The sequence below is a fragment of the Psychrobacter sp. DAB_AL43B genome (assembly GCF_900168255.1).
Lineage (GTDB): Bacteria > Pseudomonadota > Gammaproteobacteria > Pseudomonadales > Moraxellaceae > Psychrobacter.
Window position 1 is genome coordinate 922747 of the sequence record NZ_LT799838.1, and the last position, 57671, is coordinate 980417.

The 57671-nt window shown below is 42.0% G+C and carries 52 protein-coding genes, 2 tRNA genes and 2 pseudogenes (1 of these 56 running past the window's edge); 18 read left to right on the forward strand and 38 right to left on the reverse strand.

From position 1 onward, the window contains the following. Nucleotides 1-101: 101 nt before the first annotated feature. Together ubiE and DABAL43B_RS03995 are read right to left on the reverse strand one after the other, a co-directional pair. Entirely contained in the window at nucleotides 102-1229 is a 1128-nt protein-coding gene (gene ubiE / locus DABAL43B_RS03990) for a bifunctional demethylmenaquinone methyltransferase/2-methoxy-6-polyprenyl-1,4-benzoquinol methylase UbiE (RefSeq protein ID WP_079691169.1), read from the reverse strand. A gap of 91 nt (nucleotides 1230-1320) precedes the next feature. Further along, a complete protein-coding gene (locus tag DABAL43B_RS03995) occupies nucleotides 1321-2031 on the reverse strand; it encodes an FFLEELY motif protein (protein WP_079691170.1) in 711 nt (236 codons plus the stop codon). A gap of 307 nt (nucleotides 2032-2338) precedes the next feature. Between DABAL43B_RS03995 and DABAL43B_RS04000 the strand changes: the two genes are divergently transcribed. After that, nucleotides 2339-4024 carry an ATPase gene (locus DABAL43B_RS04000; RefSeq protein WP_079691171.1) on the forward strand — a complete coding sequence of 562 codons (1686 nt, stop codon included), beginning with the start codon at nucleotides 2339-2341 and terminating at the stop codon, nucleotides 4022-4024. 168 nt (nucleotides 4025-4192) lie between these two features. Here the strand turns inward: DABAL43B_RS04000 and DABAL43B_RS04005 are convergent, their stop codons facing one another. Beyond that, nucleotides 4193-4423 carry a hypothetical protein gene (locus DABAL43B_RS04005; RefSeq protein WP_079691172.1) on the reverse strand — a complete coding sequence of 77 codons (231 nt, stop codon included), beginning with the start codon at nucleotides 4421-4423 and terminating at the stop codon, nucleotides 4193-4195. Between the two features lie 266 nt (nucleotides 4424-4689). Between DABAL43B_RS04005 and DABAL43B_RS04010 the strand changes: the two genes are divergently transcribed. Beyond that, nucleotides 4690-6297, forward strand: coding sequence for an inorganic phosphate transporter (locus DABAL43B_RS04010; RefSeq protein ID WP_079691173.1), 1608 nt, complete (start codon nucleotides 4690-4692; stop codon nucleotides 6295-6297). Between the two features lie 120 nt (nucleotides 6298-6417). Here DABAL43B_RS04010 and DABAL43B_RS04015 read toward each other — a convergent pair whose 3' ends face one another. Next, the gene (locus DABAL43B_RS04015) at nucleotides 6418-8055 is read right to left on the reverse strand and encodes an aminotransferase class I/II-fold pyridoxal phosphate-dependent enzyme (protein WP_079691174.1); all 1638 of its coding nucleotides are present in this window, start codon (nucleotides 8053-8055) and stop codon (nucleotides 6418-6420) included. A gap of 428 nt (nucleotides 8056-8483) precedes the next feature. Here DABAL43B_RS04015 and msrB point away from each other — a divergent pair, with 428 nt between their 5' ends. From msrB to DABAL43B_RS04035, 4 genes are all read left to right on the forward strand, one after another. Beyond that, a complete protein-coding gene (msrB, locus tag DABAL43B_RS04020; protein WP_079691175.1) occupies nucleotides 8484-8909 on the forward strand; it encodes a peptide-methionine (R)-S-oxide reductase MsrB in 426 nt (141 codons plus the stop codon). A 148-nt stretch (nucleotides 8910-9057) separates the two neighbouring features. Next, the gene (locus DABAL43B_RS04025) at nucleotides 9058-9549 is read left to right on the forward strand and encodes a glutathione peroxidase (RefSeq protein WP_079691176.1); all 492 of its coding nucleotides are present in this window, start codon (nucleotides 9058-9060) and stop codon (nucleotides 9547-9549) included. 312 nt (nucleotides 9550-9861) lie between these two features. Beyond that, nucleotides 9862-9937 (forward strand) — tRNA-Val (locus tag DABAL43B_RS04030). A gap of 55 nt (nucleotides 9938-9992) precedes the next feature. After that, nucleotides 9993-10069 (forward strand) — tRNA-Asp (locus DABAL43B_RS04035). 624 nt (nucleotides 10070-10693) lie between these two features. Here the strand turns inward: DABAL43B_RS04035 and DABAL43B_RS04040 are convergent. After that, entirely contained in the window at nucleotides 10694-11122 is a 429-nt protein-coding gene (locus tag DABAL43B_RS04040; protein WP_145952490.1) for an EamA family transporter, read from the reverse strand. On the opposite strand from DABAL43B_RS04040, the pseudogene DABAL43B_RS04045 reads away from it, so the two are divergent. The 3 genes and pseudogenes from DABAL43B_RS04045 to DABAL43B_RS04055 form a co-directional block, all read left to right on the forward strand. Further along, nucleotides 11077-11472 (forward strand): annotated as a pseudogene (locus DABAL43B_RS04045) (STAS domain-containing protein); the annotation flags it as partial. The gene DABAL43B_RS04040 and the pseudogene DABAL43B_RS04045 overlap by 46 nt on opposite strands. 43 nt (nucleotides 11473-11515) lie before the next feature. Continuing rightward, nucleotides 11516-12376 (forward strand): universal stress protein, encoded by an 861-nt coding sequence (locus DABAL43B_RS04050; RefSeq protein WP_079691179.1) that lies wholly within the window; start codon nucleotides 11516-11518, stop codon nucleotides 12374-12376. A gap of 75 nt (nucleotides 12377-12451) precedes the next feature. After that, nucleotides 12452-12787, forward strand: coding sequence for a GlpM family protein (locus DABAL43B_RS04055; RefSeq protein WP_079691180.1), 336 nt, complete (start codon nucleotides 12452-12454; stop codon nucleotides 12785-12787). A 212-nt stretch (nucleotides 12788-12999) separates the two neighbouring features. Here the strand turns inward: DABAL43B_RS04055 and DABAL43B_RS04060 are convergent, their stop codons facing one another. From DABAL43B_RS04060 to cynR, 13 genes and pseudogenes are all read right to left on the reverse strand, one after another. Beyond that, nucleotides 13000-13956, reverse strand: a complete 957-nt coding sequence (locus DABAL43B_RS04060) for an acyltransferase (protein WP_079691181.1) — start codon at nucleotides 13954-13956, stop codon at nucleotides 13000-13002. Between the two features lie 446 nt (nucleotides 13957-14402). After that, entirely contained in the window at nucleotides 14403-15710 is a 1308-nt protein-coding gene (locus DABAL43B_RS04065; RefSeq protein ID WP_079691182.1) for an arsenic transporter, read from the reverse strand. 200 nt (nucleotides 15711-15910) lie between these two features. Further along, nucleotides 15911-16639 carry an arsenical resistance protein ArsH gene (gene arsH / locus DABAL43B_RS14360; protein WP_227516767.1) on the reverse strand — a complete coding sequence of 243 codons (729 nt, stop codon included), beginning with the start codon at nucleotides 16637-16639 and terminating at the stop codon, nucleotides 15911-15913. 78 nt (nucleotides 16640-16717) lie between these two features. Next, a pseudogene (arsC, locus tag DABAL43B_RS14365) lies at nucleotides 16718-17050 on the reverse strand (arsenate reductase (glutaredoxin)); the annotation flags it as partial. A gap of 192 nt (nucleotides 17051-17242) precedes the next feature. Continuing rightward, entirely contained in the window at nucleotides 17243-17605 is a 363-nt protein-coding gene (locus DABAL43B_RS04075; RefSeq protein WP_079691184.1) for an ArsR/SmtB family transcription factor, read from the reverse strand. A 240-nt stretch (nucleotides 17606-17845) separates the two neighbouring features. Then, nucleotides 17846-18364, reverse strand: a complete 519-nt coding sequence (locus tag DABAL43B_RS04080) for a DUF302 domain-containing protein (RefSeq protein ID WP_079691185.1) — start codon at nucleotides 18362-18364, stop codon at nucleotides 17846-17848. A gap of 282 nt (nucleotides 18365-18646) precedes the next feature. Further along, nucleotides 18647-19438 carry a sterol desaturase family protein gene (locus tag DABAL43B_RS04085; protein WP_079691186.1) on the reverse strand — a complete coding sequence of 264 codons (792 nt, stop codon included), beginning with the start codon at nucleotides 19436-19438 and terminating at the stop codon, nucleotides 18647-18649. After that, entirely contained in the window at nucleotides 19428-20075 is a 648-nt protein-coding gene (locus DABAL43B_RS04090; protein WP_079691187.1) for a CDP-alcohol phosphatidyltransferase family protein, read from the reverse strand. Before DABAL43B_RS04090 ends, DABAL43B_RS04085 begins: the two co-directional genes overlap by 11 nt. Before the next feature lie 62 nt (nucleotides 20076-20137). Beyond that, complete coding sequence (locus DABAL43B_RS04095; protein ID WP_079691188.1) at nucleotides 20138-20800, reverse strand: ATP-binding cassette domain-containing protein; 663 nt, start codon at nucleotides 20798-20800, stop codon at nucleotides 20138-20140. A gap of 126 nt (nucleotides 20801-20926) precedes the next feature. Then, the gene (locus tag DABAL43B_RS04100; RefSeq protein WP_079691189.1) at nucleotides 20927-22717 is read right to left on the reverse strand and encodes an ABC transporter permease; all 1791 of its coding nucleotides are present in this window, start codon (nucleotides 22715-22717) and stop codon (nucleotides 20927-20929) included. After that, nucleotides 22714-24012 (reverse strand): ABC transporter substrate-binding protein, encoded by a 1299-nt coding sequence (locus DABAL43B_RS04105; RefSeq protein ID WP_079691190.1) that lies wholly within the window; start codon nucleotides 24010-24012, stop codon nucleotides 22714-22716. The genes DABAL43B_RS04100 and DABAL43B_RS04105 overlap by 4 nt, the downstream gene beginning before the upstream one ends. A 355-nt stretch (nucleotides 24013-24367) precedes the next feature. After that, complete coding sequence (locus DABAL43B_RS04110; protein ID WP_079691191.1) at nucleotides 24368-26521, reverse strand: FAD-dependent oxidoreductase; 2154 nt, start codon at nucleotides 26519-26521, stop codon at nucleotides 24368-24370. A gap of 390 nt (nucleotides 26522-26911) precedes the next feature. Beyond that, on the reverse strand, nucleotides 26912-27793 hold the full coding sequence (cynR, locus tag DABAL43B_RS04120; RefSeq protein ID WP_079691192.1) for a transcriptional regulator CynR: 882 nt from the start codon (nucleotides 27791-27793) through the stop codon (nucleotides 26912-26914). 174 nt (nucleotides 27794-27967) lie between these two features. Between cynR and DABAL43B_RS04125 the strand changes: the two genes are divergently transcribed. The 3 genes from DABAL43B_RS04125 to DABAL43B_RS04135 all read left to right on the forward strand — a co-directional run bounded on the left by DABAL43B_RS04125 (nucleotide 27968) and on the right by DABAL43B_RS04135 (nucleotide 30582). Beyond that, nucleotides 27968-28630: a carbonic anhydrase gene (locus DABAL43B_RS04125; protein WP_079691193.1), complete on the forward strand. Its 663-nt coding sequence runs from the start codon at nucleotides 27968-27970 to the stop codon at nucleotides 28628-28630. Nucleotides 28631-28803: 173 nt separating this feature from the next. Next, nucleotides 28804-29274, forward strand: coding sequence for a cyanase (cynS, locus tag DABAL43B_RS04130; RefSeq protein WP_079691194.1), 471 nt, complete (start codon nucleotides 28804-28806; stop codon nucleotides 29272-29274). A 96-nt stretch (nucleotides 29275-29370) separates the two neighbouring features. Then, entirely contained in the window at nucleotides 29371-30582 is a 1212-nt protein-coding gene (locus tag DABAL43B_RS04135; RefSeq protein ID WP_079691195.1) for a CynX/NimT family MFS transporter, read from the forward strand. Between the two features lie 68 nt (nucleotides 30583-30650). On the opposite strand, the gene DABAL43B_RS04140 is transcribed toward DABAL43B_RS04135, so the two are convergent. The 4 genes from DABAL43B_RS04140 to DABAL43B_RS04155 all read right to left on the reverse strand — a co-directional run bounded on the left by DABAL43B_RS04140 (nucleotide 30651) and on the right by DABAL43B_RS04155 (nucleotide 33126). Next, complete coding sequence (locus DABAL43B_RS04140; protein WP_079691196.1) at nucleotides 30651-30932, reverse strand: hypothetical protein; 282 nt, start codon at nucleotides 30930-30932, stop codon at nucleotides 30651-30653. Between the two features lie 3 nt (nucleotides 30933-30935). Beyond that, nucleotides 30936-31601 carry a response regulator gene (locus DABAL43B_RS04145; RefSeq protein WP_079691197.1) on the reverse strand — a complete coding sequence of 222 codons (666 nt, stop codon included), beginning with the start codon at nucleotides 31599-31601 and terminating at the stop codon, nucleotides 30936-30938. Between the two features lie 134 nt (nucleotides 31602-31735). Continuing rightward, complete coding sequence (locus DABAL43B_RS04150; protein WP_079691198.1) at nucleotides 31736-32314, reverse strand: PepSY domain-containing protein; 579 nt, start codon at nucleotides 32312-32314, stop codon at nucleotides 31736-31738. 182 nt (nucleotides 32315-32496) lie between these two features. Beyond that, nucleotides 32497-33126: a DedA family protein gene (locus tag DABAL43B_RS04155; protein WP_079691199.1), complete on the reverse strand. Its 630-nt coding sequence runs from the start codon at nucleotides 33124-33126 to the stop codon at nucleotides 32497-32499. A 213-nt stretch (nucleotides 33127-33339) separates the two neighbouring features. Between DABAL43B_RS04155 and DABAL43B_RS04160 the strand changes: the two genes are divergently transcribed. The 6 genes from DABAL43B_RS04160 (at nucleotide 33340) to DABAL43B_RS04190 (ending at nucleotide 39183) form a co-directional block, all read left to right on the forward strand. Further along, on the forward strand, nucleotides 33340-34407 hold the full coding sequence (locus tag DABAL43B_RS04160) for a DUF475 domain-containing protein (protein WP_079691200.1): 1068 nt from the start codon (nucleotides 33340-33342) through the stop codon (nucleotides 34405-34407). 444 nt (nucleotides 34408-34851) lie between these two features. Next, a complete protein-coding gene (locus tag DABAL43B_RS04170) occupies nucleotides 34852-35775 on the forward strand; it encodes a DUF808 domain-containing protein (protein ID WP_079691202.1) in 924 nt (307 codons plus the stop codon). 53 nt (nucleotides 35776-35828) lie between these two features. Further along, the gene (locus DABAL43B_RS04175) at nucleotides 35829-36266 is read left to right on the forward strand and encodes an MgtC/SapB family protein (protein WP_079691203.1); all 438 of its coding nucleotides are present in this window, start codon (nucleotides 35829-35831) and stop codon (nucleotides 36264-36266) included. A gap of 845 nt (nucleotides 36267-37111) precedes the next feature. Further along, nucleotides 37112-37954, forward strand: coding sequence for a DUF5020 domain-containing protein (locus tag DABAL43B_RS04180; RefSeq protein ID WP_227516737.1), 843 nt, complete (start codon nucleotides 37112-37114; stop codon nucleotides 37952-37954). Between the two features lie 87 nt (nucleotides 37955-38041). Next, the gene (locus DABAL43B_RS04185; protein ID WP_079691204.1) at nucleotides 38042-38560 is read left to right on the forward strand and encodes a helix-turn-helix domain-containing protein; all 519 of its coding nucleotides are present in this window, start codon (nucleotides 38042-38044) and stop codon (nucleotides 38558-38560) included. Between the two features lie 104 nt (nucleotides 38561-38664). Next, entirely contained in the window at nucleotides 38665-39183 is a 519-nt protein-coding gene (locus DABAL43B_RS04190) for an IS3 family transposase (RefSeq protein WP_171996321.1), read from the forward strand. A gap of 93 nt (nucleotides 39184-39276) precedes the next feature. Here the strand turns inward: DABAL43B_RS04190 and modB are convergent, their stop codons facing one another. From modB to DABAL43B_RS04270, 16 genes are all read right to left on the reverse strand, one after another. Beyond that, complete coding sequence (modB, locus tag DABAL43B_RS04195) at nucleotides 39277-39978, reverse strand: molybdate ABC transporter permease subunit (protein WP_079691206.1); 702 nt, start codon at nucleotides 39976-39978, stop codon at nucleotides 39277-39279. A 192-nt stretch (nucleotides 39979-40170) separates the two neighbouring features. After that, nucleotides 40171-41070, reverse strand: coding sequence for a molybdate ABC transporter substrate-binding protein (gene modA / locus DABAL43B_RS04200; protein WP_079691207.1), 900 nt, complete (start codon nucleotides 41068-41070; stop codon nucleotides 40171-40173). 175 nt (nucleotides 41071-41245) lie between these two features. Beyond that, a complete protein-coding gene (locus DABAL43B_RS04205; RefSeq protein WP_079691208.1) occupies nucleotides 41246-41737 on the reverse strand; it encodes a molybdenum cofactor biosynthesis protein MoaE in 492 nt (163 codons plus the stop codon). A 65-nt stretch (nucleotides 41738-41802) separates the two neighbouring features. Further along, nucleotides 41803-42081 carry a MoaD/ThiS family protein gene (locus DABAL43B_RS04210; RefSeq protein ID WP_079691209.1) on the reverse strand — a complete coding sequence of 93 codons (279 nt, stop codon included), beginning with the start codon at nucleotides 42079-42081 and terminating at the stop codon, nucleotides 41803-41805. 60 nt (nucleotides 42082-42141) lie between these two features. After that, nucleotides 42142-42693, reverse strand: a complete 552-nt coding sequence (gene moaC, locus DABAL43B_RS04215; RefSeq protein WP_227516738.1) for a cyclic pyranopterin monophosphate synthase MoaC — start codon at nucleotides 42691-42693, stop codon at nucleotides 42142-42144. Between the two features lie 26 nt (nucleotides 42694-42719). Next, nucleotides 42720-43460 (reverse strand): molybdenum cofactor guanylyltransferase, encoded by a 741-nt coding sequence (locus DABAL43B_RS04220; protein WP_079691210.1) that lies wholly within the window; start codon nucleotides 43458-43460, stop codon nucleotides 42720-42722. A 3-nt stretch (nucleotides 43461-43463) separates the two neighbouring features. Then, nucleotides 43464-43994: a molybdenum cofactor biosynthesis protein B gene (moaB, locus tag DABAL43B_RS04225; RefSeq protein ID WP_045447155.1), complete on the reverse strand. Its 531-nt coding sequence runs from the start codon at nucleotides 43992-43994 to the stop codon at nucleotides 43464-43466. Nucleotides 43995-44061: 67 nt separating this feature from the next. Then, on the reverse strand, nucleotides 44062-45165 hold the full coding sequence (moaA, locus tag DABAL43B_RS04230) for a GTP 3',8-cyclase MoaA (protein ID WP_079691211.1): 1104 nt from the start codon (nucleotides 45163-45165) through the stop codon (nucleotides 44062-44064). Nucleotides 45166-45430: 265 nt separating this feature from the next. Continuing rightward, nucleotides 45431-46726 carry a gephyrin-like molybdotransferase Glp gene (gene glp / locus DABAL43B_RS04235; protein WP_079691212.1) on the reverse strand — a complete coding sequence of 432 codons (1296 nt, stop codon included), beginning with the start codon at nucleotides 46724-46726 and terminating at the stop codon, nucleotides 45431-45433. A 108-nt stretch (nucleotides 46727-46834) separates the two neighbouring features. After that, the gene (locus DABAL43B_RS04240) at nucleotides 46835-47953 is read right to left on the reverse strand and encodes a peptidylprolyl isomerase (RefSeq protein ID WP_079691213.1); all 1119 of its coding nucleotides are present in this window, start codon (nucleotides 47951-47953) and stop codon (nucleotides 46835-46837) included. 247 nt (nucleotides 47954-48200) lie between these two features. Then, nucleotides 48201-49415, reverse strand: a complete 1215-nt coding sequence (locus tag DABAL43B_RS04245) for a globin domain-containing protein (RefSeq protein WP_079691214.1) — start codon at nucleotides 49413-49415, stop codon at nucleotides 48201-48203. Nucleotides 49416-49650: 235 nt separating this feature from the next. Further along, nucleotides 49651-50376, reverse strand: coding sequence for a respiratory nitrate reductase subunit gamma (narI, locus tag DABAL43B_RS04250; RefSeq protein ID WP_079691215.1), 726 nt, complete (start codon nucleotides 50374-50376; stop codon nucleotides 49651-49653). A gap of 11 nt (nucleotides 50377-50387) precedes the next feature. Then, nucleotides 50388-51245, reverse strand: coding sequence for a nitrate reductase molybdenum cofactor assembly chaperone (narJ, locus tag DABAL43B_RS04255; protein ID WP_079691216.1), 858 nt, complete (start codon nucleotides 51243-51245; stop codon nucleotides 50388-50390). 1 nt (nucleotide 51246) lies between these two features. Further along, nucleotides 51247-52785: a nitrate reductase subunit beta gene (gene narH, locus DABAL43B_RS04260; RefSeq protein WP_079691217.1), complete on the reverse strand. Its 1539-nt coding sequence runs from the start codon at nucleotides 52783-52785 to the stop codon at nucleotides 51247-51249. 137 nt (nucleotides 52786-52922) lie between these two features. Beyond that, a complete protein-coding gene (locus tag DABAL43B_RS04265) occupies nucleotides 52923-56681 on the reverse strand; it encodes a nitrate reductase subunit alpha (protein ID WP_079691218.1) in 3759 nt (1252 codons plus the stop codon). A gap of 437 nt (nucleotides 56682-57118) precedes the next feature. Beyond that, a protein-coding gene (locus tag DABAL43B_RS04270) for a NarK family nitrate/nitrite MFS transporter (RefSeq protein WP_079691219.1) crosses the window boundary here: on the reverse strand, nucleotides 57119-57671 show its 3' end. 827 nt of this gene lie beyond the right edge of the window; the window shows 553 of its 1380 coding nt (coding positions 828-1380); the start codon falls outside the window, past its right edge; the stop codon is at nucleotides 57119-57121.

A 57671-nucleotide genomic window follows, 5' to 3' on the forward strand; every position in this document is an offset into this window, starting at 1 on the left:
TCAGTTGTTACGACTGATGAGTATTAGCAATTTTTATCGTCACGATTTTTATCATGAAAATTTTCATCGTTAAGCTTTTTTATTGCTACGACTTTTTATCGCTATGCTTTAAATCCGCGATGTACGGCGACGATACCAGCGGTCAGGTTATGATAATCACAATTTTCAAAGCCCGCTTGTTGCATCATTTGTTTTAGCGTCTGCTGATCAGGGTGCATACGAATCGACTCAGCCAAATACTTATAGCTCTCAGCATCATTGGCAATCAGCTTGCCCATAATCGGCAAGGCAGTAAATGAATATAAGTCATAGGCTTTAGATAATGGCTCAAATACTGGTTTTGAGAATTCCAAAATCAATAGACGACCGCCCGGCTTAAGTACACGATACATGGCTTTTAAAGCAGCATCTTTGTCCGTGACATTACGCAAACCAAAACTAATGGTGACCAAATCAAAGCTTTCATCGTCAAAGGGCGCTAAAGTTTCAGCGTTGGCCAATACGAAATCGACATTGTTACAGCCGGCATTGATGAGGCGCTCACGACCGACTTCTAGCATGGCAGCATTGATGTCTGATAATACAACGTGACCGTTTTTGCCCACTTCACGGCTAAAGACTTTCGCCAAATCACCCGTACCGCCAGCGATATCAAGCACATGCTGACCGGCACGAACGCCCGATAAGCTAATTGCATAACGTTTCCACAGACGATGGATACCAAATGACATTAAGTCATTCATGATGTCGTATTTTTTGGCGACTGAAGTAAAGACGTCGGCGACACGTGCCTGTTTTTCTGCTTTATTGACAGTCTTATAACCAAAATGCGTTTCTTCATTACCATCAGTATCAGCTGTATGTGGGTTATTGATATCATCACGCTGATTAAAGACCGTTTGTTTTGCTGGTTGTGCGTCGGTTTTTGCTGAGGCGTTCGAAGCGTTATTTAGATTGGCATTTGCTGTACTGGTATTTTGCATAGTCGTTTGTTGGCCTTGTGGCGTTCCTGTTGGTAAATCTTGAACTTGCGTGAAGTCATTATTGTTAACATTGTCACTGCTGTTTTGTGCATTGGCTTGTAGCAATGGATTTGTACCAGTATTTTGACGTGCTTTTACTTGAGCGGTGATATCTTGATTATCGGTAATGCTATCACTGACCAATTTATCCTGTAAGTGACCGTTGGTAGTAGTATTGACATTAGCATTAGGTTTTTGATCAGTCATTGCATTGTCCTATTATTGGTTTTTATGCTTGTTTTTTGGCCATGTTTATTCATATAAAGTGTGCCGTTAGCCACTTATACGATAAATCCTATCATACACCAAACGTTGCTGGCTTACCGCCATTATCCGTGGCATGAACTTCATCAATAATTTGTAGCTCACGCTCACAAAACGGTTCGATAAAGCTGCTCACACTACTGAGTGGCTTCATCGCTTTAAAGCCTGCATCAATAAAGTCGTAAAGCGGTTGATAACCATGACGATAAGCTGCACCTTTTGCTATTGCAAAGGCTTTTTTTAGCATAAATGAGTTGAGATGCTTATCGGTGCGATAACAGACTTCTTTAAGATTATTAATTTGGACTCGGCGCTCATTGGCTTCATCGACAGCGCGGTAAGCGGTGAGCATATTTTCTTCATTGACCGGTAGGTCTTGAGCAAGTAACCATTGAGCCAAATGCAAATCGAGCTCAATCGCCAATATAGAGGCTTGAATACCCATGCTTCCTGCTTCTAAAGCCGACTCTTTGGCAAGGCGTTCAAGTTTTTTAGCCTTAGGAAGAATACGACCCAATTGTTCTGCTAATATTTTGAATTCATCGCCACCGTAGAGCTGGGTCAAAAAGTAATCTGCCATCGGTTTGTTTTTTGGTTGTTCAAATAGCGCGCTATGCGTCTGCTTGATACGTGCTTGTTGCCATGATTGCACCTCTTTGAGCTTGGTGTTTAATGCGGCATCGTTATGATGTGGCAGCGCCCAGAAACGGTTCAAGTGCTGTTGTAGATTGGCTAAAGCAGACATGGCAGGTAATCCTATAAAAGTAGAAATATTAATCAAATTGATAATAAATAAGTTAAGTGGTGTTGAGTTTTTATGCTTATGGGTAGCTATTAAAACATGCTCGCAAGATTTTGTTCACCTTAAAAGAAAATAAAGCAGAATACAAATGCCAAACTGTTACATAGCGCTCTTATCTAGTTCTGTTACTTCGTCCTGTTATCTTGCTCTGTTACATAGCCGCGTTATTTACTGAATGGACTCAGTGCTATGATTAAATCAATTCGTTATTTTAACCTCATTATTTAATAACGCTATAGCGAGCACAGACATGAGCAAAAAAAATGATAAGACTGAAGCAGACGCGCCACAAGCAGTGAGCGCCCCATTTAGTAAAGAAGTCGTTGAGCAGCGCTTAACACCCAATCCTTTAAGTCAGTTTTTTATGGATAAGGATGCGCTTCGACTGGCATTGGTCACCGCCCAGTTCGCCCTACGAGCGACGCGACAACAAACACCGCCAACCACCAATAAACCAATGGGGCTATTGGTGCTGGTCAACGGTATGGAGCAGGCAGGCAAAGGAACCGCCGTCACGCAGCTACGGCAGTGGGTAGATCCGCGTCTACTCAAGGTTGAGGCGATCATCGGTGATTGCCCATTAGATCATCAGCCGATTTGGCAAGCGCATACCAAAGCCATGCCGCGCTACGGTGATGTGATGATTTATTTTGGCAACTGGTATGCCGATTTGCTATATAACGTGATGCGTATGGCACATTCAGATAGCAAAAATAATGAGAAATTGATAAAAAATAAAAAGTGTGCCGATGCTGATATAGATACGGATATAAATACTAAGGCGTTACCCATTGGTAAGTGGCAAGATTATTTGCAGCAACAGCTGATTGAGCTGCAAGCCTTTGAGCAAGATCTTGCTGCGAATCATACTAAGCTGCTGAAGTGCTGGTTTCATGTAGATATCGAAACCTTGCAGGCAAGGCTAAACGATGATGAGACAGACCCACGTTTTTTGTATCAGATTGATTGGCATAGCGCGGCAGTAGTGACGCAGTTTAATGAGGTAGCCGCTACCTTATTACGCCAGCAAGGTGATTGGATCATTATTGATGGTGCTGATAAATCAAAAGCCGCCATGCATTTTTGTCATGAAGTCTTACATGCTATGCAAATGGCATTGGCGAGCAGTGAAGCAGAAAGCAGTGAAGTAGAGAAAAATCATAGTGATACACCAAAGTTTGAGCCTGTTAAGTTTGAGAATGTAAAGCCACCTAAATTATTGACGGAAATAGCCGATTCAGATATAGATAAATCAGACTATCATCAACAACTTGAAGCCAAGCAAGTAAAGCTCGCTGAATTACTACGCGCGCGTAAGGGCCGTCATGTGGTGTTTGCTTTTGAGGGTATGGATGCCGCTGGCAAGGGCGGCGCTATTAAAAGGCTGGTGGCGCCACTCGATCCACGTGAATATCAAATTTATAATATTAGCGCGCCCATGTTGTATGAGCTACAGCATCCTTATTTATGGCGCTTTTGGACCAAACTCCCAAACGAGCAAACAGACCGTATCAGTCGTATCGCTATCTTTGATCGTACGTGGTATGGACGTGTATTGGTTGAACGTATTGAAGGCTTTGCCACTGATGAGGAGTGGCAGCGCGCTTACGATGAAATCAATCGTTTTGAGGCAGACTTGGCAGCGTCAGGTACCTTGGTCATCAAATACTGGCTGGCTATCGATAAACAAGAGCAACTCAAACGTTTTGAAGCGCGTGAAGAGACACCGCATAAACAGTTTAAATTAACGGACGATGATTGGCGTAATCGTGAGAACTGGTCAGATTACGTACAATCTGCTGCTGATATGCTGGCACGTACTGATACCAAAAGTGCCCCTTGGTGTGTTATTGCGACTAACGACAAGCGTCAAGCGCGTCTGGACGTTTTAGACCATGCTATTGAGCAGCTCTCAGCGGTACTCTCTACTCGCTAAGGCTCTGATATTTACTGCGCTCGCTCATGCCCATAGTAGTTGTGGACTAGTTATAAAGCGGATATCGAGGCTGATTAATAATTAAAATATAACAACACTCTTTGACTAAATGAGCAGATTTTTCGAGCCACAGATGTACAGTTACAAATCTTGTAATATCATCATGCATTATGCGTCTATATTTAATATAATAGGCGCGTAATGAGCGCTGCTATCTATTAAAATAGCTTGGTCGCTTGACTGTTTATTCTTTAATATCAATTTATCTTTTAATATCAATGTTTTTTTCATGACAATCAAATTTACCACAACAACACTATCACTATAAATACCTAAGCCGCAAGATGCTCTAATCGGACGATTTGGCAATATCCCTTGCGGCTTTATAGTATTTTGCATGATGGGTTTTTATCTTATGTTTTTGTCGTGTTCAAACCAAAGCATGGTCAAACCAAAGTGTATTTTAAGCAACCTATAAAATCGCCAAGGTAATGTATTAATAGCGTATTTAAAAAAAGCAATTCAAAACCGTATAGTAAAGAACCACGTTGCGCGCACGCTATCATAGTTTTGGATGGTAAAAAACATTCCATCATCCATTAATAGCATCGCAATGTCATCAATCGCATATAATTTCAATCAGCTTACGCAGGACGTATCGACGTATGGGTATTAGCAGCAGCTCTACAGGATCAACTAAAGCAGTCGGTTCTATGAGAATTAATCTATTTTTTGGCATTTTACTTATTGCGATGACCAGCTACTTTTTGTGGTGGGGTCTAGATTACACCATGCATCAGCAGACGACGCTATTTATTGTCGCCACTGCTTTTGGTGTCTTTATGGCATTCAATATTGGTGGTAATGATGTCGCCAATTCCTTTGGTACCTCAGTGGGTGCAGGGACGTTAACGATCCCTCAAGCGCTCGGTATAGCAGCGATATTTGAAGTGTCGGGCGCCGTGCTGGCAGGCGGTGAAGTGACCGACACCATTCGCAGCGGCATTGTCGATTTAGATGGTCTATCGGTAACACCCAACCAGTTCATTTATGTCATGCTTTCAGCTTTGATTGCTGCCGCATTTTGGCTGTTGTTTGCCACTAAAAAAGGCCTGCCGGTTTCGACCACTCATGCCATTATCGGCGGCGTGGTTGGTAGCTCCATTGTATTGGGTATCACCTTAGGTGGTACTGAAATGGCGTTATCTACAGTGAATTGGGGCACGATTGGCACTATCGCTATCTCTTGGGTGATATCACCGCTACTAGGCGGCATATTTTCTTATCTTTTATATGGGCAGATTAAGAAAAATATCATTGAGTATAATGATAAAACAGAGGCGCATATTGCGACTCTAAAAGATAATAAAAAGACTCTAAAACACAATCATAAAGAGTATTTGGACGGTCTGACAGAATCAGAACAACTGGCTTATACTTCAGCGATGTTACGTGATCAAGAAATTTATAAAGATGATGATTGCGTCGTTGAAGATTTAGAGACCGATTATTACAAAGAGCTTTATGAGATTGAGAACGAGCGCAGCAACCTTGATACCCTAAAAGCACTTAAAAAATGGGTACCTATTATTGCGGCTGCAGGCGGCGCGGTCATGGCCTCTTTGGTCATTTTTAAAGGTCTGAAGAACGTCAATAATGGTATGACGACGCTGCAAGGCTTTTTAATCATGGGGATGATATCGGCACTAGTGTGGCTTGCGACCTTTATTTATACCAAAAGTATCCGTGGCAAGCATAAAGAAGACTTGACCAAAGCCACGTTTATTATGTTTAGCTGGATGCAAGTATTTACCGCGTCAGCTTTTGCCTTTAGTCATGGCTCAAACGATATTGCCAATGCTGTTGGTCCTTTTGCAGCGATTATGGATGTTATCCGTACCAATAGCATTGCCACAGAAGCCGCAGTACCTCCAGCAGTGATGCTAACTTTTGGTGTTGCTCTTATCGTTGGTCTTTGGTTCATCGGTAAAGAAGTGATTCAAACTGTCGGTACGAACTTAGCAAAAATGCATCCAGCTTCTGGTTTCTCAGCTGAATTGGCTGCTGCTGCTGTGGTCATGGGCGCTTCAACCATGGGTCTGCCAGTATCGAGTACGCATACGTTAGTAGGAGCAGTACTTGGCATTGGTATTGTGAATAGAGATACCAACTGGGCGCTGATGAAGCCTATCGGTTTAGCATGGATTATTACCCTTCCTGCGGCCGCTGCGATGTCTGCAATCAGTTATATCGTGTTGATAAACATCTTTTAAAACTAAAACTTATAGTATTTTAAGTTTCAGTTGCTTATAAAAACGTCAGATATAAAAAACGCTTATCGATATCATATCGGTAAGCGTTTTTTATAGACAGTAATGTATGTAAAAGTTAAATCAATCGGTACCAAATTGCTTACGCTTTTTAGCAAAGAAGCGGTCTAAGCGATCCATGGCGTCTTCTAAGTCGTGTAAGTTGGGTAAAAACACCAAGCGGAAATGGTCATGTTTGTCCCAGTTAAACCCTGTTCCTTGTACCATCAATACGTTTTCTTCCAACAATAAATCCATCATAAACTGCATGTCATTTTCGATAGGGTAAATCTCAGGATCCATCTTTGGAAAGCAGTAAAACGCGCCTTGTGGCATGGTGCAAGAAATACCTTTAATCGCATTAAGGCGGGTAACTGCCAACTCGCGCTGCTTGTATAAACGACCTTTTGTAGAGGTTAAATCCTTCATACTTTGATAGCCGCCCATGGCTGTCTGAATCGCATATTGCCCTTGGACGTTAGAGCACAGACGCATAGAGGCGAGCATATCCAAACCTTCGATAAAGTCAGTGGCATGTTCTTTGCGACCTGAAACCATCATCCAACCTGCGCGAAAGCCTGCGATGCGATGCGACTTTGACAGACCATTATATGACAAGACCAGCACTTCATCGGTCAAGGTACTCATCGGCGTATGTTCCATATCATCATAAAGAATACGGTCATAAATCTCATCGGCCATAATAATTAAATTATGCTCTTTTGCGACCTCGATGATTTGCAGTAGCACTTCATCACTATAAAGTGAGCCGGTTGGATTATTGGGGTTAATAACCACAATGCCTTTAGTTTTGCTAGTGATTTTGGATTTGATGTCTTCAATATCAGGATGCCAGTTATCTTCTTCATTACAACGATAATGTACCGCTGTACCGCCTGCTAGATTGGCAGCTGCCGTCCAAAGCGGGTAGTCTGGCATTGGGACCAGCACTTCATCGCCATCGTTCATCAGCGCCTGCATGGTCATGACAATGAGCTCAGAAACCCCGTTACCTAGATACACATCACGGACATCAACCGCGGATAGAAGTCCCTTTGATTGGTAGTATTGCAGGACGGCTTTACGCGCTGAAAAAATCCCTTGCGAATCTGAGTAGCCCGTTGCTTCTGGCAGATTCATCGCCACATCACGCAAAATCTCATGCGGCGCTTCTAAGCCAAAAGGGGCAGGGTTGCCAATATTAAGCTTGAGGATGCGTTTGCCTTCAGCTTCCATTTTATTGGCAGTTTGTAAGAGAGGACCACGAATGTCGTAGCAGACGTTTTGTAATTTATCGGATTTTTTTATGGCATTCATAGAGTGACCACTCATAAGATTGTTTGATGAATTTGTGCGGGGAGTAGAGGAGATTGTTTGTTGATGTTGACTGTCGCCGCTATTTTTCTCGCCTGAGGCAACGTCTTCATTGGTATTGTCAGACTGCATAAGATCGCTTGAATCTACATCGTTATTGATGTCACTTTGAAGCTCACCACGCAATAGATAGCCTTCGCTACAGCCTAAAATACGCGCTAGTGTGGGTAACTTGGATGACACAATACCATTCGTTCCACGTTCCCAATTAGAGATAGCGCCGCGACTGACCTTTGCGCCAGCGGCAGTCATCGCTTGTGCTAATTGCTCGGCAGTCATCCCTTTGTCACGGCGTAGCTGTACCAGTCGTTCAGCTTGTGTATCCTTGCTTTTATCATCAGCTATCATCATGTAAGCCTTTTTTATGCAATGAGTTTGTAATAAATAGCGTATTAAAGAAAAAATATCAAAGTGATAAGTTTTTAATTTATAACTAATGCAAGATATTATTGCATAACTAATTTTAATGCAAGTTTTTTCTTAATCTATAATAATCGTTAATGCAAGATTATCTTGCATTAAAGTTGATGTTTCTTAAAATTACATCTTTACTCATGGATGATTCAAGATAATTTGTTATATTTCACCTATCTCTACTGTTTTAAATCTTTATGCTATCAATTGATATGGTTGGCATTCTTGTAATGAATGTCTTGAATAATAAAGCACCAACCAACAGATAAAGCCTATCGTTTTTATAAAAATAAGACGATAAAGCATCGATAGAAAATGACTCACAGTAGATTAGACAATAAATCATTCAATAAGGATAGGTTATGCAAGACAATCAACTGAGCAAAGAAGAAATCAGCCAATTGACAGAAGCTGATTGGAAAGAGCGCCTGAGTGCTGACGAGTATCATGTGATGCGCGAGAAGGGCACAGAGCGTCCACATACTGGTGTTTATAACGATATCAATGATAAAGGGATATATAACTGTAAAGGTTGTGGCGCAAAATTATTCGATTCAAGCAGCAAGTTTGATGCTAGTTGCGGCTGGCCAAGTTTCGATCAAGGTATCGATAGTAGTGCTATCGATGAACATGTCGATGACTCATTGGGTATGCGCCGTACGGAAGTCACTTGTAGCAACTGCGGTGCGCATTTAGGTCATGTGTTCCCTGATGGTCCACGTGAGACGACTGGCATGCGCTATTGCATCAACTCAGTGTCTATTGATTTAGATAAAACTGAAGAATAGCTTAAAAAATAGCGAGTTTGTCGTTAAGATAAAGTTAGAAAATAATAGGGGATCGTATAATGTTCCCCTGTTACTCATTAAATTAATTAAAAATACTGTGCGATTCTAAATAGAATATACCAATAATAAATTTATTTAAGGATAAATAATGAGCACTATTTACGACTTTAACGCTGAGCGTATGGACGCTACCTCGCAACCATTCTCTGATTATGAAGGTAAGGTACTATTGATCGTCAACACCGCAAGCAAATGTGGATTTACCCCGCAATTTGAAGGTTTAGAGGCGATGTATCAGCAATATAAAGATCAAGGGTTAGTAGTCATCGGTTTTCCTTGTAATCAATTCGGCAGCCAAGATCCCGGTAGTAATGATGAGATTGGTGCGTTTTGTCAAAAAAATTATGGCGTTAGCTTTCCGATGATGGCAAAGGTTGATGTTAATGGTAAAGACGCCCATCCGATTTTTGAATGGCTAAAGAAGCAAAAGGGCGGGCTGCTCACAGATGGTATTAAATGGAATTTCACCAAGTTTTTAATCGATAGTAAAGGGCAGGTAATCGACCGCTATGCACCAACAACCAAACCTGATGCCATAAAAACTGATGTAGAAGCGACATTGGTAGCCGTCAGTGTATAAATAGTCAATATTTAGTATGGCTGATAAAAATATAAAATCAATTAAAACAACTGCTTGTCAGAATAATGAGTAATAATTTAAAAAATAGCCTATAAAAAGGAAAATACTATTTGACAGCCATGTGTAAATCTATATAATACACACCCACAGCAAGGGGCTTTAAAGAGCTTTGAGTTGTTAGAATTCTCAGTAAGAGATTTCGATTATTAATTAAAGAGTGACATCTTTAGTTAATAAAGCTTTAGAAAATTTTATTTAAAGAATTTTCTCTTGCGAAGCTAAAATTGCATTGCAAGTTTTTAACGCTTCTCAGGGTGATTAGCTCAGTTGGTAGAGCGTCTGCCTTACACGCAGAATGTCGGCGGTTCGAATCCGTCATCACCCACCACTCTTTTAGCGAAGTGGGCTCTATTTATAAGGGCAAAACGCTAAAAACGACCTAAGCAGCGGTAGTTCAGTTGGTTAGAATACCGGCCTGTCACGCCGGGGGTCGCGGGTTCGAGTCCCGTCCGCTGCGCCATATTTAAAACGAATTTAAACTCTCGAGTTTAAGCAAGTTTCGCCTCAAACATTAGATTGTTTGAGGTTTTTTTGTGTCTATTGATTTATATAACTATTTGATTTTTATGGTTTTTATATTTCATCTCTACTTTCTCATTAGAAGCAGCTTACTATTTATTATCATATCTAAAATAAATTCATGTGGGAAAAGTCTACTTTCTAAAAATCGGTGACCAAGTGCTCAGTGACCAAACGTTGACCATTTTGTGACCAAGGTTGTTAAAAGTCGGGACTGAAGACGATCTCGTTTAATAACGTTTATACGGTAGATTGTTGTTTAAGAGTTGGAACAGCAATCGGCACCTTATAAAACTTAGTATAACCTTCAATCGATTTGCCAGCGGTTAAACTATCAGGTAGCCCATCCTTCATGTTTTGATCAGTGTAGATAACGACACAGCTAACATCAAGCACATATTCCGCTTAAGAAGTATGAAAAATGCGTTCGTCAGCTGATAATAACCGTTTTTAAACAGCTATATATGAACTCAATAATAGCAATTGAATATATCGCTTAGTAACTCTGTATTGTTAAGGTTGCCGCTATTAATCGCAGAATGCTGGAAGTTGAAATAATCTCTATTTATACAGAAAACTTTTTCGCACCTACCACGCAAACGACTGCTCCTAATGTGCTGATCAACATGCCAATACTAACCATCTCATGCAGCAACAATGCCGCCAGCATTAAACCCATGAAAGGTTGCATCAGTTGCAGTTGGCCGACGGCGGCAATACCGCCTAAAGCCAAACCACGATAACAGAACAGAAATCCGATAAACATACTAAATACAGCAATATAAATTAAGCTTGCCCAAGCAGCAAAACTTACTTCTTCCAAAGATTTCGGCCAGGTTAACCACATCAGCGGTAACATAATAGGTAGAGACAACACTAAAGCCCAACTGATTACTTGCCAACTACCGAGCTCCTGTGACAATCGTGCACCTTCAGCGCAACCGAGACCACAAGCTACGACAGCGCCGAACAATTGGGGCGCTGTTATCAGCATTATTCTTTGCCAATAAGATTGAGCGTTATATGAGTATTGAGACACAGCTAGATGAATCAGTACAAACGCGCTATTATCAGGTAAAAGGATAAGTGTTTTTAACATCTGCAGAGCGCCTGATAGAATCCTTTGATATTAAAGAGAGAGTCGCTAAAGTAGTTATTGAGGCCTCTGACGCGCGCTTTTGGGACGTGACGGCAGTCGCAGCTATTGACAAGATTATTATCAAGTTTCGCCGTGAAGGTACTGAAGTTGAGCTCCTCGGTCTGAATGAAGCCAGTCAAGCGCTGGTAGAAAAATTCGGCGTTCATGACAAATCGGATGCCACTAATAGCTTAGGCACTCATTGATAAGCTTACCCATTCAATAATAAAAAATACTAAGGATAAAATAATGACAACACAACAGCATATTCTAGCTTGTATTGATGGTTCGGCAGTGACAGAATCCGTGTGTGATTATGCCGCATGGTATGCCAGTCGCTTGGGCTTACCGGTTGCCTTATTAAATGTGATCGACGTACCAGCGTCGACAAGACGGGATTTGTCAGGGGCGATAGGTATCAATAGTCGCCAGGTTTTATTAGAAGAATTAACCCAGTTAGATGAACAAAGAGCCAAAGTGGTTAACAGTTATAGCACCGCCTTGGTCCAAGACGCAAAAAGCTATATTGAAAGTCACTTCGATGTAGACGTCGGTACCTATCAACGTCATGGCAAGCTATTACCTGCTATTGAACATTTTCACACCCAAAATCGCGCCATCGTAATGGGACGGCGTGGAGAAGATCATAAAGGCAGTCGAATCAATATTGGCAGCCAAATCGAAACGGTTGCGCGCGCGTCCAGCATACCTATCCTAATTTGTTCAGAAGCATTTACCACGCCTACCTCGTATATGATTGCCTTTGATGCCAGTAAAATAGCCATTACCGCTACACAAATGGTTGCTAGAAGTTATTTACTCAAAGGGTTGCAAGGTCATATCGTGATGGTCGGTCATCATGATGAATTGTCTAAACAAAGCTTAGCGGCAGCAGTTGCGGAGCTCATGTCTGCAGGTTTTATGATTAAGGCGCATCACTTACCTGAGACAGATGCCGTTGATGGATTATTGACCTTTCAAGCAGACAATAATATCGATATCATCGTGATTGGTGCTTATGGACGTTCTAAATGGCAGCAGCTATTTTTAGGTAGTACAACAACCGAGATTATTGCCAGTACGCTCTCACCAGTTATTTTAGTGCGCTAGAGGGTAACGTGCATAATAATAGCTATTACTATTACTATTACTATTATTAAAGGTATGAAAGGAAATTAACTGACCATGATTTGGCTAAAAATGCTCATTGGCGCGTTGATGGTATTAGTCATTCAACTATTTGCCCAAACCCGATTTTTTTATTTGGCGGCGCTTGCACCACTATTTCCAACCTTTACTCTAATCAGTCATTTCTTAGTCGGTACACAGCGTAGTACCGCAGATTTAAAAGTAGCGCTGGTTTTCAGTATGCTTGGCGTCATACCGCATTTCATTTATACGCTTTTGGTGTTTTTCACTTTTAGCCATATTGGCTTGTATAAAGCATTATTATTAGGTGTGGTAGGTTGGCTGCTGGCCGCTGCCATTTTGGTATTGGCATGGCAGCAGTACCAGATTTAGAGAGTTATCTTCAAGCTATCTAAATTTGAGTCCTAGCACTATTGCTTACGGCTATCCAAGCTGGACGAGAACGTCTTCAGATATCACTGAGTATGATGTTTTATAGGCATTGCCAAATCGAATAAAACATACTCATTCTGATATTACGAGAAAGGTGATATCTGATGTCAGATCCACAAACATTAGCTTAGAAAACAGAGGGTCAACTAAGCCTATTTATCAACAGCTTCAGTTTCAAATTCAGCAAGCATATCAGCAATACGCTGATCTTTTTGTCGCCATATTTGCTCTATCCAGTCGAACATTTGCGCTTTGGTCGCCTCATCATTTTCGTAACCACCATTTTGAATACTGGAAAATAGCGCATCAGGCATGTCAATATGCCGTACATCCACACCTAAGCGCTTAATATTACCTTTCCATAAGTCACTATAAGTCGGTACGCCATCAGGATAAACGATGGTCATATCCAAGATGCCATCTATGTCTGCGCCCAATGCGTTGATAGCAAGAGACAAACCGCCGGCCCGTGGCTTAAGTAAATGCGTGTAGGGCGAATGCTGCTTGTCACGTTTAGTGGGGGTAAAGCGCGTCCCTTCTAGATAACTAAGCAGCGTAAAAGGCTTGTCTTTAAGCAGCGCGCAGGCACGTTTTGCTTCTATGATATCTTTGCCTTTTAATGACGGGTTTTTAGCAATGGCTTCTTTAGAATGCCGGCGCATCATTGGGAAATCTAAAAAATAAAAGGTCTGACCAACGATAGGGATATATATCAATTCAAACTTAGTAAAAAAGCGCGTTAACGGTAAGCGCTTTTCACTAATATATTGAACGATACTGGTGTCGACCCACGATTGATGGTTGCTCACGAGTAAGTATTTACCGTTTATATGCGTGTCATCAGGTAAGCTAATACGCCAGTCTTTTTGTGGCAAAATGTTGTCAATCAGGGCGTTGTTACTATTGATCCAGTGATTGGCGATTTTAATCACGATCTTATCAGCAACAGGCGCGCCGGTAACCATTTTGGTCGCGCCCATTAACCACATGGGGATGCTACCACCAAAACTATTGCCAGCAATGACGCCAGTTGCAGTCGCCAGTGAAACGGCTTTGCCAAGTTTGGGAGTGCGCTCATGTATTTTTTGAATAAGTGATGCCAATCGCATGTTCAGTCCTTTTTATCTATACTTATTATTAGCTATTGCTAACGCCATTAGATGATTTTAGCAGAAATCAGTATGAGTGTACGAGTGTGACGTGACTGGTGATAACACACAATACCTATGAGTGTTTTTATGAGCGAATAAATACAGAACCACCGTTTATCATTTCATCATTCAAAGCAGAAATTGTTCAAAATAGGGCAAATAAAACCATACTTAAATGTTCGGTAACCCAGCTAGTTATTATCTATAGTTTATTCACTAAAAAAAGAATGCATCATTGCTGGTATGAATTTTGCGAAACTTTTATTAGAAGTATCTGTCTGGCAAAGTGCACAACAAGCGAGAAAAATTTATAGCAGCAGAATGTTGTGGTAAATGTTGTGACAATCGTACGTATTTTATGTTGAGCTTATTATCAGTACTTAGCTACTTAGCTACTTAGCTACTTAGCTACTTAGCATTGGCAACCAAAATACCAAGGCTAAAAGTGTGACTAGCAATACGGGAGGAGTGATTAATAAGCCAATCTTCATATACTGGCCCCAGCTGATTTTATAATTTTTCTCTGCCAGTACATGTAGCCATAGCAAAGTTGCTAAGCTACCAATGGGGGTGAATTTAGGACCCAAATCGTTACCTATAACATTGGCGTAAATCATTAGCTCACGCGTTGCCACGGGTACTTGAGCGCTATCAATAGCAAGTGCGCCGATAAGTGTCGATGGCATATTGTTCATGACTGAAGCGACAATAGCAGAGAGAAAGCCAGTCCCTAACGTAGCAATGACATTACCTTGTCGCCCTAACCAGTTAAGTATCTTCGCGCCATAGGCGGTGAGACCAGCATTGCCCAAACCATAAACGACCAAATACATACCGATTGAAAATAAGACGATTTGCCATGGGGCTTTGCGCAGGACATTGGTCACAGAAAACTTTGTACCACGACCACCTTGCCACCAGCGACCTGCGATTGCCATCAGCACTAGTGCCGCGATACCAGTCACCAATGAGATCGCGATACCGAGTAATTCGGTGGCAAAATAAGCAATAAGCAATAAGGTTAATAGCGGAAAAGCCGCTCGAAAAACCAAAGGATCTTTGATAGCAGACTGCGGTGAACTAAGATTATCAATTGCATAGTGTTTTGGAATATGGCGCGCGTAGACTATCCATAACACCAGTAACGTTGCAATAACAGACACTATATTTACGGGCACCATGACTGCCGCATAGCGACCAAAACCAATATCGAAATAATTGGCACTAACGATGTTGACTAGGTTAGAAGTCACGAGAGGCAGACTTGCCGTATCGGCAATAAAGCCGGTAGCAATAATAAAGGCAAAGGCGGATTTAGGGGCAAAATCAAGGCGCAGCAAGATAGCGATCACGATAGGGGTGAGCAATAATGCCGCCCCATCATTAGCAAAAAAAGCCGAAATAAACGCCCCTAGAATGACAATCATAGGGAACAGCAAACGTCCCTGACCATTACCCAATCTTGCTACATGCAAGGCTGCCCAGCCAAAAAAACCAGCCTCATCTAATATCAGTGAGATGATAATGAGCGCCACAAAGGTAAAAGTCGCATCCCAGACAATATTCCAGACGATACCAACATCTGATAGTTGCACCACTCCAAAGAGTAGCGCGACTAATGCGCCACCCATCGCACTCCAGCCGATACCCAAGCCTTTTGGCTGCCATATGACTAAGACCAAAGTGACGATAAAAATCGCTAACGCGAGCATAAAACTGCCTTAATAAAACAATGACGTTAAAAACATCTGATGTTATGGCAAATTGACGTTATATAGTCGATTTAATTTAAGAAAAATACAGTGATGCTGGCATGGATTTTTTGCAGCCTCTGTCACGCTTGCGAACAGCAAGCAAAAAAATCATACCAGTAGCAACTTGCTATAAACTACACTTTTTTATTTTGAACTGACTATAACGATTTTTGATTGACACGCTTTGATAGCTCATCACGGCTTTCTACGCGTTCAGAATAACGATCGGTCAGATAAGTAGAGCGTCCACGTGTGAGCCAAGTAAACTTCACCAATTCCTCACACACATCGACGATACGCTGATATAAAGGCGACTGTTGCATGCGGTTATCGTCGTTAAATTCCAAAAACGCTTTCGGAATAGAGGACTGATTGGGTATGGTAATCATGCGCATCCAGCGGCCAAGAATACGTAGCTGATTGACGGTATTAAAGCTCTGACTCCCGCCGCTAACTTGCATTACGGCAAGCGTTTTACCTTGAGTAGGACGCACGCCGCCTAATGACAGCGGTATCCAATCAATCTGCGCTTTCATAATACTGGTGATACTGCCGTGGCGTTCAGGACTGACCCAGAGCATGCCTTCTGACCATGCTGCCAGCTCGCGCAATTCTTGCACTTTTGGATGATCGGCATCGGTACTATCAGGTAACGGCAATCCTGATGGATCAAAGGTACGTACCTCGCAACCATACCAGCGCAATACCCGACTTGCTTCTTCCGCTGCCAGTTTAGAAAATGAGCGTTCACGCAAAGAGCCATATAGCACTAATATTTTTGGTGGATGACGTGGATCATTAGTAGCAATTAGAGCATCAATATCAATCGGGTGTAGTTCTGCTGCATCAATATTCGGTAAATCATCATAGTTATGAGTTTCGGTTATGAAATTATCTACAGAGTTGTAGATAGTTTCGCCATCTTCTTTGGTAAAGCTACTCACTGGATGGTTTAATAATTCAAATATCTGTTCTGAAGGTCGACATAAAGCTGCGCCTTTATCAGTGACCACAATAGGACGATTCATCAAAATAGGATGCGCCAGCATGGCATCAATAAGCTGCTCATCTGATAACGCTAGGTTATCCAAACCAAGCTCTTTATAAATATTTTCCTTCTGGCGTAGCAGTTCGCGTGGTAATAGTTGCATCAAAGCTAATAGCTCAAGCAGATAGGCGCGAGTAGGTGGTGTTTTAAGATACTCAATGACGTTAGGCTGTTCACCTGACGCCTTCATTATTGCTAAGGTATTGCGAGAGGTGCCGCAGTTGGGATTGTGAAAAATGATAGGTGTCATAACAACCTTTTATAATGTTAGAAGTGTTTGTATTTTTAAGCAGAATAATCGTTTAGTTATTAAGCTTATAGTCAGTCCTAAATAAAATAAGTACAAATATTATTAGGCGCTACTGGGATAACTTTTCCTTGCTTGCTGTGCCTACGTAGACAGAGGCGGCGCAAAACCTACCCCAGTAGCGCCGTGTTTTTTTTATAGTGGATCGACTATATTAGGTACGCTAGTGTCACAATCACTCAAACTTTCTAAAAGTGAGCCACACAGCTCTGGGTGTCCGGCACAGCAGTCTTTTAATAAAAACTGAACGACAGCTTCCATATGCGAGAGAGAGGCGCGATAGATAATCTGTCGGCTTTGGCGTTGTGAGACCACCCATCCTGCTCGTGCAAGAACGGCTAAATGAGCAGACATTGTATTATGCGGGACATCAAGCTGACGGGCGATTTCACCAGCAGGCAGACCGTTAGGCTCATGACTGACCAGCAGCATAAATGCCTTTAGTCGAGTGTCTTGAGAGAGGGCAGCAAAGCTGGCAGTAGCGTTAGTTATTTCCATATGTCCAATAATATAGACATGTTAAGTCAAGTCAAGCTATTTTGCAGAATAATCAACGAGTCTAAATCATCAATCGTGAATAAATTGACTTCAATAAGAAAATAAGTAGTGATCCAAAATATATGCAATCAGCTCTATATGTATAACTTCTCACTTTATATAGAGCTGACTGTTAATAGCTGCTGCGTAAAAAATCAAATAGAGCTGAGAGTTTTTATCTAGCACTATGCCTAGCATAGATTAATTTGAGGTCGCAGCAGTACTTAGCTTACCAAGAAGCGTTGAGACGTCACTGATGACTTTGTCGCAACCTTGAATATTATGGCGTGCTTTAAGATAGTCAGGACTATTGTATGAAAGATATACCTTTTTATCTGCGCCTTCGCTAATGAGTACTTTTTGCGGTAAATCAATCGCCACATTTTGAGCGCACTGCATCAGTTTAGTGCCAGCTTTCGGATTACCGAAGAGGATGGCTTCCGTCGGTCTTAACTCTAAATTTACGCCTTCAGCATTTTTTTGGTGATCGATTCTGGTAAATAGCGTTAAGCCTTTTTCTTTGATGATAGATTCGAATCTATCGGCGGTCTCTTTAACCGAATAATCACTCTCAAGTGTGACCAAGCCATCGCCAATATTTGCATAAGCAGGAGTCTCTTTAACTGATTGGTTATTCTTAGATGTTTGCACGTTTTGCCCAAGGCTTGCACAAGAGGATGCTAGCAATGCAAAAGCGACCATGGGAATAATTTTAATCATAAGTTTACCTATTGGTTAGTATTTATAATTAGTGGCACTAAATAATCATTGTGCGTAACAAAGATCGATATTGCAATAATATAGTTATATTTGCTTGCTCAGAATAATTTGCTCAGCAAGCATGTTTACATCCGCTGCAACTAAATTTGGAACTGGAACATTGGCTGCTAAGAAAATAGCATTATGCGGTGGCGTGAGAAATGCCCCAAGGTAGCCAGTAGCTTGCGCGCCTATTTATAGAGATGGCATAAACAACTTGGTAGAAACCAATTAATAATCTACTCATTTATTTCTAAATGGCATGATTAATAAGTGCCACAATGACGCATTTTGTTTGGCAGTAGGGTATTCAATTAAACCGATATCAATTTGGTCATCGGTTTTTTTTGCGACACTTTTATAGCTACTGAACAATTTATCCCACCAAATAACGCTAAAGCCATAGTTTGAGTTGGTCTCACTCACGACTTGGCTATGGTGTATGCGGTGCAGGATTTGGGTCATTAATATCAGGCGAGCTGGTTTTTCAATGGCTGGTGGCAGGCGAATATTGGCATGATTAAATAATGCCAAACCGTTTAGTGCGATCTCAAATATGAGTACGGCTATAGCAGGGACGCCCAGTACAATAACGGCAATCAGCTTTATCATAATACTGAGTACAATTTCAAGCGGATGAAATCTAAGACCGGTGCTGGTATCGACATGCGCATCGGCATGGTGCACTCGGTGCAAACGCCACAATATAGGAACGCGATGAAACAGTCGATGTTGCCAATAGATTAAAATATCCAGCAAAATCAAACTAAGCACAATGACTATGATGCTTGGCAGCTCTATGAGATTAAATAAGCCAATATTGTTTTGCTGGGTATAAACTGCCACCGCCGTCAGTCCAATCGGTACTGCTAGGCGGGCAATAAGCGATGAGGCAAATACCAATCCAAAATTAGCGAACCAACGCTTGCTACTTTTAATGGGTGATTTTCGTGCTGGTTTCAGCCATTCAACTAGCATCATTATCACTAAAATGCTAAAAAAGAAGCCGAGTCGCCACCATACTTCATGTGTCATCGATTGCTCCTTTAATTTTAGCTTCTTGCTGTTTGAGCGTATGGTAACCGCCATATATGCGGGTAAAAATAGTAATCGTACAGGCAATAGCAAATAGAGTAGCGAGTAGGGCAAAATGCTGGGGCCAAATACAAAAAGCTATAAATAGCGCAATGGTTTCCGTGCCTTCGGTTAGGCCATTTAGATAATAAAAGCTTTTATATTTAAACTGTGGTCTATCAATTTTAAACTTTTCAGCCGCAATAGCAAAGGCTAAAAAGCTTGAGCCAGTCCCAATAAATGTCGCTAATAATAATGCGCCAGCAACAGCGTTCTGCTCAGGATTAGCAAGAATAAATCCAAACGGAATCGCCGCGTAAAATAGAAAATCGAGAGTAATGTCTAAATAACCACCGGCGCTAGAGCTTTGCTTGGCATATCTCGCCAGCGCGCCGTCAAGACCATCTAAAATCCGATTCAAAATGATAGCGACTAATGCCGCATACCAATACTCAAAGGCGATTAGTGGTACGGCTAGTAGTCCAATTAAAAACCCCGCCACCGTCAACTGATCAGCTGTTATAGAACGCTTATGCAGTACTATAACTATGGGCGTTAACAGTGGTTTTATAATGGGAGTAAGGTACTTATCTAGCATACTGGTTGCCTTTTGCCTTTAAACTTGTGAATCTAAAACTATTGTACTGAGTTGATAAGCTGTTAATTAACACTTTCTAAATGAATCACTTTGCCATTAGTTGCCTCAGCATCGCTATGGTCGTGGGTAACCATAATAGCAGGCAGGTTACGGTTACGAATTTGCTCAAACACCAATTGGCGTGTATCCACTCTCAACTGGGTATCCAGTTTACTAAATGGCTCGTCTAGTAAAATGGCTTTAGGCTCGCTAAGGAGTAGTCGTAGTAACGCAACTCGCGCTTGTTGTCCGCCAGAGAGACTATCAGGATGGCGGTTGCTAATGCCTGCTAAGCCTACTTGCGCAAGTGCGTCATCTATTGTTTCCAGCCGCTGTTTTTTATTGCCTTCTTTCTTACCCTCTTTATTACTTTTAGGTATCGCAAAAGCAATATTTCCGGCAACTGATAAGTGCGAGAACAATAAAGCATCTTGATACAACACTCCGATATTACGTAAATGGGTTGGTAGGTTACTGATATTCCGACCGTCAAGTAATACCTCACCAGTAGCGCTAAAACTGCTAGCAAGTGTGCCCGTTAGCCAATTTAATAGACTTGATTTACCACTGCCCGAAGGCCCCATAATAGTAAGTATTTCGCCGCCATTGACTTGCTCATTCAAGCTGAGTAATAACTGGTCTTGACGAAAAAGCTGTAAGTTTTTTATCTGTAAAGAAGATTGCATCAAGACACCTTTAACATTACGCCTGTTTAAAAATATGATTTTTTCACGATGTACGCTTTTAATTCATAATTTGTACGTTTAATAATATACAGTTTTAACGAGCTGCACTTTTAACGCTTTGCACTCTTAAAGCCTCGCACTTTTAAAAAAATACTTAGGTAATATCCACGCTAGCGTAAAACCGATTAACGGTAACGCCATTTGTATAATGGCATAAACGGCACTAGTGCGTCTGCTGGCACCATTAGCAAGAGTAACAGCTTCTGTCGTTATAGTGGCTATGCGCCCGCCACCGGCTAGCAAGGTCGGCAGGTATTGCCCAAAACTGATCGCCAAGCCCAATGCCACTGCAATTAAAATAGGCGCAAATAACTGCGGTAATTTAATCTGAAAAAATACTTTGCTAGGAGTAGCGCCAAGGCTTGCTGCTACATTGGCAAAGCGAGGGTCTAAGCGCCGATAGCTACTCGACAGTGATAAAAACACATAAGGCAGTACAAACAATAAATGGGTAACGGCCACGTTAAAAAATGCGGTTTGGTTATTGACCAATTGCTGTAACCATACCAAGCCAAATAAAAAGGCAATACTGGGTACCAGTAACGGCAAATAAATAATTAAACTGGTAAAGGGAGAAATGACTTTGGCAGTCAGCTGCTCTGATTCTAAACAGAGTAAAGTGAGCACCACGGCAAAAGTAGTCGTCATTAGCCCAATAGTAATCGTATTAAAGAGCGGGCTGCCTATTTGCATCAAGGCGCTTTGAAAATGCAGTAGTACAAATTGCTCTGGTAGCGCCGCTGGAAAGCGCCAAAATCCTGCAACCGACCACATTACTAGTCCAATCAATGCCATTAATATAAAACCGATAACCACAGTGGTCAGTACTACGGTTATTTTTTGCCAAACAGTGTCGCCATAATTGCGCCGGCCATTGGTGATTGACTGCCTACATAAGTACTTTACAACCTTTTCAGCAGCCAGCCACAAGGCAAGTAAGCCACCTGTTAGAGCAAGCTGTAATACTGCACCAGCAGAAGCTTTTAGACGTAAATTTAAATCGACATCGTTAAACCAATTCATAATGGCAACGGCCAATGTTGGCGGCGTATTGGGACCTAATATGAGTGGCATCTCGACACTGGCGCTGGCATAGGCGAGTACGGCAAATATAGGCAGGCGTAATAACGGATAGAGGCTGGGCAATACCACTTTAAAAAAAGCCGTCATTGGGTAGTAGCCTAAATTAAGCGCTACTTTGTGCTGCTGGCGTAACTTTTTGCCAAACTCAGGTTGTGCCAATGCGCCGAGCGCCATTAATAATAAGAAGGGCAGCTCTTTTAGCGTTAAGCCCAAAATGATACTGATACCATAAGCATCGTGTGGAAATATACCGTGCGGTGCCAGCTCCCAACCAGTTAACCACGGTGAGATTAGCCGAGAGAACATACCGGATGGGGCAATTAAAAAGCCAACGGCAATCGCTGCTGCTGCATGTGGGATCACTAAAATAGGGCTAAGTAGACGCTCAATACGATTGAGCCAAAGGCTATTAAAAAAAGTGGCCAGCATCATGAGCGTTATTACAAAGGCAAGAAAAGTGCTTATTAAGCCAGCTGCCACGCTTAAATTAACCATTTTCGCAAGGCCCGGCGTTTGCCAAAGTTCCTTAAAACCTTGCAGGCCAAACGTTGTTTTCTCGAGTGCTGGTGACCAACCAAAGGCTGGTAATAGCACACTGATTAAACCGCCAAGCACTGGCAATATAAGCAACAATAATAAAAATCGTGGGCTCAATTTTACAAGGCGCGTAAAGTTATCGGTCTTGTAAGTCGTTACTGGTGCAGTATTAGTTTCTTTAGCAGCAACTTTCTCAGCTTCTTTATTATCTGCTTTTTTATTAGGCGCGGTACTCATGGACTGACCCCATAACGCATCTGCCACCCTTGCATAATCGCTTCAACCCAACTTGGATGCGGCTCGCTCACTGTGCGTTTGATACTATTAACAGGCAAGGCGCTAGGATGCGGCGTGCTTATTTTAAATAAGGCTTGTTGCTCGGGGCTGAGCATGGATTGAACAAGCACGGTGCTATCGCCCCAGATATGAGGTTTTTGTTTGTGTGCCTGTGCGGTGGGGCTGAGCAAGAAGTTAGCGACCAGTTGCGCGCTTGCTTGGTGGCTGGCGTTATAAGGAATGGCGACAAAATGAGTATTACTTAAACTGCCATCATCCATAGCATAGCTACGAATACTTGTCGGTAAGTCATAACGCTGTACCGCAGCAGGTACTTCAGGTGCTGAAAAGGTAAAGGCTAAGCTTAATTCGGTATCGTCGACTAAGCGGCGCATTTGTGCGCCACTTTGTGTAAAAGACTCGCCCTTGCGCCATAGAGTTGGGTGCAGCTCATCTAAAAATTGCCATAATGGCTCTAATACTAACGCTGTATTTTGCTTAGTCGCTGGCTGGTTTAATTGTGATTTTATACTGTCAGGGCTTTGCTCATGGAGCATGACCAAGGCATACTTTAAAAAGCTCATACCCAAAAAATCAGGCGGCTTTGGGTAACTAAAGCGTCCAGGATGTTGGGCACTCCAGCGTGATAGCTCATTTAACGTGGTTGGTGGTTTGTTGTTTTCTGATCCGTCAATCGCTAAGCTATCATAATAAAAAGTAAGCGATGCCTGTCCCCACGGGGCTTCCATACCTTCGGTTGCAATACCAAAGTCAAAGGTAACGGCAGGATTGTTATTGGGATCGGTAAGGGTAAAGTTTGGTAATTTATTCGCCCATTGTTTCAATAATAATGAGTGCTCATTCATGGTGGCAAAATTAGCCCCATTTATCCACACCAAATCAACGCTACCTTGGCGGTTATTATTGGCTGATTTTTCCGCTAATACTCGACTGACGGCTTCGCTGGTATCACTGAGTTTGACATGAACTAAGTTAATATTGTATTTGTTCTTAACTTGCTTGGCTACCCATTGTAGATAAGCGTTTATCTGCGGATCACCGCCCCACGCATAAAAGTAAACCTCTTGGTTTTTACCCTGCGTTTCTATCTGCTGCCAGTACGATTGCTCTTCGATACTGGTATGGGTAATTGCCGTACTTGCTGTGATGCCCACACAGATACTCAAAAAAACACCAAGCGCCACCCAGTAAAGGTGGTAGCGCGTCAGTATTAGCCAAGACTTAATAGCGGGCATTTAGATTCCAGTTATTATCCAAAATTAATATCATCTAAAATTAATATCATCTAAAATTAATATCATCTAAAATTAATATCATCTAAAATTAATATCATCTAAAATTAATATCATCTAAAATTAATATCATCTAAAATTAATGTCATCTAAAACTAATGTCATCTAAAATTAATGTCATCTAAAATTAATGTCATCTAAAATTAATGTCATCTAAAATTAATGTCATCTAAAATTAATTTTTATATTACTCTTGTTAAGAGTACCTGTTTTATCAAGTCAAATTGCGCCTAAAAATAACGCTTTTGACGATTGCTGTAAATGCGTTTTAAACAGGTCTTAAGCATCTTTGAAAAAATTACCCTCTACGCCAAGTATGATATTTTTCTACCCATTTTAATACGGTTTGCGGCGCATGCGACCGTTTCCATTCACCGGCTACCGACTTGTTGCCTTCAGCCCAAGTCGGATAGCTATGAATGGTGCCGAGTATTTTATTAAGCCCTAAGTTATGCTTCATTGCTAGTACAAATTCCGCCAATAAGTCGCCTGCATGCTCAGAGACGATCGTCACCCCAAGGATTTTATCTTTGCCTTTAAGGGTAATGACTTTGATAAAGCCCTTAGTTGCGCCCTCAGCAATAGCGCGGTCTAATGCTTTAAATTCAAAACGGGTGACTTCATAATCGATACCTTTTTCGATCGCTTCTTGCTCATTGATGCCCACGCGAGCGACTTCTGGGTCAATAAACGTCGTCCACGGTATCACTCGATAATCAACTTTGAACTTTTTAAGATGACCAAATAGACCGTTTACGGCGGCGTACCATGCTTGATGCGATGCCACATGGGTAAATTGATAAGGGCCAACAACATCACCTGCGGCATAGATATTCGGATATAAAGTTTCTAAATATTCATTGGTTACAATGGTGCGATCCGTTTCAATACCCAATGCTTCGAGGCCGTAACCCTCAAGGCGAGCGCTACGACCAACGGCACAAAGTAGCTCATCGTATTCAATAGCAAATTCTTGTTCTTGATGTTTAACCACAATGAATTTTTTACCGTCACGTGCTTCACAGCGCAGTGCTTGGTGTGAGGTGAGAATATTGACACCGCTTGCTGCTAAGGCTTCATGCGCAAAGGTAGATACCTCAATATCTTCTTTCTTAATCAAGCGAGCACTTCTTTCAATTTGGGTAACGCTTGAGCCGAGTCGCGCAAAACTTTGTGCCAGTTCACAGCCAACTGGGCCACCACCAAGTACCACAAGTTTTTTTGGTGCTTCATCAAACTCAGCAAACTTGCGCCATATAGTATCGCTGGTGACATAGCCGGTTTCTTCTATGCCTGGTAATGGCGGGATAAAGGGCCGTGCGCCTGTGGCAATAACGATAGTACGCGCCGTGAGGGTTTGCGTGCCGCCATCGTTAAGCTCGACCTTGACCGTCCACGGGTCGATTAATTTAGCGTAGCCTTTTAGGACTTCTACGCCTAAATCGGCATAACGCTCAACACTGTCATGCGGGGCAATAGCGTCAATCACGGTTTGTACGCGCGCCATTACTTTCTTAAACGAGAATTGGGGGGTCATATTATCTAAGCCGTAAAGCTCGCCATGCCGAATTTGCTCAGCAACTTTGCCACTTTTAATCACTGTTTTACTGGGTACACAGCCATAATTTAAACAGTCACCGCCCATCTCACCAGCTTCGATTAAGGTTACTTTTGCTTTGACAGCCGCAGCAATATAGCTGGTGATTAAGCCGCCCGCACCAGCACCGATAACAATCATATTACGGTCGAATTTTTTAGGTTTATGATGATTTTTATAGACGCGGCGTTTTTTAACCACATTCAAAATCGCTTTAGCAGTCAGTGGGAAAAAACCTAATAACGCAAAGGATAAAATTAGATTAAGCGATAAAATACCTGACAAGCTCTCTACTTGCGCCAATTGAGTACCGGCATTTACAAACACAAAAGTACCGGCCAACATACCAATTTGGCTAACCCAGTAAAATGTCCGTGCTTTAATAGCGGTGACACCCATTAATAGGTTGATTAAAAAGAACGGAAATATCGGCACTAAACGTAAGGTAAATAAGTAAAATGCGCCTTCCTTTTCAACACCTGCATCAATGGCCGCAAGGCGTTCTGGAAAACGCTGCTGGATAGTATCGCGTAATAAGTAACGTGATACCAAAAAGGCTAAAGTGGCACCAATACTAGAGGCAAAAGAGGCGACCAATAAGCCCTCCACCAAACCAAACAGCGCACCTGCTGCCAAGGTCAAAATAGCTGCGCCCGGCAAGGATAGGGCAGTCACCAATACATACAGTAAGAAAAACCCACCAATCACCAGTAACGGAGACTGCTCTTTATATTGGCTAAACTCTGCCATTGAGCTTTTTAGCCCATCCAGTGTCAATAATTGATTCAGGTCAAAATAAAAAAACAGACCGATAGCAAGTGCTGCGAGCACTAACAAAGATATCTTTTTAATCATAAAATGTCCGTTTAAACAGTACTGCAAAGGTCTGAATCAGAATGATTCTTGATGTTTTTACGAGTTTAAAGGCTTTCAATTATCAACGTATTTAAATTATAGAGACTGTCGATATCACAGCTTTTTTACCTAAGGTTAACGTATCCCAGTCCCTCATTAAAAACAGGGCTATACACGCAGTCAGCATTGGCCGTGCGGCAAAAAACAACAGATTATCAAAAGGTTGTAAGTATAAAGCAAAGGGTGAGAAAGTCGAAACGGCATGAAGCATTAAGATAGCACCATTGCAACTGCCATAAACTATTTTGAGCGATTGCTCATATTAATTGTAAGTATCTAAACTTAGGGTATGTAGATTATTTAGGTCATGTAGGTTTTGTAATTATTTGCTTAACTTGACTCGCAATGTTGATGCGCTAAGTGAATAAAAGCTTTCGTAGCAGCGTTCTGATAAGCCCCTTTTCGTTGTAGTAATACCGCAGTGCGCTGGAGCAAAGAGGGTGCCAGTGCAATCGCAATCAGCTCATCTCGATTACTCACGATGTTGGACGGCAATAATGTGGTCAATTGAGTATGGTGTACTATTTCAAGAACGGCGCTTAATGAATTGGCTTCCATCAGCACCTGCGGTTTTATACCGTGTTGACGGCAATAATGTTCAATTTGTCCACGAGTTACAAACTCATGGCTGAGCAGTACTAATGATTGCTCGCTTAGCGTTTGTAAATCAATCGCTTGATACTTTGCAAGTGGGTGGTCTTTATTCACGACCAAAGCCAGTGTTTCAACGAGTAAGGTCTGGGTTGTTATATCAGCAGATTGCACTTCTGCAAAGGCAATACCCACATCAAATTCAGCATCGAGTAATTGTTTCTCCATCTGTTCCTGTGACATTTCTTGCACGCTCAGGGTAATATTTGGGTGAAGATTATGAAACGTCTTTATCAATGGCCCTATAAGGTAAGTGGTGAAGGTGGGGGTAATTGCAATACGCAACGCGCCGCGACTCAGGTTTTGCACGTCATGAAGCGCTCGTCGCCCCTCTTCTAAATCTTGTAGTGCCTTGTGCGCATAGCGCGCATACACTTCACCAGCGTGGGTAAGTTTGACATGACGCCCCGAACGATCAAACAAAGTCGTCTCTAGACTTTCTTCTAACTGCTTAATCTGCTGTGATAAAGCAGGCTGCGAGACATACAGAGACGCTGCTGCTCGTGTAAAGCTTTGATATTCTGCTACCGCGAGGAAATACTTTATGTGTCGAAGTATCATTATTTATCTACAGTCTCTTATATACCGTTTTTTATCTAAGTTTTTTTATATCTTATATAAAATATTATGATTTAACTATAAGTATTTATTATCGATATCATAATATACCAGTCTTTCACCTTATGATCATAACGGCGTATTATTTACTTTATCGAAACCACAGAGCCACCGATTATGAAAGATATTATTGAAGGTTTCTTAAAGTTCCATAGCGATGCCTTTCCCGAACGCGCTGATTTGTTCAAAAATTTAGCGACTAAACAAAACCCGCGCACGCTATTTATTTCTTGCTCGGACAGCCGTTTGGTCCCTGAGTTAGTCACTCAACGTGAACCAGGTGGACTATTTGTCATTCGCAACGCTGGTAACATCGTCCCATCTTATGGACCTGAGCCAGGTGGCGTTTCAGCGTCAGTAGAGTACGCAGTAACCGCATTACAAGTGACTGATGTGGTTATTTGTGGTCACTCAGACTGCGGTGCTATGTCCGCCATTGCCAATTGCACCTGCATGGATCATATGCCAGCGGTGAGCAGCTGGTTACGTTACGCCGACTCAGCGCGTGTGGTCAATGAATCTATCCATCATCTAAGCGACAGCGATCGTATCGAATCTATGGTACGAGAAAATGTCATCGCTCAGATTGAAAACATCAAAACTCATCCCTCTGTTCGTTTGGCGATAAGAGAAGGGCGTTTGGCTTTACATGGCTGGGTTTACGATATTGAAACGGGTAATATTGAGGCGTTAGATGGCGCTACTAACAACTTTGTTCCTCTTGCCGAGAATACTGAGGTTCGCGCTTATCCAACACAGCAGCTTTCTGTCGCGGTTTAACCTGACTGTTTAATTTAATTTTTTAATAAAAGAATATTTGAAGTTTATTAACTATTAAATATCAGCCGTTAAGTATCAAGCATACTGACTAAAACTTTTTTAATTTAAAAATCAACCAATCAACCAATCAATTACTAATTTAATTACCACCACTAATTATAAAAGGCACTATCATGATTCAGTCTCAAATTAGCAACACCGCCCGTCAAGCCCTAACTGATATTATCATTGCGGCAAAAGCTGAGAAAAGCTTATCGTTTGAGCAAATAGCTGCAGGCACTGGTCTCAGTGATGTATACGTCACCGCAGCGCTACTTGGTCAGCATCCATTGCCAAAGGAAGCTGCGCAAAAAGTTGGCGCAACGTTAGGTCTTGATGATGAGGCGATCGCCTTATTACAAATGATTCCATTACGGGGTAGTGTCGGCAGTGAAATGCCTACCGATCCTACTATCTACCGATTCTATGAGATGATGCAGGTTTATGGTACGACTCTTAAAGCACTGGTACATGAACAGTTTGGCGACGGTATTATCAGTGTAATCAATTTTAAAATGGATATCAAAAAAGTAGCAGATCCAGAAGGTGGTGACCGCGCAGTGATTACCCTTGATGGTAAATTCCTACCTTTTAAACCTTTCTAATAATTTATAAAGTCTTAAAAAAATATGGTAAAAGTCGGCGTCCTGCGTCGGCTTTTTTCGGCCACACTTTGAGCGACAAAGGACACCTCCTTACTAATGAGTACTGAACGTATTACCTCTAGGATAGACCAGTCGGCGCTGACGTTATTTTGGCCTATGATAGTGATTGCTGGATTGGCACTGACGCTACGCCCGACACTGACGTCCACGGGTCCTCTACTGGAGGAAATCCGCCTGAGTACGGGTATAGGACTTCAAGCAGCCTCATTACTGGTGGTGTTGCCGATGCTGTGTATGGGCATATTTCCATTATTGCTGCCTTGGGTTGGTAAGCGCCTGAGCGAAAGCACTTGGATAACTGGCGGTCTGTTTGCCATTGCGTCAGCTGGCTTATGGCGCTTGTGGTTAGAGTCTGGTTGGTCATTGATTGCTAGCGCTTTGATAGGCGGTACCGGTATTGCTATCGTACAAGCGTTAGCGCCTGGCGTAGTAAAACGCTGGTATCCTAGGCGTGTTCCGCTAGCGATGGGTATTTATTCAGCTGCTCTCATGGCTGGTGGCGGTATTGCAGCCACACTCAGCCCGCTAGTAGCGCAGCATTATGGCAGCTGGCAAGCGGGTCTGAGTATCTGGCTCATACTGCCGGTCATTGCACTCTTGTTATGGTGGCTCAGACCTTCAGAGGTGATGGAAAGTAAACATAGTGGCGTAAAAGTCAATTTTTTTAGCAATCGCCGAGCGTGGTTATTAGCCAGCTATTTTGGTTTGGCTAACGCTGGCTATGCTTGTATGATTGCTTTTTTACCGACTTATGCTCGTGGTTTAGATTGGAGCGCCCAAAGTAGCGGTGAGCTGATCGGTATCATGACTATTTTTCAAGTACTGGGTGCGCTAGGAGCCCCTGCACTGTCTGCTAAGCGCTTAGATCGCCGCCCTTGGTTATTTTTTGCCGTGGGTATTCAGATCATCGGTTTTGTAGGGTTAATTCTGATGCCAGCCTCCCTGCTAATTCTTTGGGTAGCACTCATCGGTTGTGGTCTCGGGGCTTGTTTTTCACTCACATTGACAATCACACTTGATCATTTATCACTGCCCAAATTAGCGGGCGCGCTGACGGCTTTTGTACAAGGCATTGGCTTTATTATTACGGCGATTGTTCCTTATTTTGCAGGGGTATTGAGTGAATGGACTAGAAGTTTTCAGGCCGTTTGGTTGATGCTGTTGATCACGCTGGTAGCAATGCTGATTGTCACGATGAAGTTTGCCCCTACAGGCTATGCTAAGGCGATGAATCTTACTCATACTTAGAGGTATGTTAACGTTGTTTAACGCACTTTTATAGTCGGTTATACAGCAATCAACTTATAGTTGATTTACTATAAGATGACATCGACACTGATACTCCCATCGTCCTCATCGGTCTCGAAGTGCATGCGGTTCTTACACAACGGATTAGCACCAGATGTTTCAGTATCAATTGTTTGTTTAAGTAAGGCTGACATACTCTTAAGGTTATCATCTTGAAATTCATTAATTTCTTCATAGCTATACCAAAAGCCATAGCCACCTGCAATTATGGCTAAAAGTAGTAACGCTAATATCGACCAAAAAATCAGCTTAAACTGCATGGATTTAAAGATTTGGCGAATGAACATCATTGGTTACGCCTTATTGTTACTGATATACCAACCAAGTCCTCGGACATTCTTAATTCGGTGTTGTCCCAGCTTTTTTCTTAGACTATGAATTAAGAACTCAATCGCATTGCTTTCAACCTCACCGCCCCAACCATATAACGAATCTTCAAGTTCCGTTTTAGACATAACTTTTTCTGGGGATTGCATAAAGGTAGTGAGCAACATATATTCTTTGGCGGTCAAGTCGACAGGCGTGTTATCCATGATGACGCGCTTATGCGCGGTATCTAGATGTAAATTACCAACACTGAGCTGATTGTCCGCCTTGCCTTGAGCACGGCGAATAAGCACGCGCATCCGTGCAAAGACTTCCGCGAGCTCAAAGGGTTTGACCACATAATCATCTGCCCCTGAATCAAGCCCTGCAATACGGTCTTTGACATCATCACGAGCGGTAATAATGAGTACAGGCGTGTTAATCTTAGCATTTCGGATAACGGTTAATACGCCCATACCATCAATTTCAGGCAAGCCCAAATCTAATAAAATAATATCATAAGGTTGTACTTTTAAAGTCAGGATAGCTTGGCGGCCATCTTTTACCCAATCGACCGTATAAGCCTCATCTTGCAACGCCTCGCTCAGGCTCTCGCCAATCATTAAATCGTCTTCGACCAGTAGCACGCGCATGAGCCTTCCTTTATTGGTAATGGCAGCTTTAAACCAAAACGCTCTAAGCGATATATTAATGTCGCTTAGAGCCATTCAGAAATCACTAGACATGAGAGGTTAGTTTACTATCTTAGCACTTACTCGCCGCACTATTAATCATCACTGTCAGCGGCTTCTACTTGGCTACGAATAATCTTACCAGTCATGCTATCGATAACCACTTTATGTACTTGAGTGCCTTTAACAATCTCAACTTTGTAAGCAGGTTTGCCAAAATCTATATCAAATCCAGCTTCAATGATTTTTCCTTTCACACTTTGGTTCGCTTTTTGTATTGCTTGGTTCAAACTGGTTTTAGACTTTTTCATAGCGTTATATTCTGCTATATCTTCTTTATCAAGCTTCTCTTGCTTATTGCTTAAAACTTTACCGCTATTTGCATCAATTTTTACTTCATATTCGGTATTATTAGCGACAATCTTAACCTCGTAATTGCCACCTGCTGAATGGTTGTGTTGATCAAAGTCAGCGCTAACAACATCACCTTTAATGGTTTTTTTAGCGATAACAATAGCTTGCTCAAGACTGATCTTGCTTTGTGCCGCTGCTACGGCTTCACTGACTTGGTTATTGGTGGTGGCGGTTTGTCCTACAGCGATAGCAGCGGTGCTGACGCCAGCAATACTAAGTACCATAATGATGGATTTGCTTAGAGTTGATAAGTTTTTCATGATGTTATCCTTTGTCTTTGAGTGTTTTTTTATGACAGATGGGTTGTACCATCCACTGTATTTATAATTTCAGTATACGGGATAAAACATAGGAGAAGCTTAGCGCTGACTAAGGGTTACATTAGCCGTGTTTTATTTAGAGAGGTCGTTTAAATTTCGAGGATAAATAAGTGAGTTTTGTATTAAACATTATTACTATTGTGCGGATCAGACAGTCGACGTTTGATAAGCCAAACAATGATAATGACTACGGCAAGCAACAAGAATATTTTAGAGTAAGGCGCTAGCATAGTCGCAATGACCTCGTAGTTTTTACCCAAGTAAAACCCTGCTAGGGTCAATATTGTCGTCCAAATGCTAGATCCCAAAGCCGTTAATACTAAAAACGAGACCAGCGGCATTTTATTCATCCCCGCAGGGATGGAGATCAGTGAACGAATACCAGGCACCATGCGGCCAAAAAAAACCGCTTTCTTACCATGTTTATCGAACCAAGCATTGGACGATAAAACATCCTCAGACTTAATAAACACGTATTTACCGTACTTTTCAGTAAATACCATTAGCCGCTCTTTATTGAACAAAGTTCCCAGATAATAGAGAGGTAATGCACCTAAAACGCTGCCAAACGTACCCGCTACTATGACTAATAGTATATTTAAATCACCCCTAGCTGCCGCAAAACCTGCTGCTGGCATAATAAGCTCAGACGGTATAGGTGGAAAAACATTTTCGGCAAACATAGCAAATATAATGCCAAGATAGCCAAACTTTGCCATGATAGCCAGCACCCAGTCACTCATTTGATGCATTGATTTACCTTATATTGTTGATGATTGATTTATTTCTTATTGTAGTAAAGTAAAGCTGAAATACGTTCACAATTTTATATAGAAGATTTCTCAAAAATACTTTATATTCCATTAAAAATTACACATAGAAAAGTGGCTAGCAATAGCCACTTTTTTTATACCACATATCTTTAGCAGATACACTTAGCTTTACGCAACCAGACAGGACATGTCATGAGACATTTTTATTTAGACTTTATCTTCACAGCCATTGCCCTAGCGGTCGCGGCATGGTGGGGATATTCACATGGCGGTATGGGCGGTATGATAACCACCTTATCTATTACCGCTATTTTGGCCGTCATGGAAATCTCGTTATCGTTTGATAACGCAGTGGTCAACGCCTCAGTCCTTAAGGGCTGGGATGAATTTTGGAAAAAGATATTTTTAACGGTTGGTATTTTAGTCGCCGTATTTGGTATGCGTTTGGTATTCCCGATTGTCATCGTTGCCGTGACTGCCGACCTTGGTATGATGCAAGTTATAGATTTGGCATTGAACGACCCTAAAGAATACTCGGCCCGACTATTGGCGCATCATGCTGAGATTTCCGCCTTTGGTGGTATTTTCTTATTACTCGTCTTCTTAAATTTTATCTTTGATGATAAAGAAGTCCATTGGTTTAATTGGCTTGAGAGCCGTTTGGCGAAACTGGGTAAAGTCGATGCCATGAGTGTTTTTGTCGCGCTTATCGTATTAATGATTGCGGTATCATTTTCTAATCCTAATCAATCAGCTGCTGTCCTAATCGCTGGTGTATGGGGTATCTTAATCTACCTAGGCGTACAAGTGGTCTCTGGCATGTTAGAGGGTGATCTTGAAGAAGATTTAGAAAACGAAGAAAGTGGTTCAGGCGCCGCAGCGACCAGCGCGATTATGAAAGGCGGTATTATCGGCTTCTTATACTTAGAAGTGCTGGATGCCTCGTTCAGTTTCGACGGAGTGATTGGTGCATTTGCCATTACCAATGACGTGATTGTGATTATGCTAGGTCTTGCTATCGGTGCGATGTTTGTGCGTTCGATGACTATCTTCTTGGTGGACAAAGGCACGCTGGATGAGTTCATCTATCTTGAACACGGCGCGCATTATGCCATCGGTGCCTTAGCGATTATCATGTTATTGTCGGTGAAATTCCATGTACCAGAGATCATTACTGGTCTGATTGGTATTGCCTTTATTGGCTGGGCATTGCTTGCATCACTGAAGCATCGTAAGTTAGAAGCCAAGAAAGTTATTTAATTCGGTGGTTTTTAGTTTAAAAGCGGATGGTGTTTATGGCAGGTTATATCAAAATTTTGGTATAGCCTGTTTTCTCTTAAATCTTACGCTCTATTATCTGATGAGCGATGGCGATGCTGATAGATTGATGTGGAAAGTGATTATCCATATGACGTTTGTATTGTCCGGCTTATTATTTGCGTTTATGGATAAGATTGTCGGTGATACCAAAAAACACTAAAGCCACTAAAAACACTTTAATTTACATGTCTTAGCACATTGTCACTTCTAATATACGCTGAAAAAACAGAAACTGGAAATTGAGTTGATGCAAAGTTGCATTGCAAAGCAAAATGCTCAAAACCTACCGTTTAATATTTAAGTCAGATAAGACTAAAAATTTACTAAAATCTTTATTAAAAAAACTATTAATCTATTAACGCAAATAGACGCTAAGGAGCGCACATGGCAGGGGCCAGTTTATTAACCTTACTTGATGATATCAGTGTGATCTTAGATGATGTGTCAATCATGACCAAGGTTGCCGTCAAAAAAACGGCGGGTGTATTGGGCGATGATTTAGCCCTTAATGCTGAGCAAGTTTCAGGGGTTAAAGCAGACCGTGAGCTGCCAGTGGTTTGGGCAGTCGCTAAAGGCTCATTCGTTAACAAGCTTATTCTAGTGCCATTAGCGCTGCTCATCAGTGCCATTTATCCCCCTTTAGTCACCTTTTTACTCATGTGTGGAGGTGTATATTTGGCTTATGAGGGCGCTGAAAAAATAATTCATAAATTCTGGCCACATATTCTACCTCATGATGAAGACCAAATCGCTCGCCTACGCGCCAATGCTGATGAGACGATTGACTTGGTTGCTTTTGAAAAGGACAAAATTAAAGGTGCGGTGCGTACAGATTTTATCCTGTCGGCAGAGATTATTGTGATTGCGCTAGGCTCAGCAGCTGGAGCGACTCTCTTAGAGAAAAGTTTGGTGCTGTCCATTATTGCCGTTGGTATCACAGTGGGCGTTTATGGTTTGGTAGCGGGTATCGTCAAAATGGATGATTTAGGTCTCTATCTAATGAAACAGACGAGCAATGCAAAGCAGAAAATAGGTGGCTTTTTATTGTCTGCGGCACCAAAATTGATGAAGTTTTTATCGATTGCTGGGACGTTAGCGATGTTTTTAGTGGGCGGCGGTATTTTGGTACATGGGATTGATTTTTTGCATCATGAAGTTGAAGACTTAGCACACCTGACAGGAATGTTTGAAAGCATAACAACCATGCTCTTAAATGCTTTAGTAGGCTTGATCGTCGGTGTCATCGTCGTGGCTATTATTACCATGATTGGTAAAGTACGTGGTAATAAATCCTCTTCTGCGCATTAAAAAGTACGAATGCTTGTGTTTATTTAACCCCTTTTTACAGAGCGTGATAAGTTATGTTTGAATTTGATTTGAGCTTAAAACTGTTGGGATATCATTTTATTCAATTAGGCATTGCTTTCATACTCTCCTTACCAATTGCGCTCAATCGTGAGACAAAAGATAAGGGTGCAGGACTCAGAACCTTTCCCTTAGTGAGTATTGCCTCGTGCGCTTTTATGCTAGTCGCTGTCGATATCTATCACGGATCAGAGCCTGAAGCGAGAATCATGTATGCGATTATTACGGGTATGGGTTTCATCGGTGGTGGTGCTATTTTTAAAGGTGACAATACGGTAAAAGGTACTGCGACGGCAGCGAGCTTATGGAATACCGCTGCTATCGGCATCTCAGTGGCTTATGGGCGCTATGAGATTGCGATAATCTTGTCGGTTGTTAATTTCTTAATTCTGCAATTCTCAGAACCATTCAAGGCAAAAGATAAGCTGGATTAGTCATTCTATTTGGTTTCAGTTGATATTTCTAATATAGAGGTCTTTAAAATGAGCATACAAACGCTCAACGCCATAGCGTTGAGCGTTTTGCTATGAGCGCTCTAAACAAACAGTAGCTAACATTGAGTGCAGTGGATTATCTGCTTACGGATGCCACGATTTAACCAGCCATAATAGCTTAATGGCTTAACATTTAATACTTGGCACATGCAGGTAATGCTAAAGATTTTCTGATTCGCTATGTGTCGCTACTTGAGTTTAAATCGATATATTCTGACAGTCATAAATCATCAGCTTTAGCTACCTGACTGCAATAAAATAATCTCCGATATTGTCGGGGCGGTTCAATCGCTATCTCCCTTTATCACTATTTTTCTACTTCCTTATTATTTTCTAAGTTTGTCATAAATGGCAATAATTTCTGCTGAATGTCAAATACAGCGATTACTCTGATATTTATTTTTATTTTACAAAATTAATATTCCTGACCATTTAGTCAGTTATTTTAATGAAATCATAAACTTAGCGCATATCAATGACTTAGCGCAGCATACGATCATTTTTTTTCAGTCAGTTTACAGTTGTCAGTGCTTATGAAACATGCTTAACTGTTTCAAAGTGTTAATAATTGCTGCAGAAAATCATCATAAACGACAGACTTTGTGGCCTTTAAGAATGCTTTTACTGATAATGTTTATCTTAATAATTCTTTGTTTTTACCGAAAGCTGACTGTAATTTCCCCCTAGTATCATAGGCGCGTTTTGATAGGAAGTTAAAACTCGTTTGACATGCCATGACAGCAAAGCCTGCTAGGATCAACCACTGTATATAAAGGAATACTACTGTGCGTTATAACTTATCTGCAAACCTACCATTGACTACCCAATCACTTAAGGTACTTAGCCGTAAATCTTTTTATATCAAACCATTAGCGACCGCAGCTATTGCTATTGTAGCTTTGGGCGGTATGACTGGCGCTCATGCTAAAACCTTATTTAAAGATACCAGTGTTACTTTACTGCACGGTGGTAATTTTGAACTGCTACCTAAAGGCATAGATAGTGAAAACTTTACTACATTGACTTTAGAGCATGCCTCTACCCATGATTGGGGCGGTGTATTCTTCTTCGTTGATCGTCATCAAGGTGGAGAGTACGACCTTAAAGATCAAGCTGGAAACGTGATTGGAAGTAAAGATTATAAAGAGACTTTTGGTAAATTTTCTCCTAAGTTTAAAGTGGCATCATTTAATGACGGACTTATCAAACAAGTCAATCTAGCTGGTGTCTATGAGTTCAGCTCAAACAGTACAGGTTTTGGTCAAGATAACTACTGGGCGGGGGTTGGGGTTGATTTAAACTTACCGATTCCTGGCATGAAATATGCGTCTGCGACCTTGTATCATTCATTTAATGACGTCAAGCCAGATGACCAAAAAATTACGTTAACCGCTGCTTGGGAACGTGATAAAGTGTTGATTGATGGTTATGTCGATTTTGCTTTCAACAGTGATACGCTTGAAAATAACATTCACTTTAACCCGCAAGTTAAGTACAACTTGCAAGAAGCGCTTGGTATTGATAATCGCTTAGAAGTCGGTGGTGAATACAGCTATTGGAAAAATAAATTTGGCGTCGATGGTGTGGACGAACATGCTGTTATGGCACTGGTAAAATACCACTTCTAAACTGCGATCGCGTTTAAAAGTATAAATAAAAAACCCTCATTCATGAACTGACCCCCATAAGTTGGACACAACTTATGGGGTATTTTTATGCGTTATACACTAGACTTCAAGATCGAAGTCATCGCATACTATCGGCAAGGACATCCCGGACTTGCCACAAGTGAGAAGTTTAAAGTAGATTCGAAACTTGTACAAAAATGGGTTAAGCAATACCAAAGCGGTGGCATAGATGCCATCAAGCCAAAGTCGAGTAAAGCTCACTATAGTCGCAAGTTTAAACATCACGTGATTACGACCATGTTAGAGCAAGGATTAAGTCAATCCGAGGTCGCTTTAACGTTCAACATCAGCTCACCTGCCTTAATTAGTCATTGGCACAAAGCGTATCGGCTTTATGGCATGTCTGGACTAATATCCAAACGTAAAGGTAGAACCGCCATGACCAAGCCATTTATTACCGACAAACCAGATGATGAAAAAACACTAGCAGAACTCAAACGTGAGAATGAATACCTACGTGCGGAGGTTGCCTACCTAAAAAAGCTAGATGCCTTGCTCAAACAAAAGGAACAAGCAGTGACAAAGCAAGGCTCATCGAAGCACTAAGGGATAGCTGTTGTTTATCTGACTTACTTAAAGCCTCATGTCTGCCTAAAAGCGTCTTTTATTACCATAGAACAAAGCTTGAGAGTGACGATAAGTACGCTGATTTGAAACAGCGAATAACTGAGCTTTACCATCCGCATAAACGCTGGCTCACTGACATTACTGAGTTTAAGGTGGGTGATAATAAGCTGTATTTATCGCCTATACTCGATTGTTATAACAATGAGATCGTCAGTTATACGCTCTCAAGGCGCCCGACCTATGACTTAGTTAGTAAGATGCTTGATGATGCTTTAGCAAAGACTAAAGCGTGTCGTGATAAGGCACTAATGCTGCACTCTGATCAAGGATGGCATTATCAAATGAGACAGTTTGGACAGGTGCTTAAACAGCATGGTATTAAGCAAAGTATGAGCAGAAAAGGCAACTGCTTAGATAACGCACTGATGGAAGGGTTCTTCGGGACACTTAAGTGTGAGACGATTTATATTGAAAAACCTCAAACGATTGAGGATTTAGAACAACAGATTCACGAGTATATTCATTATTACAACAATGAGCGTATTCAGATGAAACTGAAAGGACTGAGTCCTGTGCAGTACAGAACTCAGTCCTTGGGGTAAACTAAACCGTCCAACATTTGGGGGTCAGTTCATTCAACTTTATAGGTTAATTGAGGGTTTTTTATGCAATAGCGTTTATTTTTTATGGAAGCTTTATGAGCGCTGATTCAATCGGCTGACACTTGCAATCAATGCCACCATAACCATGCCCATGATAATGAGAATAATAGACATCATGTGCGCTGCCTCATAATTCAGCGCCTCTACTTGCTCATAGATAGCAATAGAGACGACTTTAGTCTCACCCGAAATACTACCGCCAATCATTAGCACCACACCAAACTCACCAATGGTATGCGCAAAGCTGATTAGGCTGCCAAGGATGATACCGATACGTGCTTGCGGTAGTGCCACGCGTATAAAACGTCTTAAACGGCTGGGCTCTAGCAGATGAGCGGCGTCCATGACACTGGCTGGAATGCGTAAGAATTGCGCATAGACAGGCTGAACGTAAAAAGGTAATGAGTAAATAATAGAGCCAATAACCAGTCCCTCAAAGGTAAAGGTGAAGGCGCTGATATTATAGTGAGCAAGCCACTTACCAATACCAAAATTTGGGCTTAACAGCAGTAATAAGTAAAAACCGATCACCGTTGGTGGCAACACAAGAGGCATGGCAATCACCCCCATGAGCAGTATCTTTATACGTCCAATGATATTGCCGCAACTGGGTTTGGCCAACCAATAAGCCAATGGGGTTGCAAACAATAATAAACATAAGGTGGTAATACCGGCAAGCTTGATGCTCACCCATACGGGGAGCAGCATATCTGAGATAAGAGACTGAGACATCATAGCGTCACTGTTTATTTACCTTTTATCTAATACATTACTGATAGGACGTTACTTATAATGCCATGCCATTTATGATACTTAGCATCATAATATGAAGGCGCACTGATAACAATAGCTTTAGCCTCATTGTCAGCGCGCCTTCATTTATAAATGGCAGTATAGAACTGATAAAATAACCTATCTACAGATAGGCTACTTAACCGCTAAATAACCCGCTTTAGAAAAATAAGCTTGTCCTGCAGGAGAGCGTAGATAGTCAGTGAAATCTGCTGCGGCTGCCACGTCAGTGATAACGATGCCGTCTTGTAAGATAGCAGGATAAGACTCTGGTGGTAAGATATAAAACTGCTCAGGGGTGGCTTTAATTGCCGTGACTTGTGAGTGCGCAACAAAGCCATAGTCGACACTACCGGTATGCGCATATTGAAAGGCTTGACCGATATTTTCAGCTTGTATGATGCGTTTTTGCGCCGTTAGAGAGTCATAGAGCTTTTGCTCTTGTAGATAGGTTTTTGCAGATTCACCATAAGGAGCAAGCTCTGGATTGGCAATGGTGATTTTTGTTTTATTATCGTTCTTTAGTAACTCAGTCAATGTAGTTTGGTTCAGTCCATCAACAGGTTTGGTGGCACTATAAATAGATAGCTGACCTTGGGTATAAGTAAAAGGCGTGTGGCTTGTGTCACCTTTAAATATCTCATCTACTAACTTAGCGGGGAATTCTTGATTGGCAGCTAAAAAAATATCGTAAGGCGCACCTGAGGTAATTTGAGAGTAAAGCTTACCTGATGAGGCAAAGGTGACTTCGATTTTTTGATTCGGCTGATTTCTATCAGCTTTATAACCTTCAATGATTTCAGGTAGTACATCTGATAAGTTGGCTGCAGCTGCAATGCGCATAGTTTCAGTTGGTTGAGTCGTTGCATCATTAGCAACGGCTTGCGTCTCTTCCGTACTGGTTTCTTTACTACAAGCACTTAGTGCTAACGCTAAACAAATAGATGCGCCTAGCGTTACGATAGATTTTGATAATTTTAAGTAAGACAGATTGGTGACGGGTTCACGATGACCATTTGATTGCTTCGATTGCATAATATATATCCTCTAATTTTAAAATATGAAACAATTATCAGTGAAAAAATATTGGTTTTGAAGTCTAGGTTGCTTATTTATATTAGACAGCTTAATAGCTGTTTTTTTAGCCAATAATTATATTTACTGCCATTATGAACCTTTGCATATGCTTCTTTTGCTTAGCCATTGTTGCTTAGCCATTGTTGCTTAGCCATTTAGAAGAATCATCTTGATAGTACTCTTGCTTCCAAACGGGAATATCTGCTTTAATCGTATCGAGTATCCAGCGACAGGCATCAAAGGCAGGGTAGCGATGGGCTGAGACGACGCCCACCCACACCGCTACATCACCAATCTCTAAAGCACCGATACGATGAATGGCAATCGCATGAGTGATCTCAAAACGCTTTTTGGCTTCTTCAATAATGGCGCGTCCTTGATTGAGGGCGAGGTCTTCGTAGCCGTAATAGGTTAAGCGATTGACGCTACTGGCATTATTGTGGTTGCGTACCCGTCCCTCGAAGCATACAAATGCCCCGCAACTGTCATCATCGAGGGTGTTTTTAAGCCGGCTTTCGTCAATGTTGGTATCTAATAGCGCAAAACCATCACGTTCAGCAATCAGGTAGGCTTCATCGATGCTACGTTTAATGTGCATCGACTGCCCATGTACATTGTCTGTCATTTATTTTCTCTATTTATTATTTTGAGTGAGCTTTATAATGATATAAGCAGAAAGTATGAGTAGCATTAACCGCCAGCGACGGGTGTAATAAAAACCACATTATCACCATCATAAATTTCATCTGTCCATTTGGCAAAGTAGTCGTTTACCGCCACACGCAGTTCTGATTGCGGACGGCTAAAGCGATGCTTTTGGCGCAACTGCTCATATAATTCGGTTAATGAAGTCGACTGTTGCACATTGATTTTTTCTTCATGACAATTGGCTTCATCAGCCAAGCTTGCGAAGTATAAAACAGTAATATTCATCGTGGCATCTGTATTACTTTCGATTAAAGCGCTCATAGCAGTCTCCATTATTTGTTAATTGCCAAACTTTGTGCATATCGGAACAATGATACTAATTTAGGCATGCTGATAGTCTGATTTGCCGCCCGTTTTGTTCATCAAATGAATGTTATCAATCACAATGTCATGTGAGATGGCTTTAGTCATATCATAGATGGTTAGGCACGCCACACTAACGGCGGTCAGTGCTTCCATTTCTACGCCAGTTTTATGCGTGACTTTGATGGTGGCAGTGACGGTAATGCTATTTTTATTATCATCGTATACAAAGGTTAAGCCAATTTTATCTAATGGCAGGGGATGGCAAAGTGGAATAAGATCGTGGGTGCGTTTGGCTGCCATGATACCGGCGATATGAGCAGTTTGAGTAATGCTGCCTTTTTTGGTCATGCCGTCAGCAGCCTTGATTTGCTCATAAATCGCTGCGGGGAAAACTACCTGTCCTTGCGCACAAGCTTCTCTTGTCGTCGCTGTTTTGCCACTGACATCAACCATCGTAATATCGCCGTCGCTATCTAGATGCGATAAGTTTGATTTAGCCAATGTTGCTTTAGCCAATGTTGATTCAGCTAGTGTGGCTTTATTATTTATTTGGAGATTACTACTCATAGGTAAAACCTTTTTTAAACTGTTTTTTATAGATGAGTCAAAGCTATACAGGCGCGTTTGAAATCTTCGAGAGTATTAAAATTAGTCAAATACTGCCAGTTTTTGGGAAATGACACAGGCTGGACGATAGGCTTAATAAACTTCATCACTTGCCGCTGCCCATGATCAATATAATGCTTTAAATTAGGCTCAATACTTAATCGATAAATACCTAATAATGGATATAAATGCTGCTCATCGGTCAGACAAGCAATAGGTTTTTTAGGGGCTTTTATCATATAAGGTGTTAGCTTTTGCCATAAATCGGTAGCGGGAATCAAGCTATCACAGCTGATAACCAGCAGCCAAGATGATTGCGCGCTTTGCACTGTTCTTAATTCTGTCGAATTTACCAAAGACTGCAGCGCCGCTTCAATGGCGACCAATGCGCCACCAGTTTCAATCTGCTTTTCATCATTAGCAGAAAGATAGTCAGTAATATGAAATATCGTCGCTTGTGAACGTTGTAAACCCAAATTCGTATTTATCGTAAAATCACGCCCATTATCAGCAATCATAATAGGCAGGTTATGCGTAGCTGTGGTGCTTAATTCAAGCGCCTGTCTAACATGATAATCAAGCAGGCACTCGCCTGTCGGCAGTATGAGCTCAGCTTTGGGCGAGCCCATCCGTGTAGAGGCACCGCCCGCCAAAATAACGACACCTGCTAAGTGATTTGACTTATAACAGTCACCTGCAGCGCCTGATTTATCTAAGACATCATGCATTGCTTAATCATGACCTGGATTGGTACGCATAAAATGTGGGACAAAATTACACGGACGCGTACGGCTATCGAGTTGCTCTTGCAAGATACCTTCCCAAGCGGTGCGGCAAGCACCTGATGAGCCGGGTAAGCAGAAGATACCCGTACCATTTGCCATGCCAGCCACTGCTCTGGATTGTATGGTAGACATACCGATATCGTCTTTTGAGATTAAGCGGAACATCTCACCAAAGCCATCAACTGATTTGTCAAACAATACGCCAACCGCTTCTGGCATGCTGTCTCTAATATAAAAACCAGTACCGCCAGTGGTAATAATAGCGTGCACATTTGGGTCTGCAATCCAGCCACTGATGACCGCTCTAATCTTATAAATATCATCAATAATCAACTGACGATCCGCAAGTTGATGCCCTGCTGCGGTTAATTGATCGACCAGATACTGACCCGAGGTATCTTCTGCAAGAGTACGGCTATCAGAAACCGTTAAGATGGCGATATTAAGCGGGGTAAAGGGGGCTTGCAGCTTACTCATGGATATTCCTTAATAAATATGCTTGTTATAAAAAATGAAAAATTTGATTATTAGTATATTGTTGATTCTAACCACCAATCATCGACAGATTATTCATCATGCCACTATTGGAATCATGAAGGTGATGATGCTCAGGTTTGATTGGCATAAAGCTGTGCAAAGTACTCACTAACCCTGCAACATCGTCTTGCTGTAGGTGCTCACGAATGTCGTAATTACCTTGGTCAAATAGACACAGATGTACCTTACCTTGACTGCTGACACGCAGGCGATTACAGCTGTCACAAAAATGGGCGGCATAAGGCGCAATCATACCAATACGACCTTTATAATTAGGATGGCTATACTCTATCGCTGGACCATCGTTGCTACCACGCACATGGGTTTGCCAACCGTGTTTTATCAAATAGTTGGTAATAATGTCGGACTGTGCATGCTGCGCAAAAAATAAATCGCTATTATCACTGGTCTGCATAAACTCAATAAATCGATAAGTGACAGGTCTGTCTTTTACATAATCGATGGCATTCATCAGATTTTCAAAGGCAGTTTCAGCCATTAAAATACTGTTTATTTTTAGTTTGATATCCGTGGTCGCTAGTAATTTATCCATATCAGTCAACAGCTGCGGCAACATATCAAAACCAGTCATCTTATGGAAGGTAGCAGCATCAAAGCTGTCCATACTGATATTAAGTTGGTTTAGTCCAGCAGCGTGCCAATCGGCTAAGTGCTTACCAAGTTTATAGCCATTACTGGTCATGGCAACGGTTTCGATACCCTCGGTGTTTTTAACAGTTTTAATAATGTCTACCAAATCACGACGTATGGAGGGTTCGCCACCAGTAATCCGTACTTTTTTGGTACCTACTTCGGCAAAACCGCGGATTAAAGTCGCAATTTCAGCGACACTTATCTCGTTCTGTGGTGGTTTACCTTGATAGCCATCCGGCAGGCAGTATTCACAGCGGAAATTACAGAAGTCTGTAATCGATAAACGCAGATAGGTTAGACGTCGTGCGAAACCATCTGTTAATGGTTGAGAGAGCGTACTAGGAGAATGGATAGACGACATGGCGACTTTCGACGGTGAATCACCATCAGAAATAGCGGGTGCAGCGACAGGCGAATACAGTTGAGCATTGCCTGCATTGGGGGCAAGATGGTTCATAGATGATTACCATTAATATTAAGTATATTGTGTACTTTTAGGCGTTGCCTCAGGTTGTGAGTGAAAAATTCTATTTAGATATCATTATGACAGCTTATCAGCAAATAACAATTAACCGTAAGTTACTTAAAAACTACCACCAAAGTAGTAGAAGCTAAATGGTAGTGGATAATAAGTTTCTCACGGTTAATGGTATAAATAGTTATTAACTGTTTAGCTGTAAACAACGCAGTTTTCAGTTATTAAACTATCAATGATGTAACTTTCAATGATTCAACCAAGGGAAGGGCTGAACCTGTACGTTTTCACCGGCCGATAGGTTACCAGAATCTTGAGCCAATACAATAAAACAATTGGCGTGGCTAAGCTGTTTGATACGATGCGACTGCTGTTTGGTAAAGCTTTCAACTTGAAAATTGCCAGCTTCATCTTGTGACAGAATCCCTCTTTGAAAGTCCGTACGACCTGCTGATTTTTTAATATCATTTTCAAGCGTTGCGCTTAGGGTCAATTGCATGGGTCGCTCTTGTAGATCAGCGCCTGCCATTTGCCACAATGCTGGAATCACAAATTGTAAGGTGCCGACGACCGTCGATAATGGGTTGCCGGGTAAGCCAAAATACAGTACTGGCTTGGCAAGGTTTCGAGTCAGCTCACCAAATACAAAAGGTTTACCGGGCTTCATAGCGACTTTGTAATGATTAATTTTTCCTAATTGCTCAATGACGGTTGTTAAAAAATCATAGTCGCCAACCGATACGCCAGCGGTAGAGATAAGTACATCGCACTCTTGCATTGATTGGGTGACAGCAGCGATAGTTTGGTCTAAATCATCAGCAATGATGCCATAATCATGAATATCTACGGGTAAATCAGATAATAGACTTTTGAGTGTAGGCGTATTGGAATTATAGATTTGCGCCAAGCTTTCAAGCTCATTGCCAATCGGCACGAGCTCATCGCCAGTCGCGAGCACACCGACGATCAAAGGTTTATAGACAGCAACTTTATCGACACCTAAATTCGCCAATAAACTAATATCAGCAGGATTCAGTCGTTTACCTTTGAGTAAAACAGTTTCACCAGTTTCAATTTCTTCGCCTTGCTTACGAATGTTGTCATCGCATTTAGCGGTTTGACTAAGCGTGATGGCATAAGGCTGTGATTTATCTATCGTGTCTCTTATCGCTGCAAAGTTGGTATTTTCTTGCATGATAACCGTATCACAGCTGTCAGGTACGACCGCACCGGTAAAGATACGTATCCCTTGTCCTGCCTTGATATCACCAGTGTAAGGACTGCCAGCTTGCGATTCACCAACGATATCAATCACAGTATCTGCTGCGAGTTTACTGTTTTTTGCAATCGCATAACCGTCCATCGCGGATAAGTTCTGCCTCGGTATGGCAAAGGGCGAGACAATGTCTTCAGCCAATATCTGATTACGGCTTTCTAACAAGTCGTAAGTATTGATTTGTCTATTAGGTAGCGGATAGTCATTATGGTTATAAGTTTCTACGCGCTGCTTTATTTCAGAGATGAGGCCTTCAACCGTAATCATAAACTTCTACTCATTTTATTAATGTTGGACTGTTTATAACATCAGAGATACGTTATACCATAACAGCTACTTTATATCATAACAATGTCGTCACCGACAGATGATTGATTAGCCGCGGAATATATTCTCTTGCTCAAGCATCATCTCGATACCTTCGATGTCTGCTTCATTCGCTAGCGTAAACAGATAATCGCATAATGCTTGATGAAACGCTTGCTGGCTCAGCTTATTATGAATAGCAGGGACAACTTGATCATAAGTCATCTGTATGCCAGGTTCTTTATTTAATACATCAACGACGTGGAAGCCATATCTGCTTTCGATGGGGCTTGGCGCAAGTCCTGCGTCTGACTTAAATAACGCGCTTTCAAATTCTGGTACGGTTTGTCCTTTGTTAATCACACCCAACTCACCGTCTTGTTCTTTTGAAGGACAAGCAGAGTGCTGGCGTGCCAATTGAATAAATTCTGCATCGGGATTGGCATTATTTTTAATTTGTTCAATAAATTCGTAAGCGGTCTTTTTGAGCTTTAATCGCTCGTCGCCATCTTCAGGCAGACAAGCCAACAAGATATGGCGCACGTTCATAATAGGATCGGTCATATAGTCCGTAATATTTTGCTTATAGTAACGCTCACACGTTGCCATATCAGGCATGGTCGCTTGGACATTTTTATCTATCAAGGCAGAAATAGCTTGTTCTTCATCGTTTTCCCATGCCGCTTCGCCAAGGTTTGGCTCATCCAAAACCGCCAGTCTAAGTAGTTCACGTACAACCAAAGCCTGCGTCGCTAAAAATACCGCGTCTTCTTTATTTTCTGCTGGGTGATATTGCAGTTCTTGGGCGATATTTGTTCTGTCTATCATTACACCGTTTACTGTGACCGAAGGCAATTCATCACGGCTAGAAGCGATTAGGTTCTTGTGGTTGCTATGCTCCTCTGCCATTGCTTTTTCGATGAACTCTTGATCAGAATGTGGTTTTTGTAGATCGGTCAAGGTTGGCATTAAATGAACGATATCATCACCATGGCTATGATTGTGATCATGACTATGATCGTGACTGTGGTCATGACCACAATTATGACCGCTGTGCGTGTGATTGGCATCAGTAGAGGCATGAGCGGCATGGTCAGTATGAGTGTCACTATTAACGTTGTTATTTACGCTGTTACTTACGTTGTTAGTCGTCGTGTGATCAGCTGGATTGTAGGTACTGACAGTCATGGCTTTTGCTCCACTAAAGTTTTTGATAAAAGGATTCTTGTAATAGGAATCTTAAAATAAGATTGAGGTTTTATGTTAAAAACTGAATAAAAATAATAAAAAAACAGAGCCGCCTTTAAATAAATTTACTGCTATTGCATAAATTGTTTAAAAGCGGCTCTACGGCGGTGTCTGACTTATATTCTATTATCTTTAATAAAGCATTGAGATTGTTCATCATCTTCAATACTTTATTAAGTTGATAATATTAAGCCAACTCTAGGCTCATTTTAGGACCAAATGGTTCGTAATGAACGCTATCAACACCGTGGTCTAAGCTAACTAGCGCATCGATAATACTTTCCATAAATGGCATGGAACCACAGACATAAATGTCGGCGGGCTTAGGTAAATTGGCAAGCCACGCTTCATCAAGAATTTGCCCAGACTCAAAGTAGAAGATGTGCTTTTCTACGTTTTCAGCAGCGGCTAATAGCGCATTTATTTCATTATTGAAAGCATGATGCTCTTGGTTTTGGCAAGCATAAACCCAGACGATAGGGCGCTTTGGATTGGCAGTTACTTGTGCTTCTAACATCGATAAAATCGGTGTTACCCCAACCCCAGCGCTGACAAGCACTAATGGAATATCGTTTTGTTGTACTAAATCTTGGTTGAGCTCAAAATCACCAGCCGGTGCAGACAATAGAACCGTATCGCCGACTTCTAATGAGTCATGCAGATAGTTAGACACTAGCCCATTATGCTCATTACGGTTATCGCGTCTGACCGCAAACTGGATGCCTTTATCACTATTGGCTGAGAATAAAGAATAATGACGCAGGGCAATACGGTCGCTGTCGGTTGGATCTGTTTTTACCGTGATGTATTGACCAGCGCTTAGTTTAAGTTTGCTTAGGTCGATAGGTTTGTGGCTTGCTGTGTTATTGCTTTCTAAATCAGCGTTTACTGGAACGACCGTAAAGGCAGCGATATCAGTGGCGGCTTCTACTTTTTCAGTCACTTTAAATGGGGCAAAACCTTGCCACATTTCCTGCTCGTACATACCGTGTTCGACTTGGATAAATACCGAGGCAATTTCATCATAAGCTTCAGTCCAAGCATTGATGATGTCGTCATTAGCCGCTTCACCCAGTACTTCTTTTATGGCACCAAGTAAGTGGGTGCCAACGATAGGGTAGTGCTCTGGCAAAATCTGTAAGGCACGATGCTTATGACTGATTTGTGTGACTTGCGGCAATAAAGTCGTTAAGTTTTCCAAATGTTTGGCCGCTGCTAAAACCGTCATTGCTAATGCGGTCTGTTGGCGACCTAGTTTCTGATTGGTTTCATTAAAAATATCAAGCAGTTCAGGATGCCCATTAAACATATTTTTATAAAACACAGTAGTAATCGCGGTGCCGTGCTCTTCAAGTACTGGTACCGTTGCTTTGACGATTTCTAATGTTTGTGGTGAGGCCATTGTGGTTCCTTTAGTGAATATATTCACATTGATAAGTTTAGGGATTGAAGCTCAAAAAATGAACTTGGTAACAGTAATTAGATATTTAAACTGCAATGAACGCTGCAACTGGGTGCAGGATTAAGCATTCAGCAGTAAAATAATCAAGCTGTTTCCATAAGATTCATTAAAAATGAATCTTATGGTATCGTATTCCTATTTAAACATCAATGCTGTTTCACTATTGTGGTTATTTCTATTGCGAACGTTTCTCTCTCACAATTTGATAGCGGCGACCTAAATACCACACTGGCGCGCTAATAATATGAATGAGCCGTGTGAATGGGAATATCGCAATCAACGTGATACCTAGTGCCATATGCAGCTGATAGATGAGGTCAGTTTGCTCGATACGAGCTGCTGCTTGCCAAGGTCTTAAGATGGTGATGTCCTGTGCCCATCCTGCTAAATTCATCATAGTAAAGCCATCTAGATGTTTTACTGAGGTAAAGATGGATATTAATCCGAGGTTGAGCTGAATAAATAACAGCACGAGTATCAGCTTGTCAGAAAATGATGAGGTGTTGGAGATACGGTCGTCCGTAAAGCGTCGCCACATCAGCATGACCAAACCAAACCAACAAAATACCCCTGCAATACCACCGACGACCACCGCTAAAATCTGCTTATGCCCAGCACTGATAAAGCGGTCATAGAGAAAATGCGGCGTCAACATACCGAATAAATGCCCAAGCAATACCACGATAATTCCCACGTGGAATAAGTTGCTAGCAAGACGCATATTTTTGGTTCTTAGCATTTGTGATGAACCGCTCTTCCACGAATACTGAGATAAATCAAAACGTACCCAAGTACCAATGATAGCGATGGTCAATGCTATATATGGATAAACACCAAAAAGAAAGATTTGCAGCCAACTTAGATTGGCTAAAGACTGTACGCTAGGATCTGCAATATTCATATCTTCTCTCCTTATGATTGTTTAACCGGTGGATTGGTTTTAAAGTCTACCCAGTGCACAGGAGCGTCGACGATGTTTTTAGTGGGGGTGGTTCTAACACCGGCTTTTGCCGCCAGACTTTGGGTGCTGGTCTGAGAAGAACAACGCTCTTCTTGTTGCGCATCTAAGAAAGTAACCACTTCCTCTTCCCACTCTTTGTCTAATGCTTCAAAGCTGTCATCAGGCTTTTCTTTACTGATTTTTTCTTGATACTCTTCGAGCATATCAAGAGGCTTGCCAGCTATTTGCAATAGCGCATTAAAGCAGCCTTTATACATACTGCCGCGGTGTTCAAGTCTGGCAGCAAGCAAGGCAATGATATGACTGACATCGGCAATATCCATACGAATTTGAATATCATCGTCGATAACGGTTGCTTGATACGCTAAAAACTCTAGATATAAAGGCAGATAATCAGGGAGCTCTTTGACGCTAATTGCAAAGCCAGCTTCTTCATATTGACCCATCAAATCGACCATGGCTTGACCGCGATCACGCGACTCGCCATGGACATGCTCAAACAACCAAAGTGATAAAGACCGACCGCGCTCAAAAAGACCGTCATAACGCGCTTGTGCTTCAAGAGAGCCGGTATCGATTAGATCTTCAATCAAGTCAATGATTTGCGTGCGTACTTCAGGACTAATAATGGTTGATCTAGCGACAATTTCTGTGCAATCAGCCAGAGTATCGCCTAAAAATAGCTCGTTACTTGGATAGTCGATAAGTAAGCTTAGTACTTTGAGTATTTTCAATTCTGATGCGCCAATCACTGGCGGCATAATAGCGTCGATGACTGTGCTGTCGTTATGAAGTTGAGTAGTTTGCATCTTATGACTCCCATTTCTGTACAGTATCGATGAAATCACGACGATTGGTTTTGCGTTGTCCGAACATACTGTTATCAGACGTACCTGAACAGCCTTCACCAAAGGTAAAGCCACAGCCATTACGTTCAGCAAACGCATCGCTTAACGCTTCTTCGCGATGCGCGGTTGGAATCACAAAACGATCTTCGTAGTTGGCGATAGCCAAATAGCGATACATCTCTTCAACCTGGAGTTTGGTCAGACCAACATCGTCTAAGATGCTTTGAACTTCTTGCTTTTCGACCAGTTGCATGCGTTTGTAGCTACGCATAGCAAGTAGACGCTTCAATGCAAGACGAACAGGCTCTTCATCACCTGCGGTCAACAGATTGGCCAAATAACGTAACGGGATACGTAAGCTGTCGACATCTGGAATCAGACCATCCATACCGACTTTGCCCGCTTCAGCAGCATTTTGAATCGGTGATAATGGTGGTACATACCAAACCATCGGTAGCGTACGGTATTCAGGGTGTAGTGGTAGCGCAAGCTTCCAATCTACTGCCAGCTTATATACTGGTGAGCGCTGCGCAGAATCAATCACTGACTGCGGCACACCGTCTTTTAACGCTTGAGCGATAACAGCAGGGTCATTAGGATCTAAGAATAAATCCAATTGCGCAGGATAAATGTCTTTTTCGTTTGGTGTACTGGCAGCTTCGGCGATTTTGTCAGCGTCATATAATAGGACGCCTAAGTAGCGGATACGACCGACGCAGGTTTCTGAACAAACGGTTGGCAAGCCAGCTTCAATACGTGGATAGCAGAAGATACATTTTTCAGATTTACCGGATTTCCAGTTGTAATAAATCTTTTTATACGGGCAGCCTGAGATACACATACGCCAGCCGCGGCATTTTTCTTGGTCGATAAGAACAATACCGTCTTCTTCACGCTTGTAGATCGCGCCACTAGGGCAAGCTGCTACGCAAGTTGGGTTCAAGCAATGCTCGCATAGACGCGGCAAATACATCATGAAAGTATTTTCGTACTCGCCGTAGATATCCGCTTGAATGTTGTCAAAGTTTTTATCTTTGCGACGTTTTTCAAATTCCGTACCTAAAATCTCTTCCCAGTTAGGACCCCATTCAATCTTCTGCATCCGCTTGCCAGTGATGGCTGAACGTGGACGGGCAATAGGCTGATGGGTACTGATAGGAGCGGTATGAAGATGCTGATAATCGAAATCAAACGGTTCGTAATAATCATCGATTTCTGGCAAATCAGGGTTGGCAAAAATATTTGCCAATACTCTAAATTTACCACCGATACGTGGATTTATGGTGCCGTTGGCATTACGTATCCAGCCGCCTTTCCATTTGGTTTGGTTTTCCCACTCTTTGGGATAGCCAATACCGGGCTTTGATTCAACGTTGTTGAACCATGCGTATTCCATACCTTCACGGCTGGTCCAGACGTTTTTACAGGTAACTGAGCAGGTGTGACAACCGATACATTTATCAAGGTTAAGCACCATGCCGACTTGCGAACGAATTTTCATGGATCTGTGCTCCAAATATTAGTAGAAAAAGCAGCTCTTTATTCTTCAGTAAGGTCGTTTTAAAAGATGTCGTTTCAAAAGATATTGTTTAAAAAAATAAATTCTAAAACGACCTATTTTCAGCAGAAGAAAACGCTTTAATCCTCGATGGTGGTTGGTAATGGACGAGGTAATTCGTTATCTGGCTTATCTTCTAGCCAATCGATTTTTGACATCTTACGAATCACAACAAACTCATCACGGTTACAACCCACGGTGCCATAGTAGTTAAAGCCATAAGATTGCTGAGCATAGCTACCAATCATATGCGTCGGCTTCAAGATAGTACGGGTCATTGAGTTATGAATACCGCCACGCGTACCGGTCTGCTCAGAACCTGGAATATTGACCAGTTTTTCTTGAGCGTGATACATCATGGTCATGCCTTCTTTGACCCGTTGGCTGACAATGGCACGAGCGGTAAGCGCGCCGTTGGCATTAAACAGCTCAATCCAGTCGTTATCGACGATACCTGCTTTGGCAGCATCAACTTCTGACATCCAAACACAAGGTCCACCGCGGCTTAAGGTCAGCATCAATAAGTTTTCAGAGTAAGTACTATGGATGCCCCATTTTTGGTGTGGTGTTAAAAAGTTCAGTACAATCTCTTTATTACCGTTTGGCTTGGCATCTTTTACCATCGCCGTGGTTTTGGTATCGATAGGTGGACGATACTGCTGCATTTGCTCGCCAAACGCTTGCATCCAAGGATGATCTTGATAGAACTGTTGACGACCAGTCAGGGTACGCCAAGGAATCAGCTCATGGACGTTGGTATAACCGGCGTTATAACTCACTTCATCTGACTCAATACCTGACCACGTTGGGCTTGAGATGATTTTACGGGGTTGTGCGACGATATCTTTAAAACGAATTTTTTCATGTTCGCTAGATTTGGCAAGATGGGCATGCTCGCGTCCGGTAAACTCAGACAATGCTTCCCAACCTTTTACGGCGACATGACCATTGGTTTCAGGAGCCAGCATCAAAATCATCTCAGACGCATTAACCGCAGTGTCAAGGCTTGGTCGACCTTCAGAGATACCAGGCTCAGTAACTCTATGATTTAAATCACCGAGCTGTTTGACTTCGGTTTTCATATCCCAATTTAAACCTTTTGAGCCGTTGCCTAATTTTTCTAAGGCAGGACCCATAGAAGTAAATTTCTTGTAAGTATTTGGGTAATCACGCTCAACCACCATAATCATAGGGCAGTTTTTGCCGGGTACTGGTTTTTCGCCTGCTGTTTTCCAGTCAGTGCCACCGAATGGCTGCGCCAATTCGCCCGGGCTATCATGTTGCATTGGTAAGGTCACGACATCAGTTTCAACGCCCAAATGTCCTTTTGACACTTCAGAGAAGGTCTTGGCAATGCCTTTATAAATTTCCCAATCCGTTTTAGATTCCCAAGCAGGGTCGGTCGCCGCAGTGAGTGGATGGATAAAGGGATGCATGTCTGAGGTATTCATGTCATCTTTTTCATACCATGTCGCCGTTGGTAGGACGATATCTGAATACATGCAGGTCGATGACATACGGAAGTCTAACGTGACAACCAAATCTAATTTACCAGTAGGGCCTTTTTCTACCCAATCGACTTCTTTTGGTTGCAGGTGACCTGCGGCATTTTCTTCATTGAGTAAGCCATTTTTGGTACCCAAGAAGTACTTGAGCATATATTCATGACCTTTACCCGATGAGCCCAAGAGGTTTGAGCGCCAGATAAACATGTTGCGCGGGAAGTTGTCTGGGTTGTCTGGCGATTCACAAGCAAAGCGTAGGTTGCCATCTTCAAGAGAATCGACAACATACTCTTCCACGTCTTTACCACTTGCTTTGGCTTTAGCGGCGATAGTCAGTGGGTTGCAGTTAAATTGCGGGGCAGAAGGAAGCCAGCCTGCGCGCTCTGCTTGAATGTTGTAGTCCAGCATGTGTTCTGGGAAAAATTTCTTATCGACAAGTGGCGAGAGTATTTCATGGGCAGAAATAGTTTCATGACGCCACTGTGAGCTGTGCGCATAGAAAAAGCTGGTACCAGCCATTTGGCGTGGTGGACGCATCCAGTCGAGCGCAAAGGCAAGAGGTAACCAGCCTGTTTGTGGACGCAGTTTTTCTTGACCAACATAATGCGCCCAACCGCCACCAGATTTACCGATACAGCCACAAAGCATGAGCATATTGATGACGCCGCGATAGTTCATATCGAGGTGATACCAGTGATTCATACCAGCGCCGATGATAATCATCGATTTACCATGTGTCTTATGCGCGTTTTCTGCGAACTCACGGGCAACTTGAATGACACGCTCACGGCTCAAACCAGTGATAACTTCTTGCCAAGCAGGAGTTCCTGGTACAGTCGCATCGTCATAGTCATCAGTAACATGCTCGCCACCAACACCATTATCTACACCAAGGTTGGCAACCGTTAAATCAAATACAGTGGCGACGATAGCGGTTGTACCATCGGCAAGGGTGATTGTTTTACAAGGAACGGTTTTTTGTTGTATGGCTTCGCCTGGTACTGACGCAAAATGTGGGTGTTCAACATGACCAAAGTAATCGAAGCCTACTAGGCAGGTTTCATTGCTGTCTTTCAACGTCAGTGTTAGATCAATATCTTCGCCTGTGGTACCATTTTTCTGCTCAAGATTCCACTTACCTTTTTCACCCCAACGATAGCCGATAGAACCGAGCGGAGAAACCAGTTCCCCATCACTGTTCAGTCCAATGGTTTTCCATTCTGGGTTGTTTTCTTGCCCTAAGTTATCAATTAAGTCAGAAGCGCGTAGATAGCGACCAGCATGGCGTGCGCCTTCTTCACCTTCTAGCATGACTAGGACGGGTAAGTCGGTATAGCGCTTGGCATAGCCTAGGAAATAATCACTTGGCTGCTTGAGATAAAACTCTTTGATAATGACATGGCAGAATGCTTGCGCAACGGCAGCATCGGTACCTTGTTTAGGGTTCAGCCATAAATCCGTTAATTTAGAGACTTCCGCATAATCAGGGGTGATTGAGACCGTCTTGGTGCCTTTATAACGAACTTCAGTGAAGAAATGCGCATCGGGTGTACGGGTTTGTGGGACGTTTGAGCCCCAAGCGATAATATAGTCAGAATTGTACCAATCGGCTGATTCTGGCACGTCAGTCTGCTCGCCCCAGACCATCGGCGAGGCTGGCGGTAAGTCACAATACCAGTCGTAAAATGATAAACAAACACCACCAATTAGCGATAAATAACGACTCCCAGCGGCGTAACTGACCATCGACATTGCAGGAATCGGAGAGAAGCCGATGATACGGTCAGGACCAAAAGTTTTGGCGGTATAAACGTTACTGGCAGCGATGATTTCGTTGACCTCAGCCCACGTTGAGCGGATGAAACCACCTAAGCCGCGCTTAGATTTATATTGTTCAGCTTTGATAGGGTCTTGGACGATACTGCCCCACGCGTCTACTGGATCAGGATATTGAGCTTTTGCTTCGCGCCATAATTTGAGGAGCGGCTTACGAACTTTAGGATATTTCACACGGTTGGCAGAATACATATACCAGCTGTAGCTTGCGCCACGAGGACAGCCACGCGGTTCGTGGTTTGGTAGGTCTGGACGGGTTTCTGGATAGTCGGTTTGCTGAGTTTCCCACGTGACTAAGCCATTTTTTACGTAGATTTTCCACGAACAAGAACCGGTACAGTTGACGCCATGCGTTGAACGCACCACTTTGTCATACTGCCAACGGCTACGATACACGTTTTCCCAATCACGAGACTCATCGCGCGTCTCGCCATGCCCATCGGAGAATTCGCCCTTTTTACGTTTAAAAAAACGGAATTGGTCGAGTAAATGGCTCATTTCGCTATCCTCTGTATTATTGCCTATGGTGTATCTAAAGCTGAATGGCGCAGTACAAATAATCGCTGCTCACGCTGTAAATATTTTTCGATGGTGTCATTTTAAGTAAGCCATCACAGTCTTACTATTAGCTAACATGAGCAGAGCACTACCACCTTAGTAGTAGCTATCAAAAATAAAATCTCATCAAAAAACGGTTAAGACGGTCATTTAAAGCAGTATTAAAAACATTATTAAGAAAAACATTAAGAATATTATTAAAGTTTTTTAATAAAAAACCAAAGGCACTCATCAAAATCCTAAAAAGTAGTTGGCAAAATTTAGACAAAAAAAGTGCTACTTACATGGGTAAGTAGCACAATTAAGAGAGGTTTTTTAGCTTAAAAATTTGCGGCTTAAAAGACCATTTTTAAAAGACAGCTTTTAAGAAAATAGTTTTAGCAAGGTATTTCAGCGTTAGAACGACTGTAATACCACCACGTTAATATAATACAGAGAACATAAAAAATGATTAAGGCAATAAAAGTACCATCAACACCCAGTCCAGAACCAAACATTTTAGGGATAAAGAAAGCGCCATAGGCGGCTATTGCTGAGGTGAAACCAACCACGGCCGCTGACTCTTTACGTATCTCGATGAATAACTCTTCTGTACCCGCTTTCTCTGGTTCACGGCGATCATGAAACGTTCTGAAAATCACAGGAATCATCGTAAAGGTAGAGCCATTACCGATACCTGTCGTAATAAATAACACCATGAAGGAGATAAAGTAGCCGACGAAACTGCCCTCATTGGTTTCACTAGGTAAGAAGTACATCACCGCCAACACTGCCAAAACCATGATCACATAGTTCCAAAATGTCACTTTTGCGCCACTGGTTTTATCAGATATCCAGCCACCTAATGGGCGAAATAATGCGCCGACTAGAGGACCTAGAAAAGCAAATTTGAGTGCATCAATGGCTGGGAATGAGTTTTTAATCAACATC

Bases quoted from the DNA above. Each gene is read 5' to 3' on its own strand.
- DABAL43B_RS04210 (WP_079691209.1), bottom strand. From the start codon at position 42,081: ATGAGCGCTTTAATCGAAAGTAATACAGATGCCACGATGAATATTACT.
- DABAL43B_RS04245 (WP_079691214.1), bottom strand. From the start codon at position 49,415: ATGGCCTCACCACAAACATTAGAAATCGTCAAAGCAACGGTACCAGTA.
- DABAL43B_RS04110 (WP_079691191.1), bottom strand. From the start codon at position 26,521: ATGATTAAAAAGATATCTTTGTTAGTGCTCGCAGCACTTGCTATCGGT.
- DABAL43B_RS04175 (WP_079691203.1), top strand. From the start codon at position 35,829: ATGTTTGAATTTGATTTGAGCTTAAAACTGTTGGGATATCATTTTATT.
- DABAL43B_RS04100 (WP_079691189.1), bottom strand. From the start codon at position 22,717: ATGAGTACCGCGCCTAATAAAAAAGCAGATAATAAAGAAGCTGAGAAA.
- DABAL43B_RS04085 (WP_079691186.1), bottom strand. From the start codon at position 19,438: ATGACACATGAAGTATGGTGGCGACTCGGCTTCTTTTTTAGCATTTTA.
- narH (WP_079691217.1), bottom strand. From the start codon at position 52,785: ATGAAAATTCGTTCGCAAGTCGGCATGGTGCTTAACCTTGATAAATGT.
- glp (WP_079691212.1), bottom strand. From the start codon at position 46,726: ATGATTACGGTTGAAGGCCTCATCTCTGAAATAAAGCAGCGCGTAGAA.
- DABAL43B_RS04000 (WP_079691171.1), top strand. From the start codon at position 2,339: ATGAGCAAAAAAAATGATAAGACTGAAGCAGACGCGCCACAAGCAGTG.
- DABAL43B_RS04050 (WP_079691179.1), top strand. From the start codon at position 11,516: ATGACAACACAACAGCATATTCTAGCTTGTATTGATGGTTCGGCAGTG.
- DABAL43B_RS04205 (WP_079691208.1), bottom strand. From the start codon at position 41,737: ATGACAGACAATGTACATGGGCAGTCGATGCACATTAAACGTAGCATC.
- DABAL43B_RS04005 (WP_079691172.1), bottom strand. From the start codon at position 4,423: ATGCAAAATACTATAAAGCCGCAAGGGATATTGCCAAATCGTCCGATT.
- DABAL43B_RS04140 (WP_079691196.1), bottom strand. From the start codon at position 30,932: ATGATGTTCATTCGCCAAATCTTTAAATCCATGCAGTTTAAGCTGATT.
- modA (WP_079691207.1), bottom strand. From the start codon at position 41,070: ATGCAATCGAAGCAATCAAATGGTCATCGTGAACCCGTCACCAATCTG.
- DABAL43B_RS04220 (WP_079691210.1), bottom strand. From the start codon at position 43,460: ATGCATGATGTCTTAGATAAATCAGGCGCTGCAGGTGACTGTTATAAG.
- narJ (WP_079691216.1), bottom strand. From the start codon at position 51,245: ATGCAAACTACTCAACTTCATAACGACAGCACAGTCATCGACGCTATT.
- DABAL43B_RS04015 (WP_079691174.1), bottom strand. From the start codon at position 8,055: ATGATAGCTGATGATAAAAGCAAGGATACACAAGCTGAACGACTGGTA.
- DABAL43B_RS04105 (WP_079691190.1), bottom strand. From the start codon at position 24,012: ATGCCCGCTATTAAGTCTTGGCTAATACTGACGCGCTACCACCTTTAC.
- DABAL43B_RS04090 (WP_079691187.1), bottom strand. From the start codon at position 20,075: ATGCTAGATAAGTACCTTACTCCCATTATAAAACCACTGTTAACGCCC.
- DABAL43B_RS04240 (WP_079691213.1), bottom strand. From the start codon at position 47,953: ATGACTGTCAGTACCTACAATCCAGCTGATCACACGACGACTAACAAC.
- DABAL43B_RS04095 (WP_079691188.1), bottom strand. From the start codon at position 20,800: ATGCAATCTTCTTTACAGATAAAAAACTTACAGCTTTTTCGTCAAGAC.
- DABAL43B_RS04135 (WP_079691195.1), top strand. From the start codon at position 29,371: ATGAGTACTGAACGTATTACCTCTAGGATAGACCAGTCGGCGCTGACG.
- narI (WP_079691215.1), bottom strand. From the start codon at position 50,376: ATGAATATTGCAGATCCTAGCGTACAGTCTTTAGCCAATCTAAGTTGG.
- DABAL43B_RS04065 (WP_079691182.1), bottom strand. From the start codon at position 15,710: ATGCTCGCGTTAGCGATTTTTATCGTCACTTTGGTCTTAGTCATATGG.
- DABAL43B_RS04160 (WP_079691200.1), top strand. From the start codon at position 33,340: ATGAGACATTTTTATTTAGACTTTATCTTCACAGCCATTGCCCTAGCG.
- DABAL43B_RS04025 (WP_079691176.1), top strand. From the start codon at position 9,058: ATGAGCACTATTTACGACTTTAACGCTGAGCGTATGGACGCTACCTCG.
- modB (WP_079691206.1), bottom strand. From the start codon at position 39,978: ATGATGTCTCAGTCTCTTATCTCAGATATGCTGCTCCCCGTATGGGTG.
- cynS (WP_079691194.1), top strand. From the start codon at position 28,804: ATGATTCAGTCTCAAATTAGCAACACCGCCCGTCAAGCCCTAACTGAT.
- DABAL43B_RS04075 (WP_079691184.1), bottom strand. From the start codon at position 17,605: ATGGAAATAACTAACGCTACTGCCAGCTTTGCTGCCCTCTCTCAAGAC.
- DABAL43B_RS03995 (WP_079691170.1), bottom strand. From the start codon at position 2,031: ATGTCTGCTTTAGCCAATCTACAACAGCACTTGAACCGTTTCTGGGCG.
- moaA (WP_079691211.1), bottom strand. From the start codon at position 45,165: ATGAACCATCTTGCCCCCAATGCAGGCAATGCTCAACTGTATTCGCCT.
- DABAL43B_RS04150 (WP_079691198.1), bottom strand. From the start codon at position 32,314: ATGAAAAACTTATCAACTCTAAGCAAATCCATCATTATGGTACTTAGT.
- DABAL43B_RS04265 (WP_079691218.1), bottom strand. From the start codon at position 56,681: ATGAGCCATTTACTCGACCAATTCCGTTTTTTTAAACGTAAAAAGGGC.
- DABAL43B_RS04080 (WP_079691185.1), bottom strand. From the start codon at position 18,364: ATGATTAAAATTATTCCCATGGTCGCTTTTGCATTGCTAGCATCCTCT.
- DABAL43B_RS04145 (WP_079691197.1), bottom strand. From the start codon at position 31,601: ATGCGCGTGCTACTGGTCGAAGACGATTTAATGATTGGCGAGAGCCTG.
- DABAL43B_RS04010 (WP_079691173.1), top strand. From the start codon at position 4,690: ATGGGTATTAGCAGCAGCTCTACAGGATCAACTAAAGCAGTCGGTTCT.
- msrB (WP_079691175.1), top strand. From the start codon at position 8,484: ATGCAAGACAATCAACTGAGCAAAGAAGAAATCAGCCAATTGACAGAA.
- moaB (WP_045447155.1), bottom strand. From the start codon at position 43,994: ATGAGTAAGCTGCAAGCCCCCTTTACCCCGCTTAATATCGCCATCTTA.
- DABAL43B_RS04170 (WP_079691202.1), top strand. From the start codon at position 34,852: ATGGCAGGGGCCAGTTTATTAACCTTACTTGATGATATCAGTGTGATC.
- DABAL43B_RS04155 (WP_079691199.1), bottom strand. From the start codon at position 33,126: ATGCATCAAATGAGTGACTGGGTGCTGGCTATCATGGCAAAGTTTGGC.
- DABAL43B_RS04055 (WP_079691180.1), top strand. From the start codon at position 12,452: ATGATTTGGCTAAAAATGCTCATTGGCGCGTTGATGGTATTAGTCATT.
- DABAL43B_RS04125 (WP_079691193.1), top strand. From the start codon at position 27,968: ATGAAAGATATTATTGAAGGTTTCTTAAAGTTCCATAGCGATGCCTTT.
- DABAL43B_RS04060 (WP_079691181.1), bottom strand. From the start codon at position 13,956: ATGCGATTGGCATCACTTATTCAAAAAATACATGAGCGCACTCCCAAA.
- cynR (WP_079691192.1), bottom strand. From the start codon at position 27,793: ATGATACTTCGACACATAAAGTATTTCCTCGCGGTAGCAGAATATCAA.
- DABAL43B_RS04185 (WP_079691204.1), top strand. From the start codon at position 38,042: ATGCGTTATACACTAGACTTCAAGATCGAAGTCATCGCATACTATCGG.
- moaC (WP_227516738.1), bottom strand. From the start codon at position 42,693: ATGAGTAGTAATCTCCAAATAAATAATAAAGCCACACTAGCTGAATCA.
- ubiE (WP_079691169.1), bottom strand. From the start codon at position 1,229: ATGACTGATCAAAAACCTAATGCTAATGTCAATACTACTACCAACGGT.
- DABAL43B_RS04040 (WP_145952490.1), bottom strand. From the start codon at position 11,122: ATGCTGATAACAGCGCCCCAATTGTTCGGCGCTGTCGTAGCTTGTGGT.